Origin of the sequence: Halobacillus hunanensis (assembly GCF_900166655.1) — a bacterium.
GTDB lineage: Bacteria > Bacillota > Bacilli > Bacillales > Halobacillaceae > Halobacillus_A > Halobacillus_A hunanensis.
In genome coordinates, this window is the sequence record NZ_FVZB01000007.1 from 57,672 (window position 1) to 115,342 (window position 57,671).

At 38.7% G+C, this 57,671-nt stretch carries 61 protein-coding genes and 2 pseudogenes (1 of these 63 only partly in view); 48 read left to right on the plus strand and 15 right to left on the minus strand.

Annotated elements, in window-relative coordinates:
- On the minus strand, positions 1-465 hold the 5' portion of the coding sequence (locus B5354_RS12815) for a TetR/AcrR family transcriptional regulator (RefSeq protein WP_079529214.1). 135 nt of this gene lie to the left of the window's left edge; 465 of the gene's 600 nt are visible here — the first part of the coding sequence; the start codon lies at positions 463-465; its stop codon lies beyond the left edge, outside the window.
- A 166-nt stretch (positions 466-631) separates the two neighbouring features.
- Here B5354_RS12815 and B5354_RS12820 point away from each other — a divergent pair, with 166 nt between their 5' ends.
- The 3 genes from B5354_RS12820 (at position 632) to B5354_RS12830 (ending at position 4,350) form a co-directional block, all read left to right on the plus strand.
- Positions 632-2,194: a GNAT family N-acetyltransferase gene (locus B5354_RS12820; protein ID WP_079529215.1), complete on the plus strand. Its 1,563-nt coding sequence runs from the start codon at positions 632-634 to the stop codon at positions 2,192-2,194.
- A gap of 100 nt (positions 2,195-2,294) precedes the next feature.
- Complete coding sequence (locus tag B5354_RS12825; RefSeq protein ID WP_176142489.1) at positions 2,295-3,722, plus strand: GAF domain-containing sensor histidine kinase; 1,428 nt, start codon at positions 2,295-2,297, stop codon at positions 3,720-3,722.
- Positions 3,715-4,350 (plus strand): response regulator transcription factor, encoded by a 636-nt coding sequence (locus B5354_RS12830; protein ID WP_079529217.1) that lies wholly within the window; start codon positions 3,715-3,717, stop codon positions 4,348-4,350. Before B5354_RS12825 ends, B5354_RS12830 begins: the two co-directional genes overlap by 8 nt.
- A gap of 60 nt (positions 4,351-4,410) precedes the next feature.
- On the opposite strand, the gene B5354_RS12835 is transcribed toward B5354_RS12830, so the two are convergent.
- On the minus strand, positions 4,411-4,644 hold the full coding sequence (locus B5354_RS12835) for a YhdB family protein (RefSeq protein ID WP_079529218.1): 234 nt from the start codon (positions 4,642-4,644) through the stop codon (positions 4,411-4,413).
- 61 nt (positions 4,645-4,705) lie between these two features.
- Here B5354_RS12835 and B5354_RS20515 point away from each other — a divergent pair, with 61 nt between their 5' ends.
- From B5354_RS20515 to B5354_RS12860, 6 genes are all read left to right on the plus strand, one after another.
- Positions 4,706-4,852: a hypothetical protein gene (locus tag B5354_RS20515; protein ID WP_176142490.1), complete on the plus strand. Its 147-nt coding sequence runs from the start codon at positions 4,706-4,708 to the stop codon at positions 4,850-4,852.
- The gene (locus B5354_RS12840; protein WP_079529219.1) at positions 4,824-5,291 is read left to right on the plus strand and encodes a hypothetical protein; all 468 of its coding nucleotides are present in this window, start codon (positions 4,824-4,826) and stop codon (positions 5,289-5,291) included. The genes B5354_RS20515 and B5354_RS12840 overlap by 29 nt, the downstream gene beginning before the upstream one ends.
- Before the next feature lie 202 nt (positions 5,292-5,493).
- Positions 5,494-6,093 (plus strand): YhcN/YlaJ family sporulation lipoprotein, encoded by a 600-nt coding sequence (locus B5354_RS12845; protein ID WP_079529220.1) that lies wholly within the window; start codon positions 5,494-5,496, stop codon positions 6,091-6,093.
- 174 nt (positions 6,094-6,267) lie between these two features.
- Positions 6,268-7,689, plus strand: a complete 1,422-nt coding sequence (locus B5354_RS12850) for a SpoVR family protein (protein ID WP_079529221.1) — start codon at positions 6,268-6,270, stop codon at positions 7,687-7,689.
- A 187-nt stretch (positions 7,690-7,876) separates the two neighbouring features.
- Positions 7,877-8,767 (plus strand): D-amino-acid transaminase, encoded by an 891-nt coding sequence (gene dat, locus B5354_RS12855; protein ID WP_079529222.1) that lies wholly within the window; start codon positions 7,877-7,879, stop codon positions 8,765-8,767.
- A gap of 32 nt (positions 8,768-8,799) precedes the next feature.
- Positions 8,800-9,237: a hypothetical protein gene (locus B5354_RS12860; RefSeq protein ID WP_079529223.1), complete on the plus strand. Its 438-nt coding sequence runs from the start codon at positions 8,800-8,802 to the stop codon at positions 9,235-9,237.
- A gap of 159 nt (positions 9,238-9,396) precedes the next feature.
- On the opposite strand, the gene B5354_RS12865 is transcribed toward B5354_RS12860, so the two are convergent.
- Positions 9,397-10,035: a YczE/YyaS/YitT family protein gene (locus B5354_RS12865; RefSeq protein ID WP_079529224.1), complete on the minus strand. Its 639-nt coding sequence runs from the start codon at positions 10,033-10,035 to the stop codon at positions 9,397-9,399.
- A 132-nt stretch (positions 10,036-10,167) separates the two neighbouring features.
- Between B5354_RS12865 and B5354_RS12870 the strand changes: the two genes are divergently transcribed.
- On the plus strand, positions 10,168-10,935 hold the full coding sequence (locus tag B5354_RS12870; RefSeq protein WP_079529225.1) for a (S)-benzoin forming benzil reductase: 768 nt from the start codon (positions 10,168-10,170) through the stop codon (positions 10,933-10,935).
- A 100-nt stretch (positions 10,936-11,035) separates the two neighbouring features.
- Positions 11,036-12,028, plus strand: coding sequence for an aldo/keto reductase (locus B5354_RS12875; RefSeq protein WP_079529226.1), 993 nt, complete (start codon positions 11,036-11,038; stop codon positions 12,026-12,028).
- Between the two features lie 143 nt (positions 12,029-12,171).
- Here the strand turns inward: B5354_RS12875 and B5354_RS12880 are convergent, their stop codons facing one another.
- Positions 12,172-13,137 (minus strand): S66 family peptidase, encoded by a 966-nt coding sequence (locus B5354_RS12880; protein ID WP_079529227.1) that lies wholly within the window; start codon positions 13,135-13,137, stop codon positions 12,172-12,174.
- A gap of 159 nt (positions 13,138-13,296) precedes the next feature.
- On the opposite strand from B5354_RS12880, the gene B5354_RS12885 reads away from it, so the two are divergent.
- Entirely contained in the window at positions 13,297-13,887 is a 591-nt protein-coding gene (locus tag B5354_RS12885; RefSeq protein ID WP_079529228.1) for a GNAT family N-acetyltransferase, read from the plus strand.
- Positions 13,877-14,215, plus strand: coding sequence for an ASCH domain-containing protein (locus B5354_RS12890; protein ID WP_079529229.1), 339 nt, complete (start codon positions 13,877-13,879; stop codon positions 14,213-14,215). Before B5354_RS12885 ends, B5354_RS12890 begins: the two co-directional genes overlap by 11 nt.
- A gap of 57 nt (positions 14,216-14,272) precedes the next feature.
- Here B5354_RS12890 and sinI read toward each other — a convergent pair whose 3' ends face one another.
- Positions 14,273-14,437, minus strand: a complete 165-nt coding sequence (gene sinI / locus B5354_RS20285) for a DNA-binding anti-repressor SinI (RefSeq protein ID WP_139377136.1) — start codon at positions 14,435-14,437, stop codon at positions 14,273-14,275.
- 24 nt (positions 14,438-14,461) lie between these two features.
- A complete protein-coding gene (locus B5354_RS12895) occupies positions 14,462-15,028 on the minus strand; it encodes a TetR/AcrR family transcriptional regulator (protein ID WP_245804786.1) in 567 nt (188 codons plus the stop codon).
- 582 nt (positions 15,029-15,610) lie between these two features.
- Here B5354_RS12895 and B5354_RS12900 point away from each other — a divergent pair.
- From B5354_RS12900 to B5354_RS12915, 4 genes are all read left to right on the plus strand, one after another.
- Entirely contained in the window at positions 15,611-16,276 is a 666-nt protein-coding gene (locus tag B5354_RS12900; RefSeq protein ID WP_079529231.1) for a reverse transcriptase-like protein, read from the plus strand.
- Between the two features lie 43 nt (positions 16,277-16,319).
- Positions 16,320-16,904: a histidine phosphatase family protein gene (locus B5354_RS12905; protein WP_079529232.1), complete on the plus strand. Its 585-nt coding sequence runs from the start codon at positions 16,320-16,322 to the stop codon at positions 16,902-16,904.
- A 36-nt stretch (positions 16,905-16,940) separates the two neighbouring features.
- The gene (locus B5354_RS12910) at positions 16,941-17,537 is read left to right on the plus strand and encodes a YdbC family protein (protein WP_079529233.1); all 597 of its coding nucleotides are present in this window, start codon (positions 16,941-16,943) and stop codon (positions 17,535-17,537) included.
- A gap of 541 nt (positions 17,538-18,078) precedes the next feature.
- Complete coding sequence (locus B5354_RS12915; RefSeq protein WP_079529234.1) at positions 18,079-18,510, plus strand: hypothetical protein; 432 nt, start codon at positions 18,079-18,081, stop codon at positions 18,508-18,510.
- Between the two features lie 54 nt (positions 18,511-18,564).
- On the opposite strand, the gene B5354_RS12920 is transcribed toward B5354_RS12915, so the two are convergent.
- From B5354_RS12920 to B5354_RS12935, 4 genes are all read right to left on the minus strand, one after another.
- Positions 18,565-19,701: a DUF2515 domain-containing protein gene (locus B5354_RS12920; protein ID WP_245804787.1), complete on the minus strand. Its 1,137-nt coding sequence runs from the start codon at positions 19,699-19,701 to the stop codon at positions 18,565-18,567.
- 133 nt (positions 19,702-19,834) lie between these two features.
- The gene (locus B5354_RS12925; RefSeq protein ID WP_079529235.1) at positions 19,835-20,329 is read right to left on the minus strand and encodes a L,D-transpeptidase family protein; all 495 of its coding nucleotides are present in this window, start codon (positions 20,327-20,329) and stop codon (positions 19,835-19,837) included.
- Between the two features lie 117 nt (positions 20,330-20,446).
- Positions 20,447-21,430 (minus strand): GMP reductase, encoded by a 984-nt coding sequence (gene guaC / locus B5354_RS12930; RefSeq protein WP_079529236.1) that lies wholly within the window; start codon positions 21,428-21,430, stop codon positions 20,447-20,449.
- A gap of 190 nt (positions 21,431-21,620) precedes the next feature.
- A complete protein-coding gene (locus B5354_RS12935; RefSeq protein ID WP_079529237.1) occupies positions 21,621-22,424 on the minus strand; it encodes a helix-turn-helix domain-containing protein in 804 nt (267 codons plus the stop codon).
- Between the two features lie 758 nt (positions 22,425-23,182).
- Between B5354_RS12935 and B5354_RS12940 the strand changes: the two genes are divergently transcribed.
- The 10 genes and pseudogenes from B5354_RS12940 to B5354_RS12980 form a co-directional block, all read left to right on the plus strand.
- Complete coding sequence (locus B5354_RS12940) at positions 23,183-23,797, plus strand: DUF1062 domain-containing protein (RefSeq protein ID WP_079529238.1); 615 nt, start codon at positions 23,183-23,185, stop codon at positions 23,795-23,797.
- Between the two features lie 189 nt (positions 23,798-23,986).
- Positions 23,987-24,481, plus strand: coding sequence for a DinB family protein (locus B5354_RS12945; RefSeq protein ID WP_079529239.1), 495 nt, complete (start codon positions 23,987-23,989; stop codon positions 24,479-24,481).
- A gap of 440 nt (positions 24,482-24,921) precedes the next feature.
- Complete coding sequence (locus tag B5354_RS12950; RefSeq protein ID WP_079529240.1) at positions 24,922-25,116, plus strand: DUF6366 family protein; 195 nt, start codon at positions 24,922-24,924, stop codon at positions 25,114-25,116.
- Positions 25,117-25,271: 155 nt separating this feature from the next.
- Positions 25,272-25,496 (plus strand): hypothetical protein, encoded by a 225-nt coding sequence (locus tag B5354_RS12955; protein WP_079529241.1) that lies wholly within the window; start codon positions 25,272-25,274, stop codon positions 25,494-25,496.
- A 228-nt stretch (positions 25,497-25,724) separates the two neighbouring features.
- Positions 25,725-26,033, plus strand: coding sequence for a hypothetical protein (locus B5354_RS12960; RefSeq protein WP_245804788.1), 309 nt, complete (start codon positions 25,725-25,727; stop codon positions 26,031-26,033).
- Positions 26,034-26,215: 182 nt separating this feature from the next.
- A complete protein-coding gene (locus B5354_RS20915; protein WP_281252742.1) occupies positions 26,216-26,347 on the plus strand; it encodes a hypothetical protein in 132 nt (43 codons plus the stop codon).
- Positions 26,348-26,480: 133 nt separating this feature from the next.
- Positions 26,481-26,930, plus strand: coding sequence for a DinB family protein (locus B5354_RS12965; protein WP_079529243.1), 450 nt, complete (start codon positions 26,481-26,483; stop codon positions 26,928-26,930).
- Between the two features lie 119 nt (positions 26,931-27,049).
- Positions 27,050-27,577 (plus strand): hypothetical protein, encoded by a 528-nt coding sequence (locus B5354_RS12970; RefSeq protein ID WP_079529244.1) that lies wholly within the window; start codon positions 27,050-27,052, stop codon positions 27,575-27,577.
- 19 nt (positions 27,578-27,596) lie between these two features.
- A complete protein-coding gene (locus B5354_RS12975; RefSeq protein WP_079529245.1) occupies positions 27,597-27,935 on the plus strand; it encodes a hypothetical protein in 339 nt (112 codons plus the stop codon).
- 784 nt (positions 27,936-28,719) lie between these two features.
- Positions 28,720-29,265 (plus strand): annotated as a pseudogene (locus B5354_RS12980) (reverse transcriptase domain-containing protein); the annotation flags it as partial.
- A 281-nt stretch (positions 29,266-29,546) separates the two neighbouring features.
- On the opposite strand, the gene B5354_RS20290 reads toward B5354_RS12980, so the two are convergent.
- Entirely contained in the window at positions 29,547-29,990 is a 444-nt protein-coding gene (locus tag B5354_RS20290; protein WP_139377137.1) for a hypothetical protein, read from the minus strand.
- Positions 29,991-30,212: 222 nt separating this feature from the next.
- Between B5354_RS20290 and B5354_RS12985 the strand changes: the two genes are divergently transcribed.
- The 6 genes from B5354_RS12985 (at position 30,213) to B5354_RS13010 (ending at position 38,244) form a co-directional block, all read left to right on the plus strand.
- A complete protein-coding gene (locus tag B5354_RS12985; protein ID WP_079529247.1) occupies positions 30,213-30,725 on the plus strand; it encodes a hypothetical protein in 513 nt (170 codons plus the stop codon).
- A 156-nt stretch (positions 30,726-30,881) separates the two neighbouring features.
- Positions 30,882-32,168, plus strand: coding sequence for an IS110 family RNA-guided transposase (locus B5354_RS12990; protein WP_079527766.1), 1,287 nt, complete (start codon positions 30,882-30,884; stop codon positions 32,166-32,168).
- 408 nt (positions 32,169-32,576) lie between these two features.
- Positions 32,577-33,386 carry a LolA family protein gene (locus tag B5354_RS12995; protein ID WP_079529248.1) on the plus strand — a complete coding sequence of 270 codons (810 nt, stop codon included), beginning with the start codon at positions 32,577-32,579 and terminating at the stop codon, positions 33,384-33,386.
- A 433-nt stretch (positions 33,387-33,819) separates the two neighbouring features.
- Entirely contained in the window at positions 33,820-34,674 is an 855-nt protein-coding gene (locus B5354_RS13000; protein WP_079529249.1) for a tyrosine-type recombinase/integrase, read from the plus strand.
- Between the two features lie 14 nt (positions 34,675-34,688).
- A complete protein-coding gene (locus B5354_RS13005; RefSeq protein ID WP_079529250.1) occupies positions 34,689-37,640 on the plus strand; it encodes a Tn3 family transposase in 2,952 nt (983 codons plus the stop codon).
- Between the two features lie 202 nt (positions 37,641-37,842).
- The gene (locus B5354_RS13010; RefSeq protein ID WP_079529251.1) at positions 37,843-38,244 is read left to right on the plus strand and encodes a hypothetical protein; all 402 of its coding nucleotides are present in this window, start codon (positions 37,843-37,845) and stop codon (positions 38,242-38,244) included.
- A 201-nt stretch (positions 38,245-38,445) separates the two neighbouring features.
- Here B5354_RS13010 and B5354_RS13015 read toward each other — a convergent pair whose 3' ends face one another.
- The gene (locus B5354_RS13015; protein WP_079529252.1) at positions 38,446-38,667 is read right to left on the minus strand and encodes a hypothetical protein; all 222 of its coding nucleotides are present in this window, start codon (positions 38,665-38,667) and stop codon (positions 38,446-38,448) included.
- Positions 38,668-39,144: 477 nt separating this feature from the next.
- On the opposite strand from B5354_RS13015, the pseudogene B5354_RS13020 reads away from it, so the two are divergent.
- From B5354_RS13020 to B5354_RS13100, 15 genes and pseudogenes are all read left to right on the plus strand, one after another.
- Positions 39,145-39,438 (plus strand): annotated as a pseudogene (locus tag B5354_RS13020) (RNA-dependent RNA polymerase family protein); the annotation flags it as partial.
- 548 nt (positions 39,439-39,986) lie between these two features.
- Positions 39,987-41,231 (plus strand): group II intron reverse transcriptase/maturase, encoded by a 1,245-nt coding sequence (gene ltrA, locus B5354_RS13025; protein ID WP_079529254.1) that lies wholly within the window; start codon positions 39,987-39,989, stop codon positions 41,229-41,231.
- 157 nt (positions 41,232-41,388) lie between these two features.
- Entirely contained in the window at positions 41,389-42,285 is an 897-nt protein-coding gene (locus B5354_RS13030) for a group II intron reverse transcriptase (protein WP_245804789.1), read from the plus strand.
- Between the two features lie 712 nt (positions 42,286-42,997).
- Positions 42,998-44,428 (plus strand): MFS transporter, encoded by a 1,431-nt coding sequence (locus B5354_RS13040; protein WP_079529257.1) that lies wholly within the window; start codon positions 42,998-43,000, stop codon positions 44,426-44,428.
- Positions 44,425-45,042 (plus strand): TetR/AcrR family transcriptional regulator, encoded by a 618-nt coding sequence (locus B5354_RS13045; protein WP_079529258.1) that lies wholly within the window; start codon positions 44,425-44,427, stop codon positions 45,040-45,042. Before B5354_RS13040 ends, B5354_RS13045 begins: the two co-directional genes overlap by 4 nt.
- Positions 45,043-45,252: 210 nt before the next feature.
- Entirely contained in the window at positions 45,253-45,621 is a 369-nt protein-coding gene (locus B5354_RS13050) for a hypothetical protein (RefSeq protein ID WP_079529259.1), read from the plus strand.
- A gap of 98 nt (positions 45,622-45,719) precedes the next feature.
- A complete protein-coding gene (locus B5354_RS13055) occupies positions 45,720-46,301 on the plus strand; it encodes a hypothetical protein (RefSeq protein WP_079529260.1) in 582 nt (193 codons plus the stop codon).
- A 254-nt stretch (positions 46,302-46,555) separates the two neighbouring features.
- A complete protein-coding gene (locus tag B5354_RS13060; protein WP_245804790.1) occupies positions 46,556-47,206 on the plus strand; it encodes a TetR/AcrR family transcriptional regulator in 651 nt (216 codons plus the stop codon).
- A 150-nt stretch (positions 47,207-47,356) separates the two neighbouring features.
- Positions 47,357-48,238, plus strand: coding sequence for an ABC transporter ATP-binding protein (locus B5354_RS13065; RefSeq protein ID WP_079529261.1), 882 nt, complete (start codon positions 47,357-47,359; stop codon positions 48,236-48,238).
- A 25-nt stretch (positions 48,239-48,263) separates the two neighbouring features.
- A complete protein-coding gene (locus B5354_RS13070; RefSeq protein ID WP_079529262.1) occupies positions 48,264-49,877 on the plus strand; it encodes an ABC transporter permease in 1,614 nt (537 codons plus the stop codon).
- Positions 49,878-51,129: 1,252 nt separating this feature from the next.
- Complete coding sequence (locus tag B5354_RS13085) at positions 51,130-51,408, plus strand: hypothetical protein (protein WP_079529265.1); 279 nt, start codon at positions 51,130-51,132, stop codon at positions 51,406-51,408.
- A gap of 351 nt (positions 51,409-51,759) precedes the next feature.
- Complete coding sequence (locus tag B5354_RS13090) at positions 51,760-52,602, plus strand: nucleotidyltransferase family protein (RefSeq protein ID WP_079529266.1); 843 nt, start codon at positions 51,760-51,762, stop codon at positions 52,600-52,602.
- Positions 52,603-52,795: 193 nt separating this feature from the next.
- Entirely contained in the window at positions 52,796-53,350 is a 555-nt protein-coding gene (locus tag B5354_RS13095; RefSeq protein WP_079529267.1) for a helix-turn-helix domain-containing protein, read from the plus strand.
- A 46-nt stretch (positions 53,351-53,396) separates the two neighbouring features.
- A complete protein-coding gene (locus B5354_RS20920) occupies positions 53,397-53,525 on the plus strand; it encodes a hypothetical protein (RefSeq protein ID WP_281252743.1) in 129 nt (42 codons plus the stop codon).
- Positions 53,526-53,795: 270 nt separating this feature from the next.
- Positions 53,796-54,749: a calcium/sodium antiporter gene (locus B5354_RS13100; RefSeq protein ID WP_079529268.1), complete on the plus strand. Its 954-nt coding sequence runs from the start codon at positions 53,796-53,798 to the stop codon at positions 54,747-54,749.
- Positions 54,750-54,864: 115 nt separating this feature from the next.
- Here the strand turns inward: B5354_RS13100 and B5354_RS13105 are convergent, their stop codons facing one another.
- From B5354_RS13105 to B5354_RS13115, 3 genes are read right to left on the minus strand one after another with little or no spacing between them, the layout of a single operon-like run.
- On the minus strand, positions 54,865-55,530 hold the full coding sequence (locus B5354_RS13105) for a P-II family nitrogen regulator (protein WP_139377138.1): 666 nt from the start codon (positions 55,528-55,530) through the stop codon (positions 54,865-54,867).
- Entirely contained in the window at positions 55,520-57,019 is a 1,500-nt protein-coding gene (locus B5354_RS13110; protein WP_079529269.1) for a DUF1538 domain-containing protein, read from the minus strand. The genes B5354_RS13105 and B5354_RS13110 overlap by 11 nt, the downstream gene beginning before the upstream one ends.
- A gap of 52 nt (positions 57,020-57,071) precedes the next feature.
- On the minus strand, positions 57,072-57,635 hold the full coding sequence (locus B5354_RS13115) for a tyrosine-type recombinase/integrase (protein WP_079529270.1): 564 nt from the start codon (positions 57,633-57,635) through the stop codon (positions 57,072-57,074).
- Positions 57,636-57,671: the final 36 nt, after the last annotated feature.

The following is a 57,671-nucleotide window of genomic DNA, read 5'->3' on the forward strand; positions in this document are numbered from 1 at the left end:
AATCGATTGATAGGAAAGCTCATCAGAAATGTATCCTTCCGCCTTTCCTTGTTCAATCAGTTCGATGAAAAGCGGGATCGATTCTTCGTTCGTAAAAGAACTGATAAACGCCTTAATTTCAGGATGCTCTGACATGATCGACTGGATAAAGTCAGCGTCCAGGTGAAAAAAACTTTCTTTCTCACTGAGGACCATGCGATCAAGTTTTCCTTTGAAATTAAGATCAGGGCTGTGGAGAATGGCACGGGAAGTTTCCAGTAGATCATAAGCGAATGATTTAATGGTTTCCAGCAGGAGCTGATCTTTCCCGCCAAAGTAATTATAAATGGTCACTTGGGAAACGTCGGCTGCTTTTGCAATTTGCTGGATGCTGACTTTCTGCACGCCATCCTTTGAAAAAAGTTCAAACGAGGCTGCAATAATATTATTTTTCTTCCGTTCTTTTCGTTTTTCAAACCCGTTCATAGGCTTCACCTCACTTTTACTATACAATCAGTTATGAACTTAATCAAAATATTCATTTCATATTCAATATAGATAAAGAGGAAAGAGAACTAGACAGTTTAGTCGATTATTCAGTACGATAGAAGTGTTTCGCTTTGTAAGACTTTTCATAGAAAGGAACGAACTTATGTCTAAACTTGATTTATCACAATTTGAGAAAAAAATGATAGTACGTAATATGCAAGAAAATGATATAGAGCAGATTTTTGCGTTGCAGGAGTTGTGTTTTCCGAATATGGATCCATGGAAGAGGGCTCATCTTGAAAGTCATCTCAGGCATTTCCCTGAAGGACAGTTTGTCGTCGAATATGATGGCGAAATTATCGGAAGCTGTTCAAGTCTAATTGTTAATTTTGACGAGTACGATGATAAACATACATGGGATGATATTACGGATGAAGGGTATATCACAAACCATGACCCGGATGGGTACAACCTGTACGGTATTGAAGTGATGGTGCATCCGGAATTTCGCCGGATGAAGATTGGCCGGAGGTTGTACGAAGCGCGGAAAGAATTGGCGCGTGAAATGAATTTAAAAAGTATCATCATCGGGGGCCGTATTCCGAACTATCATAAATATGAGCAGGAGATGTCACCAAGAGAATATGTCGAAGAGGTGCGTAATCAAAATATTTATGATCCTGTCTTAACGTTTCAAATAATTAACGGGTTCACAGTGATGCGTATCAACCCAAACTACTTGCCGGATGATAAGGCTTCATCAAAATACGCCACATTAATGGAGTGGAATAATATTGATTATCGTGCGCGGACGAAACGTCATTTTAAGACGAGCCACCCTGTCCGTATTATGGTGATTCAATACATGATGAAAAATATCGATTCTTTCGAAGAGTTCAGCCGACAGTGTGAGTATTATGTCGATGTTGCAGCGGATTATGGCTCAGACTTTGCTGTGTTTCCGGAAATTTTCACGACGCAGTTAATGTCTTTTCTCGAGGAAAAGGTGCCATCCCAGGCGGTAAGAAGATTATCTGACTTTACGGAGGACTATATTCGAATGTTCGAGCACCTGGCAGTGAAGTACAATGTGAATATTATCGGTGGATCGCATTTCGTTGAAGAAGATGAGCAGATTTATAACATCTCTTATTTATTCAGACGTGATGGTACGATCGAAAAGCAGTACAAAATTCACGTCACACCGAATGAGCGCACGTGGTGGGGGATCCAGCCTGGAGATGCGGTGAAAGTGTTTGATACCGATTGTGGAAAAATTGCCATCCAAATTTGTTATGACATTCAATTTCCTGAACTGGCCCGCTATGCAGTGGACCAGGGAGCCAATATTATTTTTGTTCCGTTCTGTACAGATGACCGCCAAGGTTACTTGCGCGTCCGCTATTGTGCTCAGGCTCGTGCGGTTGAAAATCAGGTATATACGGTCATTGCCGGAACGGTTGGCAACATGACGCAAGTTGAAAATATGGATATCCAATATGCTCAGTCCGGGGTTTTTACACCATCCGATTTTGAATTTGCACGTGATGGTGTGGTTGGAGAGTGTAACCCTAATGTGGAGACTGTTGTGGTCGGTGATGTCGACTTGGAAGTTTTGCGAAGACAGAGAAAGTCAGGTACGGTAAGACAGCTTCGCGATCGCCGTCGTGATTTATTTGAGTTGAATTATCATATTGATACAGAAGTTAAGCCGGATCGGACATAAGATCAGCAGTTAAAAGGCGGACCAGCTCATGGTTCGTCTTTTTTACGTCGTGTTATAATCATTTTAATGAATTTTCTACATATAAGAAAAGGTGATGTTTATGCATGATCCTTCATCTCAATTGAAAACATTAAAAAATATTGCTGAGTTGTTGAATGAGTCTACAAATAAACAGGTTCTCGGTAATGTGTTGAGAAAGTTCATTTCCATGACTGATTTTGAAACGGGATGGATTTTTCTTGAAAATAAAGCGGGAGTGCAGCTTGTGGCGGATGATGGGCTTCCTCCTGCGTTAGCCCGTAATCAGAAGCAGCGTATGTGCGGGGAGGACTGTCATTGTGTATCGCGATTTAAAAATGGCCGGCTGACAAAGGCCACAAGTATTATTGCCTGTAAGCGGATTGAACAGGCATTGGAAGAAGGAATCGAGGGGACGGATGGCATTACACATCATGCAACGGTGCCCTTGCAAACACCGGAGAGAGCGTTTGGCTTATTCAACGTCGCGATGAGACATAAGACAAGTTATTCGGAAGATCTGCAGTTGTTAGAGGCGGTTGCGCTGCAGATTGGTACAGCGCTTGAACGAATCGAGCGGTTTGAAGCGGAGGAAGAATGGAGCACGCTGCTCATGAAATCTCATCAGTTGACGAAAAGCATTCAAGAGGCGGACACGTTACATAGTTTACGAACGACTGTTGAACATGGTTTGCAAGAATTATACCCAGGAGGTTCGATTCAATGGTCCAGCGGAGAAGCAGACGAAGCGGCTGATTCGTTCGGTAGCATAAGCCCGCAGTTGATCGACATGGAAGGGCGGTCTTTTTCCAAAGCAGAAACAGAGATTTTTGAGCTGGTAAAGGAATATAGCAGGGTAGCAGAACGAAAGCTGTTGCTTAGTGAAAAGGAAAAAGCGATGGCTAGAAGAGAGGAAAGGTCGCGGTTTGCCCAGGATTTACATGATTCCGTCAATCAATTACTTTTCTCAATCGTGTTAACTTCAAAGGCCGTGAGCCGTTCAGCTATCTCGGTTCCAACTTTAAAAGAGCAAGTGGATTACATCCATGATATTTCATCACAGGCGTTGAAGGAAATGCGCGCACTCGTTACTGAGGAAAAAGGCGGTCGATTTAAGAAAGGTGTCTTAGCTGAATTGCGGTCATACGCAAGTACGATTGGGCTTCGGTGTACCGTTGATTCAGCGGGTACGACCTCCATACCCTATGCTGTAGAAGAGAGCTTGTTCAGAATTGGGCAAGAGTCGTTGCATAATGTCTGGAAGCATGCAGCAATCGACGTTGTTGCTGTAACGTTACAAAAGCTTCCCCATCAAGTGGTGCTTGAGATCCGTGATGAGGGCACAGGTTTTACGAATGTAGATTGTTATGATCACTCCTTTGGCTTATCGGGGATGCGGGAGAGAGCATCGCATCATCGGGGCAAGGTTACGGTCACGAGTCAGCCTGAAGGAGGAACCACGGTTCGAGTGAAGATACCTGTAGAAGGGGGAGAAGTTAAAGATGATTAAAATTGTGATTGCGGATGACCATCAGGTCGTGCGAAAAGGACTGGTGTTCTTTTTTCAAACACAGGAAGATATTGAAGTTGTTTATGAGGCGGCAAATGGTCTAGAAGTTATTCAATATTTGGAAGGTCATCCGGCTGATGTCGTACTAATGGATATTCAAATGCCGACGATGGATGGCATTGAGGCAACGAAGCAGCTTCGCGAACAGTTTCCGGATATAAAAATAGTCATGCTGACAAGTTTTTCCGATTACGATACCGTCATTCCGGCGATTCAGGCTGGTGCTAATGGTTATCAAATGAAGGATATTGACCCAGACCAATTAGCTGATGTGATCAGGCGTGTTTATAAAGGTGAGACAATGATTGATGCTAAAGCAGCTACTCAGTTGATGACACACGTGACAGGCTCCCCTCAACAGGAAGAGGAGAAACGAATTCACGAGCTCACACGACGTGAGAAAGATGTACTGAAGGAGATTATGAAAGGGCGCAGCAATAAAGAAATTGCCAACCATTTGTTTATTACTGAAAAAACGGTGAAAACGCACTTATCGAATATTTTCTCAAAATTAGAAGTCCACGACCGAACCCAAGCCGCCCTGTTCGGAGTAAAATATATGAAATAACAGCTGACAATAAACACCACCTCAGGTCATCCAGAAAATGGATGACCTGAGGTGGTTATTTTATACATATTGGGCTGGTTGTGTCGTAGCTTGGGCGTGGTCGATATAGTGTAACAGGCTTTCATGGCTTTCGAGCAGGGTGGTTTCATGTCCTGGGTAGTGAAAAGCATGGAGAAATGCTTCTATTTTCTTAGAAAGAAAATGGTCACGGGTTCTTACCATGAGTATAAGCAATTCATCCCACTCTCCCCAGATCATGTAATGCAATGCTTTGTCATAATCTTGATAATACATAATTTTTCACTTCATCCTTCCTTAGAAAGGATTGTTTTTATTGTCTCCATGAAGGGTAAGAATGAATCAGAAAGTTCTTCACAGAAATGGAAAATTCGACACTATTCATTTTTTTGAAAAGGATTGGTATGATGGTATGGAAATGATTTACTTGGTAAGGATGGAAGGAGAAATCAGTCATGGAAGAACGATATTGGCTATGGATTAACCTTGGAGGAGTAAGCGCATTTGGATTGTTTATTTTGATCAGTCTATGTACAGCTATAAACGGACCTGCCGAGGGTGCCCTTGTTATGATCAGTGAGATCATCGCTTTACTTAGTTTTATTTTTGCTGGAGTGACGTTGTATTACATAAAAGATCGGCAGCGCTGGTTTGCAATTTCAGTACTTTCGTTTATCGGTGTCTGGATCGCATTTGGAATTGGATACGAAGTTGGGGTAAATCAAGGCACGAATCATGGCTGGATCTGGTTTTATTTATATTATGTTGTATTTATTGCCAGCTTGGTCTTGCTGCGCTATAGTTACGCTAAAATAAAAGGATTGTTTAAATTAGCTCCGGTATTTTTTATATTTTTTAATGCAATGCTGACTTTATACATGGTAACCATTCACATCTGGTTCATGCTTCCAACTAGTGATTGATCATAGCAGTCCTTTCCGGAAAGAAAGGGCTGTTTTTTTATGGAAATAAAAATGCTTAATCGGGGTAAGATCGTAAGAAGTTAGACACTTTACCAAACCTTTCGAGCTGCTTGAAGAACTGTGCAATTTCCTCCATGTAATTTTAGTATATAAGTTTCTTCAAAACACATACTACAAGTAAGCTTGGAAGGAGGAATACACCATGAAAATAAAAGCAGTTGCGCTTGGTCTACTCGTTGCTTCTTCTCTTGTTGCTTGTCAAGCTGATGAAGAACCAGGTAACGGCAACAACAATGAAGGTGCTCAAAACACGAGTTTTGAACGTATGGCTGACGATATGAATGACCAAGGAAATAATAACAATGCAAACCGCGACGATAACCGTATGGGAGATAACAACGATGACAACCATATGGGAACTAGCAATGACAATAAGAATGGTGCTGACCAGCATGAGTATGATGTAGCGGAGAAAGCTGCGCAAAACATCGAAGCTAACGTGAAGGGCATTAACGAAGCATATGTGTTAACGACAAACGATAATGCCTACGTGGCAGCGGTTCTGGGTAACCAGAATGGTGAAGCGAAAACAGAAGTTAGTGATAAGGTTGAGCAGCAAATCACAAAAATTGTTAAGGATGCAGATCAGGATATTAACAACGTGTATATTTCCACAAATCCGGACTTTGTTGACTTAACAAATAACTACGTGGATGACGTAGGAAATGGTGAACCAATTCAAGGTTTCTTCCGTGAATTTGGCCGCATGACGGACCGTCTGTTTCCAGATGCTCAGTCATAATATAAACGGGATTCTCAGCCGAGAGAATCCCGTTTTTTTATGGAAAAAATAGTGATAGTCAAACATTTCCTCCTTCATAATTAAGCATTCCCTTCTAATAAAGACAGTTACATTTCATGTTCCTGGCTGTTCTTTCATATAGTAATGTAGGCAAAGCTTAAGGAGGGGGCATTTTTGAAACAAGAAGAACATCTTAATCTGGAAAAAGCGATACGAGAAATTACAGAAATTGCTGAAGGATTCGGACTCGATTTCTACCCGATGCATTACGAGGTATGTCCAGATGACATTATTTATACATTTGGTGCTTATGGGATGCCGACTCGGTTTTCGCACTGGAGTTTCGGAAAACAGTATTACAAAATGAAGCTGCAATATGATCTCGGTCTAAGTAAAATATACGAGCTTGTCATTAATTCTAATCCGTGTTACGCGTTTTTATTAAATTCAAATAGTCTGATTCAAAATAAACTGATTGTAGCGCACGTGTTAGCTCACTGTGACTTTTTCAAAAATAATGCGCGCTTTCAAAATACGAAGCGGGATATGGTGGAAAGTATGTCAGCTACAGCTGAGCGAATTACGGCGTATGAAAAATTATATGGAAAGGAAGAGGTGGAAGAATTCCTCGATGCTGTGCTCGCTATTCAAGAGCATATTGACCCCTCACTCGTAAGACCGAAGCTGTCATGGAGTGTTACAGAGGAGGTAGAAGAAGAGGAATTAAAGGAGCCTAAGAAACCGAGAACCCCCTACGATGATTTATGGAAAATTGGTGAATCACCAGATCAAAAGCCTGCTTTTAAAAAGCGTAAAAAATTCCCGCCACAGCCTGAGAAAGACTTGCTCTTATTTATCGAAGAATTTAGTCGGGAACTGGATGATTGGCAGCGTGATATCTTAACGATGATGAGGGAAGAAATGCTTTATTTCTGGCCGCAGCTTGAAACGAAGATTATGAATGAGGGTTGGGCGTCGTATTGGCATGCGAGGATCCTAAGAGAGCTGAATTTAACGAGTGATGAGGTTATTGACTTTGCGAATTTGAACGCGAGTGTCGTCCAGCCGTCTAAAACTCAGTTGAACCCTTACTACTTGGGACTGAAGATTTTTGAAGACATTGAAGAACGCTATAATAACCCGACTGATGAGATGAAGAAACATGGGATTGAGGAAGGTTCAGGGCGAGAGAAAATATTTGAAGTTCGGGAAATTGAATCTGATCAGAGCTTTATTCGTAATTATTTAACAAAGGATTTAGTCAAACAGGAAGATATGTATTTATTTCAAAAGCAAGGGCAGAAATATAAAATCACTGATAAAGATCATGAGTCAGTAAGAGATCAGTTAATTACGATGCGTGTCAATGGAGGCTTCCCTTATCTTACAGTTCAAAATGGCGACTACATGAAAAATGGAGAACTGTATTTGAAGCACCACTTTGAAGAGGTTGAGCTGGATATATCGTATTTAGAAAAAACGCTTCCTTATATTTATCAATTATGGGGGAGACCTGTTCATATGGAAACCGTCATTGAAGACCGCAACGTAGCCTTTAGTTACAGCGGCAAAAAGATCCAGAAAAAATACTTGTAAACACTGATTTCCAATAAAACCCACCTCAGGTCATCCAGTTTCTGGATGACCTGAGGTGGGTTTTATTGGAATATTGTATGGGTATATTGTAGGGTATTGGTGAGATTTTTGATTTAGTTCCTATACGTTATGATTTTTTGGTAAACTAGTCGTTAAACAAGAAGTGAAACTTTAGGAGGTTAAAGTGATGAGTGTATACGATTATGTGCTGACCGAGTCCGATTTTGTTCATAAAGATGATTTACAGTACCCTTTTGAAGAAAGAGGTCTTCAATTTGGGGATGGAATATATGAAGTCATTCGTGTTTATAATGGAAATTATTATTTAATTGATGAACATGTGGATCGGCTGTACCGTTCGGCTGAAGCTGTCAAATTAAAGATGCCATTTGAAAAAGAGGAGATGTATCAACAGCTGGATGCACTGCTGCAAAAGAATCAAATTCAAAATGACGCTAAAGTGTATATGCAAATCACTCGTGGCTCGGCGCCGAGAGACCATGTCTTCCCTCTTAACGTCAAGTCTAATTTGTATGCTTACGTTCAGGATCTGTCCAGAAAAATGGATTTCATGGCAGAAGGGGTATCCGCTATTACGACACCGGATATTCGCTGGGATTGGTGTTACATCAAAAGTCTGAATTTACTTCCAAACGTAATAGCAAAGCAGGAAGCGAGTGAACAAGGCTGCTTTGAAGCGATTCTTCATAAAGATGGGGAAGTGACAGAATGCAGTTCCTCGAATGTGTATCTAGTTCGTGATGGCAAAGTTTTCACATATCCTGCTAAAGAAAATATTCTCCACGGTTGTGTCCGCACACGTATCAAACAGTTTTGCGAAGATGAAAGCATTCCATTTGTGGAAGAATCGTTCCGAGTGGAGGATATCCAATATGCCGATGAGTTGTTTTTAACGAGCAGTACGGCTGAGGTGATGCCTATTGTTCAAGTGGATGGGAATGCTGTAAAAGATGGCAAGATTGGAGCTATCACAAGAAAGCTGCAGCAGAAGTACGAACAGGATGCAGCCATTAAAGAATCTCAATCCATGTTTACGCATGTAAAAGCCAGTAAATAAGCAAACATTCCTGTAGTAATGGAGGTTATTTTTTGAAAAAAATCAACTTAGAAATGAGTCAAGATCAATACGAAAAACTGGTAGAGACGGTGTTTCTCGGGACATGGATGGTCAATTCAACCCAACTTGAATTGGATGAGTCATTCGAAGACGTCCGCAACCTGGTTCTTTCTAAATATAATGAGGCTGGACTTGAAGGTAAAATAACGTATCAGGAACCGTTCGATGTCCATGATCTGGCAGTAGAATATGAAAATGAGCTGCTTGATAACTACGTGGAAGAATATGACGAATTCAGCTTTTGGGATAAATTGGTCGAAAAATTAGCTGAGAAAGAGTTAATTAAAGAATTTGGCCCGCTTCCTGACTCGTTAACGGAAAAAATGATAGCCAAAAGCGTCCAATACGAAGAAAAAATAGGCAAAGAGCTGGAGGAGCGAGGTCTTACAAACCTTAATCTGAACGCATAAAAAGAAGCGTGAACCCATCGCACAGGTTCACGCTTTTTTTTGACCCACACGACGTGGGGGAGTTCGGTGTTGGCACAGGACGTGCCGGTTTTAACCGAACTTCCTTGATTGCCGAACTTAGTCGAACTTCCTCTGTTCCCGGTCTTAATTCAAAACAGTCTATCGAGGCGTTTGCGCTTTGGCCCGCTTAGGCTGACTCCAAAGATTGGCTATCGGCCGAGCACCTTGATAAGCCGCCTGGATAAAGGGACCTAATAGTAAAGCAACGATCAAAGTACCGATGCCTACGGGCGCACCCAGCAAAAATCCAATCAAAGCCATTCCCGATTCCGTGAAGATTCGAACAGAACTTTTGGATTGCTTCGTTTTCTCATTCATAATCATCATAAAATGGTCTAGCGGTATACGCGGGAAGGGAGTTCGTAAATAAATCGCAATTCCAACGGCTGTTGCGATCAATCCCAGGGTAAATATGCCCCACTGTGTCCACCAAACTTCAAAGGAAGCGTGGTCAAGTGTTCCATAAAGAAAAATATCAAGTGTTCGTCCACGTAATATAATGGGGAGCAATGACTCAAATTGAGGCCGCTTCCGTTCAATCCAGGCATTCACGAGAAGCAGAATGACAAATGCAATAATCATTACGCTGCCTACAGTTATCGGTGCGTGTCTCGATATTCCAACAGCCACACTATCTCCAGGACCTACACCTAAACCTGATTTAATGATCAGCGCGAGCCCTAGACTTGAAATAACCAGCCCCGCAACGTATATAATAAATAAATAAAAGTATTTCATCGTTGCCACCTTCAGTCTACACTGTACTTTTTTAATCATATACGTTGATTTCCCCAATGTAAACCATTCATGTTTTTGAACGGAGATAGAAGGGAAATTTAAGAGCAGATAAATGTTAAGGAGGACGACTACATGCAATATGCAATTGTTACAGGAGATTCGAGAGGACTTGGCGAGGCGATTGCCCAACAGTTTTTGGAAAAATCGATTCGCGTTATTGGGGTGTCCAGACATGCTAATAAGAGGCTTCGCCAATTAGCTGAACGGTTGGAGGTGGACTATACACATGTGCCTTGTGATTTTAGTGACCAGGATGAACTCGGGAGAGGGATCAAAGAAGTGATGAGGCACGCTGCAAAAGGGGATGCCCACTTCATTTACCTTGTTAATAATGCTGGAGTCATTGAGCCGATTGAAACGGTGGGAAATTTTCATGTGAAAGATGTGAACCGGCACTTGATGGTTAACGTCACAGCACCTATTATGTTCACCAATTCCTTATTGAAAGAAGCCAATGAGCACGAAATAAATACGTCGATTATAAATATCACTTCAGGAGCGGCGGAAAGATCGGTCCACGGCTGGAGTGTCTACAGCAGTTCCAAAGCAGCCATCAACCGCTTTACCGAAACCACGGCCTTAGAGCAGGAAATGGCCGGACATTCACACAAAGTGTTTGCCTATAGCCCTGGTGTGATTGATACAGATATGCAGAAGGAAATCCGCTCTTCCAAGGAATCGGCATTTGCGGATCTTGATAAGTTTAAGTCCTTGAAAGAGGAAGACAAACTGAATTCTCCTAAAACAGTGGCAGCGGTTTTAATGGATTTGCTAAATGATTATGCATCTATTGAGAGTGGAAAAGTGTACAAGCTATATGACCTGATTAACAAATCATAACGTGAGCTGTGCTCAGGTATAAATCTGTTTCGCTCAGCAAAAACAGCGGTAATGTTAACATCAAGTAGATGGAAAACCATTTTGAGGAGAGGCGATCGCTATGAACAATTTGCACAATGCACTAAAAGAAAAAGTCGGTTTCGGTACAGCACCCTTAGGAAATATGTTTCGCGAGGTTTCAGAGGAAGAAGCTCAAGAAACAATCAAAACTGCTTGGGATCAAGGCATTCGTTATTTTGATACAGCCCCTTTGTATGGTGCTGGCTTATCAGAATTGCGATTAGGTAAAGCTTTATCCAACTATAATCGAGATGACTATGTGGTAAGCACAAAAGTGGGACGCGTCATTTCAGATGAAATGGAAGAAAAAGAAGGACTGTTCGAAGACGCACGTAAAAACAAAGTGATTACTGACTATACCGAAGATGCAACGCTCCGCTCGATTGAGCAAAGTTTAGAGCGGCTTAAAACCGATCACTTGGATGTGGTTTATGTTCATGATATTTCGCCTGATTTTCACGGTGATGAATGGATTTCGAAGTTTGATGAGGCCAGAAAAGGAGCATTTCGCGTGCTAACGCGGCTTCGTGAAGAAGGGGTTATTAATTCCTGGGGCATCGGGGTGAATACGACAGAACCGATCGAACTTGCGTTGGAGTTAGAAGATGCAAACCCTGACCTATGCTTGCAGGCTACTCAATACACACTTCTCAACCATGATCGCGCTTTACAGCGATTAATGCCAACTGCACAAGAAAAAGGTGTGGGCATTGTAGTCGGCAGTCCGTACAATTCAGGCGTCTTACTTGGAGGTTCTCATTACAACTATGAAAAAGCACCATCCGAAATTATGACAAAAGTAGAGCAATTAAATGGGATCGCCAAGAACCACAAGGTTAGCTTAAAGGCTGCTGCCCTTCAATTTTCAACAGCACATCCCGCGGTTGCAGCCGTTATTCCAGGTTCCACTCGTCCAGATCGAATTAAGGAAGACCTGGCGTCTATGAAAACAGAGATCCCAGCTTCCTTTTGGCAGGAACTCGTAGAAAGAGAATTTATCTCACCGAAAGCTCCGCTGCCAAATAAGAAGTGAGTTATGGATACAATCGTTTAATAGCTGAACGATAACCCGAATAAAGGAACCTTATAATAGAGTGCCCTTATTCGGGTTTTTGTGTTTAAAGCATTTCAGACGGAAGAGACTCCTATAGCTTGCATGAATTTGCTTTTAATTAATTAGTGATGCGTGATAGTTATCGCCACTTGGTCAGATCGGGCTTCGAGCGAAACTTCGCCACCGATTGGAAAAGTGAATTGCGGTGTCGTATGCCCAAAGCTGGCTTCGGCCACAACAGGTATGTGCAAAAGCTCAGGCTTGGAGCTAATGATCTTTCTTAAGTCCGACATACTTATATTTGAACCCTTTTGAAAACGTCCAATTACGAGGCCGCGAACTTGATTGAAATCTGGCTGATGGATTAATGATTGCAGATCACGATCAAAAGTAGGAACATTCGTCAGAAAATCATCTTCCAGGAATAATACTTTTCCTTCCAGGGAAGGCATGTATTCCGTACCCTGCAACAGATTTAATGTACATAAATTTCCGCCCATGCTAACCCCCTCAGCCCGTCCTTCATGGATGACAGCATATCCCTCATGGAGGTGAAAGCAGCGGTTCTCCTGATCCATGAACCATTTGTCATCACTCCAGTGATTTGCAGGAGAAATGTCTACAGGGTCTGAGTTTAAAAACATTTTCTTGAAATATTCCTCGGTGTACTCTATCCCTTTTTCCATTCCAAACGTTGAAAAATGTGGGCCGGAATAAGTAACTAAGCCCGACTTTCTGTAAATGGCGTTGGCAAGCGCTGTAATGTCTGAAAAACCACACAATATCTTAGGGTTTTCGGAAATGAGGTTATAATCTAAGTATTGCAGCAGCTGGTTACTGTTATAGCCGCCAATCGTTGTTAAGATGGCTTTTACTTCCTGGTCTCTAAAGGCCTCGTGGATGTCAGATACGCGTTGTTCAATAGTGGGATTCTCATTATAGGCATGCTGGCTGAAGGAAATGGTAAGTCCCATTTGCTTAAAGCGCTGAATGGCAAGATCGCGCTGGTCGTCCGCAATCATAGCCATACTTTCTGCCGGAGAAATAATACGGATCTCGTCACCCTCTGTAAGTTTTGGCGGGATCATCTTTCATCACTCGCTTTCAGTAATTATTGGAAAATTAATACTATACGTTTAGATACTATCATCATATAATAAGTCTAACTTGTTTAGAAGGGGCTATTTACTTTATAGCAATGAGGTACAGATAATGTTAATTACACGGGGAGTAGGGGGAGGATTTTTATGTTTTCTTTGCAAATAAAGGAAGATCTATCACTTAAATTACTTGAAAAAGGAGATACAAAAGAATTATTTTCTCTGGTGGAAGAATCAAGAGATTACTTGAGAGAGTGGCTGCCATGGGTCGATGACATGAATCGTGAAAAGGATTATGAGCCCGTTATTGAACTGTGGATGAAACAATTTGCTTCTCAGGAGGGACTTCAGGCAGGGATAATTTACAAAGGAAAATTAGCAGGAGTTGCTGGCTTCAACAGCATTGATTGGGCAAACAGGATAGCGACTATCGGGTACTGGTTATCGGAAAAATATCAGGGCTTTGGAATCGTAACAGCCGTTGTGCAGACATTAATAAACTGTGCCTTTGCAGAGTATAGTCTCAATCGTGTGGAAATAGAGTGTGGGGTTGAAAATAAAAAAAGTCGCGCTATTCCTGAGAGAATTGGTTTAAGGCAAGAAGGTGTTAAAAGGGAAGGCGAATATTTGTATGATCATTTTCATGATTTAGTTTTGTACAGTGTTCTTGCCAAGGAATGGAAGGTAGAAACTTTGAGAAAAGGAAAGACTATAAAAGGAGATAAAAATGATACATAGAATGGGATTATTTAGTGAATATTTAAATCTGATAAAAGAAGGTACGAAAAAAGTTGAGGTACGGTTATTTGATGAAAAAAGAAGAAAAATTAATACGGGAGATATTATTGAGTTCATAAAAGTACCCGAGCAAAATGAATCTATAAAAGTCAAAGTAGTAGAACTAAAGAAGTATGAAACATTTAAACAGATGTATGAAGACATCCCCTTTAAGGATTTTGGAAATGAAGGGTGGAGTCTTGAAAGTATGGTAAGTGGCACATATGAAATCTACACAAGGGAGCAGGAAAGGCAATGGGGAGCGCTAGCAATAAGAATCGAACATTAAGAAAATTGAGGAAACCCAAGATCAAAACTTCCAATCGGGCTTCCCGACACGAACCAATCAACTTAACTCGTTGATTGGTTTTTCAGGCTTCTTTCCCTTTTTATGAGAAGTGATAAAATACTCGACTTCTTTCTTCGAAAAACCAAGTGCCTTGGCTATCTTCAACAACTGTACCCACTCGTGATCGAGCTGCCCCGACCGTTCTTTTTTCAAAGATTCCATTTGTTCACATATCCCCTAGATTCCTTATTTTGTTTCCCTTGGCACCATTCCATATAGGAAAAAGTCAACGATCTCCTTGGCTAAACCTACAGCTGTCGCTTCATTGGAAAAAAGTTTCGTAATGGTAAGGCGCTCAATCGCACCTACTAACACCTGGGCAACTAACTCCATGTTCAGTTGACCGGAAAAATAGTTGTTTTGTTGCTCGAAAATCAAATTTTCGCGGATCTGATCCACCATTGATTGCTTGATGTTTGTGGCTTCTTCTGATTCGTAGAAACCGATTTTCGTCAAATGTGGGTGATCTGCGAAAAATTGAAGAATGGCAGATAGACTCTTGGTGATTCGTTCTGGAAGGGAATCCGTATTCAGTTCTGGTTCTAACCGACTGTCTACGGTGAGTTGCTCCAATTTTTCCTGAAAAGATTGGACTAACTCACTATAAATATGCTCTTTGCTTGTAAAATATAAGTAAAAAGTGGGCTGCGTAAAACCAGCTCGTTTTACGATGGTACTGATTGTGGCTTTAAAATACCCCTTCTCAGCGAATTCTTCTGCCGCAATCGATAACAAGCATTCTTTACTTTCCATACCGATTGATCCCTTTTTTCTCCCTCGCGCTCCCATGATGCATGCTCCATTCAATAATATTCGAACAATTCTGTTATATTACTTAGTAGTATTATAATGATTACTTGTGAAAAAATCAACTATTTTTTGGAAATTTAGAACTATGACTTCATCTGTTTTTAATCACGGTCACACATACTGAATTTAGCACCTACTTTCTTCTTGACATGTTCCATTCACTTGCATAACTATGAAAACACTGCCCAGCCTGTCGGAAGGTCAATCACTTTCGAGGATTTATGACATGGATCCTTATGCCAGCTTCAGCTTTTCTTTCCGGAGTTTTAGCTGAATATATAGGGACATCCTCGACGATATTTATAGGCGGTATTACATCAATGGCTGCTTCATTGATTTATTTACATCCCTCGTTAGGAAAGGACTGTTCGTGATCTATTTGTGTTCCATTAACTCCAAAACCCTTTAAACTCGTCTTTAATCTCCCTGCGTCTCATGAAATAAAAAGGTGATAGAATGGGCACAATGGTCTTAGTTAAAGAAGGCCGATGAGCGAAAACTGATACTATGTAAGGAGGTCCATTAATGAAAGTAAGAATTGAATTCACCTATAAAACACCAAAAGGAACCAACGCCACATTCAGCTCCGAGGAAATGAATGCTGGTAAAGCGATATTACTTACTGAAGATCTGGAACGTACGGAGCGCGGCAAAAACTTAACCTTTATTGACAGCATGGAAAACTCATGGACTTTAAAAGAGTTGAAAGAATTTATGAAGGAAATCGAGACAGAACCACACAATATTACAGTTTATTTTGACGGGGGCTTTGATCTTGAGACAAGAAAGTCGGGCTTAGGCTGTGCGATTTATTATGAGCAGAATGGAAAATCACTTCGGCTGCGAAGAAATGCATTAGTGCAGGAGCTTAACACAAACAATGAAGCGGAATACGCCGCCCTCCATCTTGGATTGCGGGAATTAGAACACATGCAAGTCCATGATCTTCCTGTTAGATTAGTTGGGGATTCTCAAGTAGTCATCAATCAGTTAAATGGGGAGTGGCCGTGTTTGGAAGAAGAATTGTCCAAATGGGCGGATCGAATTGAAGCGAAACTAAGTCAATTACGGATTCAACCAGAATATGAATTGGTTTCCAGAAAGAAAAACCGGGAAGCGGATCGATTAGCCACACAGGCATTAAAGGAAATTGAAATAACGAGTACAATTGAGACCGCATCCGATATGTAATAGTGGAGTAAAGGATCTTATTATAGCTAATGGGGAGCTTGAGATGGAAATTTCATTAGTAAGACATGGTAAATCTAAGCATATAGAGAACACACGAATAACCTGCCTGGAATATAAGCACTGGATTGAAAAATATGATGATAGCGGGGTGGCGGAAGAAGAGATTTATCCCGCCCATACCATTGAAAAAGTGAAAGAAGCGAATATCGTGGTGACGAGCCACCTTATCAGGTCAGTCGAATCTGCTAAGCTATTACATTCTGCCAGTAATGTTATTTCGGATTCTATATACACAGAAATCGCATTGCCAACTATTTCCGCAAAATTACCAGGTGTAAAACTCACTCCTGCAATCTGGACGGTGATCACAAGGTGTTTGTGGTTTGCTGGATACTCTAAACAGTGTGAGTCACTACGCGAAGTTAAGGTGAGGGCTGAAGAGGCAGCTTATCATTTAATCAGGTTTGCACATGAACACCATACTGTTGTTTTAGTGGGACACGGCTTTTTCAACCTATTTATTGGAAAGGAATTACGAAGAAGGGGATGGAATAGTTATACAAAACAATCTACTACACACTGGAATTGTACGCCATTCTTTTTAAGCGACAAGAAAGATGGACAATAGTCTGCTCATGAGTACAAATTTTTTAAGGGGGACGCCATGATCATCAAGTGGATAGTTTGTAAGGTACCGGAAAATAAAAGGGAAGAATTTTCATATGCACAAACACAATGGAAATCGCTTCGTAATATAGAGGGGTTTCTAGGGCAGATAGGTGGATGGGATTCGCAAATGTCATCCAAAGCTGGGATTCTATCATTTTGGAAGGAATTCCAATCTTACCGGGCTTTTATGGAGAATGAGCATGATAAGATCTTCAAAAGGAATCAGCAAGCTAATACATATAGTAACATTTCAGTAGAGATCTACTCAGAAACAGTGGCTTTATCTGGCGTTGACATTATAGATTCTTTAACCCTTGCAACCTTTGTAAGGGTGGCATCATTTACGGCTCCTGTAACCATGCCTAATCATCTTGAAGCAATACAAAAAAATTTAGAAGAGGGGCCTATATATCAGGACGTGTTAGCGAACGTTTTCAGTAAAGATAGGGAAAAGAATTGCCTTTTGGCTTCCTTAGGGAGAGGTAAGGAATCCCTTAAGAAATGGGAGGATTCACCATCAAATAGCAGCAAAGAATCCGTTGATATCCAAGAAACCTTACTACAATTAGAAAAGAATTGGTTGATTATTTAGCTGAAATCGAGGTGTTTGTTGATTACTCTGATTATTGGTACAATTTAACTAACGATAGTTCACTTCATTGTGCGTCCAGACGGGAGTGATGAATATTCACTTAGTGATCGCGTTATTAGGAATCATTTCTTCTGCTATGTTTCTATATTATTGGGGAAAATCGGGTTATGATTATGAGGGAAAGAAGGAAGAAAATGATTAGTCTCCCGTACTTAGCCGCTTTGAGGTCAAAGATATGTTCTTCAAAATCTCAATGAATCGAGGTGTAAAAATGGGGTTGGCTCTAGGTATTTTCATTACCTTTGTCCTTATTGGGATCATCCGTGTTTTACTTGGGATCCCATCTGCACGTAGTCAATCAAAATCATATCACGATCGTGACTATTCTTAGGTTTTCTAGTACAATGGCGTCTTATCCATCAACCATTAGTTTGCGCAATACCTTCTCTTCCCAACTTAACCCCTTTTGGCTCGTCATTTATGAAGCAAGGACAGCATATGCGTATAGAAAGGTCAGGTGAAAAATTGAGGAGGGGGCTAGATGGAAGGCGTTATTTACGTTTTTATCGTTTTCCTGCTTATTTCATTGTTGAGTGATAAGTATGTGAATGGATGGTTAAAGCTAACCCTCTTTGTGTACTATGGTGTGATCATTTTTTACTTCTCCAGAGGGTATAGCAAGATTATGAGCAATCGAGTTGAGTATGCTTCAAATAATGAGTATGACTTTAGGGATAAAGCGGATGTAAAGGCCTTGTTCTCCTTTTGGGAAAAACGATCGGATTTCGTTGATGGGTTTCTCGCGTTTTATTTTCTTCCGCTGCTAGCCTTTCTGGTGTATTCATACTATAAACGTATTACTCATAGCAAAACTGGCAAACACACGTTTTTGACATACTTCAGTATGATTCCAGTTACCGTGGTTTATCTTTTGCTGCTTTTATTTTTTGCAATGCTAGGTTATCATCCATAATACTCCGAGAAGGAAGTTAGTTAATCGGGGATTGTGCCCCTTCTGAGTGGAAATTTAGTTTCTCTTATGAAAAAGTGCTTTAGTCGAAGCGGCACTTTCCAGCTCCTCAATGGCCTTGCAGTAGGTCTTCTGAATATCTCCTTTCAATACCTTTACAGGTTTTTTTACAAAATGAAGCATTTTCTTATTAATAAACCAGTCCCCAGGGATGACCGCTTCCTGGTCGAAATCCTTCCACACGCTGGTTAGCTGAGGGCTGTAGATCTTAGGCGATATCGGCTTTAGCGAACATGGATTACTTGTTAACTCGTGCTTCTCGTCAGGTGCTGTTTCTTTTATATGATGAAACAGATGCGGCCAAAAGTCATGGCGTGATCCCGTATGCGGATTTGCTTCTGCCCAGTCGATCGTATGCTTCAGACGGCTTGGTACCGAGAATAATAATGGATATAACCCTTTGCCGAGATTAATGCGTTCCTTGACGGATGAGAAATGATGCACGGCACCTCCGGCTAACACGGTACTCTTTTGAATGGAGGGTGTGTAAGGGAATAAAATATGGTTGAATTCGAAGACATCTTGCAGCTTAAAAAGGATCGAATCCAGCACGGTTTCTCGATACTGTTTATGTTGGACGACGCGTTCCTCAATGTATTGCTGTTCATTAATAATCAACGCAACAGTCAGCACTTCTTTCGAAGACTCTTTCCAGAATTGAGTCCAAAAAGGTTCCATGAACGTTGATATTTCCATGAAAGACAGCAGATGAAAGAGAGGTGAACCGCGTTTTTTGCTTTCTTCATACAGCAGTAACTGCGGGTAAGCATCTTGAAAAATCAGCCAGTTGCCACGTTCCAGGAAGGAAAAAAAGTCAGTTTGTTCTTTTCTGGATAGCAGAAAGGGTAAATATTCACCTTTGAGATCTGTCATATTCCAGCCCGCATTGCGTGAAACTAGATGAGCTAATAATGCCCAATGGATTTCGGGATGTTTTTGATAAAAATCGAAGTAGGCTTGAGTTCGGGTAACATTATTTCGGTTATGTTCACGAGTTGTGAAGCGAATCGTTTGGATCATATCTTCTTCTTCATTTGTGAGCTCATAGTGTTTAATCGATTTAGACTTTTTAATGATTTTTTTCAATTGCTTCGTTACTTTCTTTCTCTGTTTCTGTGTCTGTGTCCATTTCAAGATGATCTTTTCCTTTCTCTCAACAGTGATTTATGCATTTATCTGATGTAGCTTATGGAAAATAATTGTAATGTTAGTATTCACGTCTCTATTTTCGCTTATACAGGCAATGGAACAGGAACACGTTCTTAGGTTATGGATGAATGAAAACAGGAGTACCGATCGGGATAATACTGGCCAGTTCCTCCACATCTCGATTGTACATACGGATACAGCCGAGGGATACAGCTTCGCCAATTGAGCTTGGATCATTGGTTCCGTGAATGCCGTAATGCTGTTTGGATAAACTCATCCACATAGTTCCGAACGGCCCGCCTGGATTGGGAGCTTTGTTAATAATAATGTAATGGCCAGTGGGAGTCCCATGTAACATTCTTCCCACTGCTATGGGATACTGTTTTTGCAGCACTCCATTTCTGAATAACTTAAGCTGACGATTCGTTAGCGAAACGTCAATTTGATAAGGAATCGTTTCAATTGGTGGAAATCCTGGTATTACGATGGATTGCCCAGGATAAATGAGGTTAGGGTTAATGGAAGGATTGACATTTATAATCATCGCGAGCGGTGTCCGGTAATCTCTTGATATCTGTGTAAGTGTTTCACCTGGTTTAATCGTGTGAATCACTAGTATCACCTCCATAGAATGTACAGATAATGTAGATTATGAGAAGTGTTACAAGAGAGTGATTTTCACCAAAGGTATTAAAAAAGGGCGTCTGTAAAAAGATCGCCCCTTTGTTGACTAATAAACTTTGTCTCCATTGAAAATGGAGTTCTTCACAACAACATAATCAACATTTCGAATGGCCTCAAGTTTGCTTCCTCCAGCATACGAAATAGCCGACTGAAGATCCTGTTCCATTTCTACCAGTGTATCTTTTAAGGAACCTTTGTGCTCTACATACATTTTCTTACCTTCAACATTCTTCTTTTCACCTTTTTGATATTCAGAGGCAGAGCCGAAATATTCTTTGTACAGCTTGCCGTCCTTTTCAATGGTTTCACCTGGAGATTCTTCGTGGCCCGCAAACAAGGAACCGATCATGACCATGGAAGCGCCAAACCGAATTGATTTCGCAACATCTCCATGTGTACGAATGCCGCCATCCGCAATAATTGGTTTGCTGGCCGCTTTTGCACACCAGCGTAACGCCGCTAACTGCCAGCCGCCTGTTCCGAATCCGGTTTTAATTTTCGTTATACATACTTTTCCTGGTCCGATACCGACCTTCGTTGCATCTGCCCCCGCATGTTCTAATTCTCTTACTGCTTCTGGGGTCCCGACATTGCCGGCAATCACAAAGGATTGAGGGAGTTTTGCCTTAATATATTGAATCATCTTAATTACGGCATTGGAATGACCGTGCGCAATATCAATCGTAATAAACTCAGGAGCGATGTGTTCAGCTGCCAGCTGTTGAATAAATTCATATTCTTCATCTTTGACCCCGACACTAATTGAAGCGATTAAGTCTCGTGATTGCATATCTTTAATAAAAGCAAGACGCTTCTCTGGTTCAAAACGGTGCATTACATAGAAGTAACCGCCTTCCGCTAAAGACAGAGCCACTTCCTCATCGATAATGGTCTGCATATTGGCAGGCACGACAGGCAGTTTAAATGTATATTCGCCAAAGCTTACGGTTGAGTCACATTCAGATCGACTATTTACCACACATTTTGCAGGAATTAATTGGATATCTTCGTAATCAAACACGTTTTCCATCATTCACACCCCTAAAACCGAATGTTTTATTATATGTTTTGAAAATCGTTCGTACATAAGTTAATTTACACGATACAAGTCAAAATGTCAAAGCTATAGTACAGCTAGAGTAGTTTTTTATAAAGAACTGGGTGTTAAGCCGTGGTTGTTTACAACAAGAATCTTAACAGGTAAAACTGTAACACTAAGCCTAGGATTCATTATCCAGCCAATTATAATAAAGATTTGATGAATCGGCCATGACTTCTTTTCTTACAATTTGGATAAAAGCTTCCTTGAGACTACCGTAAAAATAGCCGAGGAACGATTTCTTAATCGTACCTTGGCGCTGTGCGAAAACTGCCCGCTTAAATGTACGGTTGATCTGTTCGATGTACCATTCAAGAGGCTGCGTAAGGTTTACTTTTTGATAGGCGCGTTGAACACTTTTCCAGGCTGATAAAATATCATGAGGAGTTAAAAATGGACGAGAAACGTTTAGAAAGGATTCAGGTATGTAAGAGGGGAGATAGTCCGCATCGATGACTGGCGGGTGCTGGATCTTCTCTTGTATGTTATCTGTTTCTGCAGGTTGTGTTTCATGGAGTGTTTGTTCGGTTGGAGCTGTTTCGGGGGCACTGTCTAGTGAGGAAGGAGCCACAGGTTTCTTCTTTGGCAAACGTTCGCTTCCTTCTGCCTGCAACACGAGAATATTAACGCCACGCTTTCCGTTTGGCCTTAGAGTGGGGACTCGCTTGAGCAGACCTTTCTTTTCTAAACAATTAATCGCTCGTATAACTGTGCTGCGGCTTTTATTCGTTTTATCCTGAATGGTTTCCACTTTTGCAAAGGAAACCCCGGTATACTTAACCGAATGTCGCCATATATATTTTAAAACAGTAAGTGTTCCTTCTGATAACGCTTGTTTGTGATGATACAAGAAGGCCCGTACACGGAGGTCAAGTTCTTTTTTACTGGGGAAAGATTGAAGGTTGCGGATTTCTGCTAGATTCATTTCTGGAATTCCTCATTTCGACTGTTCTTATATCTATAATCGAAACAGGTGTAGTAGTAGGTGTCGCTATCGGTTCATTTTTTTAAAAATTTATTGGGCAATCGTTGTCTGTATTTATTTCAAATCTTTTTATCATCATTGTTTACTCTATGTTTCCGACCATGGTTTTGCCTTGTAAAGCCTTATATAGCAGTGCTTTTTCACTGATCGATACCGTGTCACCTGGGGTGTCTAATCGGGTGTCAAAGCGTAGAAAATGATGAGTGAAGAACAGGTAGACATGGAGTTATTACATCTTCGAAAAATGCTTGATAGTCTGCTGGGATTTTTTTGTTGATTGACAATATAGTGTTCGGCAATACGACGGACCATTTTGTTGAAGATTAAAATATGAATTTTAGTGAAGAGGAGTATCTTTGGTTATAAATATCGACTTGGAAATCCACAGTAAGTTTTGGTGATATTGAAATGAAGCTTAATAATGGTATACTCATAATATAGGAGAAATACGAAAGGTGGAACTGATTTGCCAACATACTTGTAATGGTTCAGCAGCTAAATAGTACATTTCTTTTTTTGAACATGATGTTCAATGACGGGAGAAGTGTGCCTATTTTTAACCATTACAGGAAACGCAGGATAATCAGTTGTTTTACTTCCAGCGGGATACCTGTAAGGTATTCCGCTTTTTTAATGGGAAATATTTTTCATTCAACCGTTTTTTTGCGTTCCTATGAATAAATAGGAGGAACTGGTGTATGAGTTTTAATAATTTATTCACTTATGAAATCATTGCTCAGGAAACACCTTATATAAAACGAAATTGTAGTAAATGTAAAACGAACACAGAATTTTATTGTAGTGAGAAATTCAGGGTAAATGCAAATCAGAAAATAGTTGATATTTGGCTTATTTATAACTGTACACATTGTGAGGGAACTTGGAATTACCCTATCTTTTCGAGAGTACATGTTAATAAAATTGACTCTATGCTAATTCAAAAGTTTACGAATAATGATAAAGAGACAATCTGGTACTATGCTTTTCAAATCAATAAATTAAGAAAACTATGTCATGATGTGAATACGGATATACGATACGAGGTAAGAAGAGAAAAGCTCGATTCACTATCTAACGAGTTGACTATAAAACTTTGCTATAAATATGATTTTGGTCTTAGAATAGATAAACTAATAGCAGAAATTTTTGGCATTTCAAGGTCAAAAGTAAATAAAATGTCTCAGAACGGATTTTTTTTACTGAACCCAAACATTAATTTGAAGAGCAAAGTTATTGATAACCTGCAAATTACTGTCAGAGGTGATTGGTACAAAGCTGATGCTTTGACAAAATTTTACGATTATAAAACTTAATCCACAATCGGGCCCTATCTGGAGTAAGAATCGGCGTCCTATCTTTCCGAAATCGCCATGATTGTGGAGTAAGGAAGGTAATTAGCTGGTTCATCTTGAAAGTGTAAGTTATACCAGAACAATACGCCGTAAATGAATTTTGACCAAAGGGATGATCTATAAAAGGGATTAAATGGGAGGGAAAAGAAAATGGATGTAAAGACACTTTTGTTACAACAATGGGCAAGCTGCCTAGATGAACAAGACTGGTTTCCACCACTTGAAAAAGCGCTAGAGGATATCACTTTTGAACAGGCAATTTGGAAACCAGCTGATAGAACAATGAATTCCATTTGGGAATTAGTTTGTCATTTACTTTTCTATGAAAAGAGATATCTGATGCGATTTCTTGGTGAAACAGCGAATGAACCCCAGGCAGAAGTTAATGAAGATACATTTCGATTACCAACTGAGACGTTAGAAGATTGGAAGAAAACAAAACAAGAATGCTTTTATGTTCATCGTGAACTTGGAAAAATACTAGCAGAATCAGAACATGAAGATTTGTATAGACAGGTCCCAGGAGAAGATAATTCGTTAGTGCTTGAACTGAAGAGTTTAGCATTGCACAACGCATATCATATTGGGCAAATTGTATCCCTGAGTAAAATGCAAGGAGCTTGGGCTGGGAAACGCAGCTTTTAAAAAGCTTCATTAGTTTTACAGCTAATCAATTGTAAGGGCGCGCTAATCAAATAGTGCGTCCTTATGATACGGACAGACCAGATAATTGAATTAGAAAAGACATCTTTTTAAAGAAAGACGTTTGATCACGTCATGAATTTTGTTATACATATCGAACATGATGGCATATTATTCAATGTTGTTGATTGTGAACATGGAAGAAGAAAATCATGGGAGAATACTGTGCGGATTGCGATGCTTCTCATAAGAAGCCTATCAGAAACAAATACAGGGAGAAACAACAAAGAATTTTGTATCAAAAAGCGAATCATTTGACGTAAATATTAAACAAACAAGCGCGATTGTCCAAGAGTGGCAGTCGCTTTTTGTGCTAATGCAGCAGGATTATTAAAGGATATCAATAAAATAAATTTCAAAATTTGAAGTTGGGGTGTTTTTTATTGAGTAAAGATAAGGAAAATCCTGAAGAAAGAAGAGAAAGATTGAGACAAGAAGAAATAAAGAGAAACCCTGGAGGGGGTATTTATGGTGGAGGACTTCCTGATTTAGTTGGGAGTTTGGGTTGGAAAGGTACTGGAATACTTATTCTTTTAATAATAGTAGGTTTTATAATTTATTCCGTCTTCTTCAATTAAAGAGCCATTATCTGGAAGACTTGAATTCGAGATATTTGATACACTTTTAAGAGTTTTTCACCTGTTCAATCCCAATTATGGTAAGAAAATTTTTTGTGCTTGAAACTATGTTGGATCCCAACCGTAAATATAGATAAGGGGAAGGATGGGAAGCTATGAAGAAATATTTCATTTTTATAGGGAGTTTCATTTTACTTTACTTAGTTTATCAAATGGCATCAGGTTTAATTTTGACTATGAATTATACTCCAGACATTTCTTTTTTAGGAGGTTCTTTTCCTCAAGAAGTGAGTTTTGGGCGAAGAAGCTTTCATTTGTTGGTCATAATATTGATCGCTAGCCTTGCCTATTTCTTTTCCCAAAAAACACAAAATAATTAGATCTTCTTAAAGAATAGGGGCGCAAAAGTTGAATAAAGGGCTGCCTAAATACAGTCCGTTTTATTTTTTCATACGGCTATCGAGTAGGATAGTTAAAGGAGAATAATGTATTTTAAGGGGGAGATTACAGTTAAGCGTTTTTTATACTATTTCGCTTGGACAATTATAATTGGTCTTATAATCTACTGGGGAATGAAGTATCAATCTCGGCTAGAAGAAGTAGCAAAAATGGAGTTCGAATTATTTCCTGTTATAATGTTTGCTGCCATATTCCCTATTGTGATTGGACTGTTCTTACGATTGCCTAAATTGATAATTGAAATTAAAGAGAACAAGCAATGGACTTTTGACTGGGTTAGGTTCATAGCAATTGCATTACCATCTCTCTACATAATAACAATGTCAATTTTGCCATACTCACCTTTGGGTCAAGGCTCCATCTCTATACCAGAGATAATTCTAATTGGAAGTCCGACAGTTACAACAATAGCCGGGATAGTTTTTGGTTACGTCTTATTAGACAGTTTTAAAAAATAGTCTTCAACTAACGGCTGCGTTAGCATAATAACTAAAGGTTATTTTTTGAAGTTCTTTTAAACTTATCGATCTTCCGTAAACGGGGCGCAATTTCGGAGTAAATATATATTATACCCTTTCTAACTAACGGGGGAGTAGAGTTTAATTTAGTGTATTTTTTGTTTCAGGGCAGGTGATTTGTAATGATTTGGTTTTTGGCTTTGTGCGGATTTTCCGCAGCGTTAGGGGCATTTATTGAATGTGAAAAAGTAAATAAAGAGAACAAAAACTTGAGAGCAAGAATTCAAAAATTAGAAAAAGAAGTATATAAATAATTTCACTAGCAGAGTGCTTGAGTAAGATTGTTTTGGAGATATCTCGACTTTGAGTCTTCCGTATAAGGGGCGCAAGAATTTAATAGCGATGGGATGTTTCAGTAGTTTTACATATAGAAGAGGTGACTAAGCCATGAACCATTTAACCAAAGGATTATACGGAGAAAATGCTCACGTAAACACATTGACAATTTTTGATGGATTAGGCACTGAACAAGCAGGTGAGGTGGTTCTTAGCCAGCATTCAATATGGCAAATTCTAAATCATATGATCTACTGGCAAGAATATATTTTACGTCTTTTGAGGGGAGAAAAGACAGTACCGCCGAAACATGCTTCAGAGACATGGCCTACAGAGGTAAAACCACTTACCAAAAGGGATTGGAAATTGGCCGTAAACAGATATACAAATGGTTTAAATGAAGCTGTACAATTAGCAGAAAACGAGCATGGTGTTTCAAATGGTCAAGTGAGACATCTTCTTTCTTTAATTTCTCATAACAGTTATCATTCCGGACAAGTTGTGTTCATCAGACGTAATTTGAATCAGTGGCCCCCTCCTACGGGTGGAGATACGTGGTAGCCAATATTTATACTACCGATACTACGCACGGGCGCTATTGTTACAGTAGCACTCCTGTCTGAATCGGGACATTGTACAAAGTATGGTTTAAAAAAAATCTAACTTAAGAAGGTGTTAGGATGAGTAACCTTCATGAAAGATTGGAAAGAAGCATTGAAATTCTTAAAATGAAGAAACAAGAAATTCGTGATGCAAAAATGGCCCATAACCGAGATACTGTTTGGAGCGACACGGAAAGATACAAACTAAATATGGAGATGTTGACTTGGATTGTAAACACGGATACCTTGTTTTTAAAAACTTCAAGACAGTACAGCCGGGATAAACAACAAGCTCAAAATTCAGATGGTAATCCAGAAAACAGAGAACAAGAAATTTTACTGGGCTTGTACCATGCGTTCAACTGCTTTAAACACAATGCAAGAATACTTAGCATGGAAACAATAAACACAGACGAAACCATTAAATTTGGAGATACAGAGTACCCTATCGCCAACAACGAATGGTTATCAGACCCAATTGGTAAAAAAAGAAACACATACAAATTCTATAAAACAAACCTAAAAGGGAAAAACGTAGAGCTAATTTTTAATGGGGCTGTATGTTACCTGGTTAGCTATTATAATAAGATCAGGAGTACTGAATAAGTGCAAGGGGGACTGCTTAATGCCGAAAAGCAAGATATTCTTCATTATTGTAACTTTAGCTATTACTTTGATGGGTTGTTCCCAGGAAGGAACTTTTATTCAAGGGGACATAACAGATATTAATAAAGAAAGTGGAGATATGGAAATCGATATCGTTTCATGGACAACAATTAGCGATACAGGATCCTCTACAGGGTCACATCAATTTGAAAAAAAGCCAAAATCACAAACTATACGAGTTTCCAATCCGGAAAAATATCATGAAGGGCAAAAAGTACAAGTAAAAGTCATAAAAAATTATGATGAAGATGAGTGGGATATAGATAGATTAAAATTTGATGTAAAACAGTTAAATTAGAGTATTAACCTATTGGCTGCGTTAGTTGAAAATCTTAAATATATCTTGAAATCAAGTATTCTGTTATCGGGCGCGCGCGACAAGTTCTGTTATAAGCGCATTTCAGCGTGAAAATACAGGAATTTTAAGCATTTAGAAATTCAACTTTACAACGGAGGATGGGAATGACGGAACCATGTTTCCTGAAACCATCCCGTCAATACTCCTGCATGCGTTATGACTGACAGGTTATAGGGTATGAAGCACAGGTAGATTCGGCAGAACGAAGGCTGAAGCCATTCAATAAGAAAAGGTATGCCAACGGATATGCCGCGCGGCTGAAAAACTAGATATGGTGAGAATCGTTCTTTGAGATAGGAACTGACAAACTTCCGAATGTAAGGGTCTAAAGATTCGAACATAAGGAAACTTATGTCCCATCTCACGATGGGGTGAGTGGTGTGGAGTAAAACTGCGCCCTCTGAAATACGCTATACCGAACCATGGCGGTATCCAGCTCACAGGCTTACAGGAAGCACCTATGTTTAGTATGAAAAGCTACGTTGTAAGGTACTTGGAAAGCAAGGGACGTTGAAACAAGGGCTGTCACCCGAAACGGTTGCTATAAAGTTTATGCTGAAAAGCATTTGTCCTTGTGAGGGTAGGGGAATGACTGATGAATCTCCTGTAATGGGAGTGGAAGAACAGCCCCAAGTCTAATGAATGAAACAATTATTTTCCTAACGTGAATGGCACCGATCGGGTAGGAACGTGGGAACATCATTCCGTAAGGAGGGGTGCCACAGTGCCAACGCTGCGAAACTGGGATTATTATCGCATGACGGAGACGTTTACAGACCTACATGAAAAAGCGAGTCAAGGATACAAGTTTTCTCATCTTTATGACGCGATCATTTCGAGAGAAAACATCCTGCTCGCTTTTCGCATGATTAAAACCAACAAAGGGTCCAAAACGCCAGGTACCGATGGAAAAACCATCGATGACATGAAAGAGCTATCGGAAAACGATCTCGTAAACGAACTAAGAACCAAACTAAGAAACTACCACCCGAAGAAAGTTCGAAGAGAATGGATTGAAAAAGAGAACGGTAAATGGAGACCTCTTGGGATTCCATGTATTTTAGATAGAATCATCCAACAGAGCTTCAAACAAGTACTCGAACCAATTGTTGAATCTCAATTCTTCAAACATAGCTACGGGTTCAGACCTCTTCGGTCTGCCCACCATGCTATGGCAAGGATACAATATTTAATTAACCAAGCGCAATTTCATTTTGTCGTCGATGTAGATATTAAAAGTTTCTTTGATAATGTGAATCACTCATTACTAAATGGGGTACCGCCAGCAAAACGCGGAAAACGTACGCTAAGCAAAATTCGACATAAAAAAAGCCGACTTCCCGTACGTTTAGGAAAGTCGGCTTTTTTCATTTCATATTTAAAGAATGTAGCATCATTAATATTCAGCAAGGTCACATAAGAGTAATTTTTGGGAAGCAGCTTTTAACTCCGATTCCCAAATTTACGCAAATTCGCCGATTTAATGTTCATATCTAACCATTTCCTCTGTCAATAATTTTATCGATAGAGTGATAGGGTAAGATCCTTAGTTTAGTTTCGTAAAGATGGCGAGGTCCTTGCAGGGTTACGTGGTAACTTTTTTATAAAAGTAAATAATAATGCAGAGAAAAGATATAAAAACATTGGATATTGAACAGAAAGCATTGAAGAAGCTTTTACTGAAATAACTCCATCTACAGGGATACTCATTAAAAAGGCCATATAAAGAAAGATTGGATTCTTTAATATTGTTCCTAATATCCCAATACATGCAGGTATAAATAAAAGTATTGTTACATTAATTCTTTCAATGAAAAAGTAAAGTGTTCTAATTTGTGAGGATATTAGATCTTTACTACTTGGAGTTATTTCTATAGGTCCTCCTGTTACAATTAAATGTTTTGTCCAACAAATGTAAATCCCTATTACAGAACCTATAAACCCTAATAAATAAGCGAGCACTCGTAAGTATCCCGACAATTTATTATTTTCCAAAATAATCACCTCAGTATATTCAAATTTTCATCCTTTGATTTGATGTATATGCACAAATAATCAATTAAATCAATTGAATTATTGTAAAGAAAATAGAAGGATCTGAAGGATCAAAACCCACCTTTCGACAAATTAATTGTAAATTTTTTGAAGGTATTTGACAGAATGACCTTGAATAATTGGTAGAGTAGAAAAAAAGTAGTATTATAGGAGGTTATTTTTATGAGATTATTGTTTGTCTTTGTTCCCTTTCTTTGTTTACTTTCCCTAGCTTTACCCTTTCAAGAAGTAAGTGCTGCTTGTTCAAATGTAATCGATGATGATTCGGGGAACGGCCACCAGTCTGGTTGGTATGAGGGTGGTGGGCACGTTCCGTCATATGGTGATGATTATCATATATCAGGGGATGATTACTATGTGTATGATTCACGATTTTACTGGAGCACTCTAACATCTTGTTCAGATGGATCAGGATGGTGGGGAGTTGATGTGTATTTGAATAATTACGACTTTACTAATACAGAAGCAAAATATTATAAAGGTGGATCGGCTATGAATGCTATAGATCAATATAACGCCTTAGGGGGATGGAATAGAATTGAAACTGTTTGGATAAATAAGGATCAGTACTATCAATTCTCCGTTTCCTCAGCTGGAGATATGATATATTCGGGCGGACAAGCCTATTACCCTGCTAGTAGAACAGGAGCAGATGCTCTAAGATTAGTTGACTAAATACATCCAATCTTAATTATTTTAAGGAGCATTCCTGTAAGGAAGAAATTTGAGGGGAAACCGAGGTAGGATCCAGATGCATAAAAAAAGTCCCCTTGGTACGATAGAGAGTGTCATGCATGACCTCGAATTAAGTACCAAAAGGAGACTTCTATTATGGATTTTACACAAAATGAGCGCCTTGCGCAAATCAATGAACAGACGTTAATTATCGGTGTCGATGTGGCTAAGCATAAACATGTTGCCCGTGCAATTGATGATCGAGGTAGAGACTTATCCAAACGACTCATCTTTTCCAATTCGATGCAAGGATTCAGTGATTTACTGGAGTGGACGGCAGGTTTAGCTGCAGAAAACGGACGACCTAAACTTCTGATAGGAATGGAACCTACAGGTCATTATTGGCTTAACTTAGCCTACTACTTAAAAACTAAGGGTGAAAAGCCTGTGGTTGTTAATCCGATGAAGGTGAAGCGCTCCAAGGAGCTTGATGATGATTCCCCCACCAAGAATGATACAAAGGATGCGAAAGTCATCGCTCAGGTAGTGCGTAATGGTCGGTATCACGAACCAATTTTACCGGAGGATGTGTACGCCGAGTTACGGGAAGGAATCAAACTTTATGACATGATCCAAGAGGATCTCTCTTCGATCAAAGCTCAGATGCATAATACGCTGGATCGATATTTTCCGGAATTCTTGACGGTATTTAAGGATTGGACCGGGAAGGCTGCGTTACATTTCTTGGAAAATGGCTATCTTCCTGAGGATATTGATCAAAAAACGGAAGAAGAGCTTCTTAGGGAAGTCAAGAAATCGGCTAAACGAGCGATTGGATTAAAACGTATGCGTCAGCTAAAGCAAGCTGCTTCAGTCAGTGTAGGTTTGACTGTGGGATTACGTATGGCCCGTCAAGAGTTTCGTTTTCTCGTCGATCAATTTCGAGCGTTACAAGAACGCCTCGAAGCTCTTGAAACTCAACTTGAAGACCTAGTTCTTCACGTGCCTGGATCCGATCGTATGATCGCGATGAAAGGCATTGGTACCATGACAGTAGCTGGTTTCTTCGCTGAAGTTGGTGATCTATCTAACTACAGAGATCCACGCCAAATTATTAAATTAGCGGGACTCAATTTGAAAATGAATCAATCCGGTCTGTTTAAAGGGAAAACCACCATCACGAAACGGGGACGTAGAAGGTTACGGTCCATTTTGTATCAAGTCGCTCGATCGTTGTCTTTTCATAACGAAGGATTCAAAACCTTACATGCGTATTATAAGAATCGCGCAAAGAACCCACTGACAGGAAAACAGTCGTTTATTGCCCTAAGTCGCAAGCTCATCAAGATATTCTTTGTGATTGGAACACGGAAGTGTTCGTTTAGTGAAAAACGTATGGTTCGAGATATTCCTCAGTTACCAAATGTGCAGGAAGTCGCTTAAGTCGAAAGAACTTTGATTTTTGTCTTTTTCTTATTGATTTCACAATTGAAGCACGGAGAAGCCGGTCGTTATTTTCACCATAAGGGCTTAGACCCACTTGAGGAGCATTTCCGGCATCCACACATGGTCAGGTCGAACGAAGGAATTTGCGCGCGATGACGCCGAGAGAAATGGGAGGGTCCACCACCATGTCTAACGTGGAGATCCAGAGGTGCGATTATAAACAGAAACCCATTACCTGGAAAATAACCATCCCAGTCTATTCAACCGCAATCCTCAGTACCAAATTTAATAAAAATTGGGCAAACTTGGCACATAACTTGGCTATAGCTTCAATTGATGATTAAGAAAGTGGAAGGAAAACAGAGTAATTCTAAGAAAACTTTAATTTATAGAGGGAGAGAGAAAATGAAGCATATATTAAAATTATTAGCATTGACCTTTGTTACACTATTAGTTATAGGATTTAGTCTTGCAGATAACTCATCTGCAGATGGTAATCTGGAAGAAAAGAAAGATATTCACTACAAAATGCTTAATACAGTTGATTACTTCGAAAGTGTTAAAGGAAATTTTGATTATAAAAATAGTATATTAGATGTAGATGTAAATATTGATTACAAGGTTAAAACTGGTAATAGTAATAGCAAACCATCCTCAAAAGTTGTTATACAAAATAAAGAGATATCAACTGAACATATTTACGATGGAGAGGATATAATTGAAAAAAACCTTAAAAAAGAAACTTATAAAAAAGCAGATATGGCTAAGAGAAAAGTGAAAATAAAAGATAAAAATAAAGTTATTGAAGCAAGGTATCAAAGAAAGGATAATGGGGAAAAAGTTTATATCTATAGGCCTGATACTATCATGGCAGGTATGGCAAGTATGTCTATTTTTCCTCAAGAAATAGCTTTAGGATTTTTAGAAGACTATGATAATTGGTCTATTGCCTCTGAAACCCAAATGAACGGTCATAATGCAGTTGTAATTGAAGGAAGTTTTAATGACTATTATCAACAGAAACATAGAGCTATTACCTTTGAGTTATTTGTCGATAAAGATACAGGCGTTATTCTTCAATTGAATGAGTATGATAAACAAGGAAAAGTCGTGACCTCCTTAGAGACCAAATCTATCAAATTTAACACAGAAATTAAGGGTAGCAATTTTTCTACCAAGGTACCAAAAGGTTTCGAAAAAGTGAAATCAAAGTGACCTGTTGAAATTTTGAAAAGCCTAATTTCTCGCTTTATGCTGAGAAATTAGGCTTTTATTTTTTGGGACTTGACAAACTGGATGCAGATTTGACAAGTATCCCGATTCCTCTTTCCCCATAGAGTCGTGCGAAAAGGATTAATCAGGGACAGTTTGTTCTCGTGTCAACCATAACCTTCCCTCTGTAGAAAAAATATAGGTATTACAGCAATAAGGGGTACCACCACCAAACAAGAATTTTGTACGCTAATTATAAAAAGTCCCTAATTTAAAGACTTTACAGTACGTTAATTTCTTTTAGCTTTAATGCAACATAATATCATTTGTGTTGCATTAGCAGTTTACAAACCTTATAATAAACCTAGTTATGCAACACAATTTATATCAAAACACTAGAATTTTAACGCAACACAATTTATGGAGGGTTATACATATGGATTTGCTTAACGATTTCACTTCTTATCTCCATCAACAAACAAAAAGTGAAATCACCGTCAAAGGGTATAAACAAGATATGAAGCAATACTTCCAGTGGTTTCACAATTCGTATGGTAAAGAATGTCCAGCCTTGTACCGTGAAAATGTATTGGAATACATTAGCTTTTTAAAAAATGTCAAAATGCAAAATGCAAAAACGATTAATCGTAAGATTAGTAGTCTCTCTAAATTCAACGCTTTTTTGATTGAAACAAATAAACAAGATGAATTTGTCGTAGACAAATCGGACATGTTAAAAGTTCAAACTTCTTACGCATCACCTACGAAGGTGACAGAAACAGAAGTAAAACAGTTTCTACAAAATGTATTGGAAAGTAGTAACAAGCGAAATTATGCTATAGTCGTCCTTATTGCTTACACTGGTCTCCGTATTTCAGAGGCCCTTGCTGTTAAATTAGATGATTTTAATTTACAAACTGGTGAATGTATTATCCGAAATGGAAAAGGAGAGAAGCAAAGGATCGTGCTTTTTAATAGTAAGGTTATTCTATCTCTAAGAGAATACTTAAAAGTAAGAGATAAATATACAAATTCGGAGCATTCGCCTTATCTCTTCCTCAGCAAAAAACGGGTCCGGCTAGATCGAACAGTCGTGAACCGCATATTTAAGAATTTTAGTGATTCGGTAACACCTCATCAATTACGCCATTTCTTTTGTTCAAATGGGATTGAAAAAGGTCTTAGTATTCATGAGGTGGCCAACCAAGCCGGGCATTCAAATGTTCATACGACACTCTTATATACCAATCCAGATCAAGCGAAATTAAAAAGTAAAATGGAATTATTATAGGAAGGTGAAAATGAATGAGAGGAAAAGAATTGCTTACTCCTGAACAACGAGAAGAATTCTTGCATCCGTCCAAGATTACAGAATGGGATCTGGCTACCTATTATACATTTTCTAACTATGATCTAGAGGTCATTAATCGTCATCGTAGGAAACACAATCGATTGGGCTTTGCTGTTCAATTATGTTTACTTCGTTATCCGGGATGGTCTTTATCAGACATAAAGGAAGTCTCCCCGTTAATTTTATCCTATATAGCGAAACAGCTAGATATTGATCCTGAATCATTCGCCTTATACGCTCAACGCGGACCTACAAGGCGTGAACACCTGGAAGAAATTAGACAGGAATATGGATACAAAAACTTTTCGCTTAGCGAATATCGTTATCTTTCACGTTACCTATTTCATCGGGCAATTGAAAATGGAAATAGTGTCCTGTTGATTAGGCAATCCATTGAGGAATTACGTAAAAGAAAAATCATTTTACCTGGTATGACGACCATAGAGAGGGTTGTATGGGAGGCGCGTAATCGAGCAGAACAATGGATCTTTAATTCAATTAATGATGGACTATCACCGAAACAAGAACAACAGTTGGATTCTCTTCTAGAGCCCACTATGGATAACGGAAAAACGCCACTAGCTTGGTTGAAAGAATATCCTGGTACATCCTCACCGGACACATTTTTAAAAGTCATTGAACGATTAGAATATATTCGAAAGCTTGATTTAAAGGTCAATACCCATGACATTCCTCCCAACCGTTTTCGCCAATTATCCCGGTTAGGTGCCAGGTATGAACCTTATGCTTTCAGACGGTTCCTATCTAACAAAAGATACAGTGTTCTAGTTACTTATATACTGGACTTAAGTCAAGATCTCATTGATCAAGCCATTGATATACATGATAAACAAATTGTATCTCTTCAAAATAAAGGTCGAAAAGCACAAGAAGAAATTCAGAAACAAAATGGGAAAACTGTGAATGAGAAGTTAATACACTTTACCAATCTAGGTACAGCTTTAATAAAAGCGAAAAATGAAAATCTTGATCCTTTTGAAACGATTGAATCTATCATGTCATGGGAAAAAGTGATCCAATCAGTTGAGGAAGCTAAAGAACTTTCACGTCCACCGAATTATGATTACCTAGATTTGTTAGAACAAAGGTTTTTTTATCTGCGAAAATATACACCGACGCTACTTAAATCCATTGAGTTTCGTTCAACTACTGCTGCGAAACCAATAATAAAAGCCCTTGACACCATAAACGACATGAATGAAACAGGAAAACGGAAAATACCGGAAGGGTCACCAGTCGATTTTGTTCCAAAACGTTGGGAAAAGCACGTCTATGATGAGGATGGTGCTATTAACCGCCATTATTATGAAATGGCTGCATTAACGGAATTAAAGAACCATATCCGTTCCGGTGATATTTCAGTGGTTGGCAGCAGGCAACACAAGGATATTGAAGATTATTTTGTGACAAAACAAGAATGGCATACCGATTGCACCAAAGGAATTAAACTGGCTGTACCTATCTCTGCTGGTAACTATTTAACTGAAAGAGAAACTTCATTGAACCAACGTCTCGAATGGTTGTCCAAAAACAACAAAGAATTGGATGGGATTAATCTAGATAAAGGAAGACTACATATAAAACGGTTGGAAAAGGATGTCCCAGAAGAGGCGAGAGAATTTAGCTTATCCCTTTATGCTATGCTCCCTCGGATTAAACTCCCTGATCTACTCATGGAAGTAAGCAATTGGACAAATTTTGATGAGCAATTCATTCATGCTTCAACAGGACGAATACCAGACAAAGAGGAGAAGAGAATTTTATTAGCTACCATAATGGCTATGGGAACGAACATCGGCTTAACTAAAATGGCAGAATCAACCCCGGATATTTCTTATCGACAAATGGCCAACACTTCTCAATGGAGGATGTATGAGGATGCGATGAATCGTGCTCAAGCACAGTTAGTTAATTTCCATCACAAACGAGCGCTCTCTTCTTACTGGGGAACTGGAACGACATCATCTTCCGATGGTATGCGTGTACAAGTAGGTGTTTCATCTTTACATGCTGAAGCTAATCCTCATTATGGTACAGGGAAAGGCGCAACCATTTATCGCTTTACAAGTGACCAATTTTCTACCTTTTATAATAAAGTGATTAATACCAACGCCCGAGACGCAGTACATGTCATAGATGGATTACTTCATCATGAATCTGATTTAAACATTGAAGAGCATTATACGGATACAGCTGGCTATACGGATCAAATTTTCGGATTAACCCATTTGTTGGGTTTTCGTTTTGCCCCAAGGCTACGTGATATATCTGATTCAAAACTTTTCTCTATGAACCCACCTAGCGATTTCCCTAAGCTTCAAACCCTTATAAGAGGTAAAGTTGATCGAAAAGTTATTCATGATAATTATGATGATGTATTACGTCTAGCTCATTCTATTCAAACTGGAAAAGTATCTGGTGCCCTTATTATGGGGAAATTGGGATCTTACGCCCGACAAAATAAAGTTGCCAAGGCATTACGTGAAATGGGTAGAATAGAAAAAACCATTTTCTTGATGGATTATATTGCAGATGCTTCTATGCGACGGAGGATCCAAAAGGGGCTTAATAAAGGAGAAGCTATGAATGCATTGGCACGTGCCATTTTCTTTGGAAAACATGGTGAGTTGAGGGAAAAGGCTCTTCAAGATCAGCTCCAACGTGCCAGCGCACTGAACATCATTATAAATGCTATTTGTGTATGGAATACTGTTTATTTGGAGAAAGCTGTTACAGTTTTAAGACAGAAGGGGGAAATGAAAGAGGAGCTTTTGAATCATATTTCACCATTAGGGTGGGAGCATATCAATTTTCTTGGAGAATATCGTTTTGAATCTAAAAACAGCACCACCGTCGAATTGCTGCATCCTTTAAATATGAAGTGAAAATAGCCAAATTTTCTTAACGGGGTCCCTCCAACATTTTAAATTCGATATCTACGCTATTCCAGCCCTCTTTTTGTAAATAAATAGCTTAGCGTGAGTAATGTGACAAAAAGTTGTAAAATGATGGAATGACTTTTTGAATTCTTATCTATATAATGGGACATAATATGTAACAACTACCCTAAGAAAGTGAGGAAATTAAATGAAAAAAATTATTGTTGGAATTTTGGCGATAAGTTCATCGTTCTTAATCATGTTCACCTTTACTACAGGCGCCGGGTTAAATAAAAAAGTAAGTGCACAAAACAATAATGGGTTTGTCGAGTCTGATATAGAATATAACAAAGATATACAAGATGAAGTTTTGCAAGAAGTGGGATATAAATTATATAAAGAAGGTTACTCATTTGGGATGGAATATGAGATTTCACCCAATAAAAAAGTTGAAATAGAAATAAATTCGGTAGATAAAGAAGCTACTGAAAAAATAAAGAATCAGATGAAACAAATAGCCATGGAGGTTATAAAGGACACTAAGTATGAACCTGAATTATTTAAAATTAACGTAACAGACAATAGTAATGCGGAAAGATCAGGAAAATAAGTCTCGTAAAAAGATCGCCCTAATCAACTGAACAGATTAAGGCGATCTTTAAATATATATGCTCATTTTATTACATCGAGAAATAAACTGCGTCGTTATCTGTGCATGGATGATACTGAAAAGTATAAGCTCGATAATATCCATCACTACCAAGGTCAAATCCTTTATAAACAACCCCACTACTAGGCATATAAAAATACTCTACATGAATTGTACCTCCATCATATGTTTCCCTATTGCAAGTTGAATTTCATTACCAGGGGTACCTTCTATTCTTAAAATTACTTCTCCATTTGCAGTATTTTGAGAATAAAGGCTTATATCTAGATTTCTACACGCTGCAGCTTCAGCTTCGCTTGTAGGAGAAAATAGAGAAAATACGACACTTAAAAGCAGTGCAACAACTAAATAAAACTTTTTCATAACATACCCTCCATTTAGTATTTTGATAGATGTCTTTGTACAAAATACCTCCTATTCCATTTATTTGATGTTAATTATTACTTCGACATAATTTTGTAATATTCCTGCAAATTATTTGAAATGACAAGTAGAGGACATTATCGGGGAAGACAATTCAGTTATTGCCATGTGGGCATATATAAGGTACATTTGAATAATATAAAAAGAGGAAAATAGGACTGTCGAAATATAGAACGCTTTTCATCATTCCCTATGTGGTCGCATCAGACATTCTGATAACTACGTAAATACATAGAAAATTTTAAAAGACCGGAATTCGTTAGCGTACAGAATTCCGGTCTTTTTTATGTGAAAACTGTCTTAGCGTGAGTATTACGTTAAAATGTTGGTACTACCCCCCTTAACGTAAGGGAAGCCGGACTTTTTTGTGTCGAGTTTTGCTTAGCGTACGTTTTCCGCGTTTTGCTGGCGGTACCCCTAAATAAACAGCTTTGGAATATGGGCATTCGAGACCGAAAGGTTCTCGCTTGTATAGCTAAAATGATCAAGTCTGAAATCGATGGAGAAGGAGTGCCTGTGAAAGGATCACCACAAGGTGGTATTCTATCCCCTTTACTCTCCAATGTCGTTCTAAATGACTTAGATCAATGGGTTGCAGGACAATGGGAGTTCTTTCCTCTCACAAAAACCTACAGTTCAGATGATGCTAAAAGGCGAGCTAGAAAACAAACAAACTTGAAGCAAGGATACTTGATTAGGTACGCCGATGATTGTGTGCTACGAAAGCAACCAAGTTGTGCGTAAGCGCACCAAAGGGAGCTATGCTGCACTTAAGATGAGAGTAGGCCTCTCGCAATCGCTATACAGGTAGAGATTGCAAACCACCTTAAGGTGCTATAGTCAAAAGCTATGGTATTGAGCGTTAAGGAAAAGGCAGGACTAGATTTTGTCAGGTACATATTAAGGAGACGAAAACCATTGAACTGCTGAGGAAGTATCGAAAGCGTAGGAATGTCATCAAAACTGAGGGGGAGTCGTTAACTCAGGATAAGTTCGGAGGAAACCTGTTTACTGTCCGTTCGGTGACCGGTATAAAGGCAGCGTGAACTTAATATAGGCTTGAGTGCGGAACGTAGGAACCTACGACATGGATGCTAAGGAAGAAGTTCAAGTGGAAATCCCACAAGAATTAGAGTACCAATGCCATGTATAGGGGCGGAATAACCCGTAGTAACTGTGAAATCTCCTAACGGAGACGGAGTGAAGGGGTTATGTTATTCAGTTTTATGAACAAGTCAACCATCAAATGGGAGGAACTTATGATTAAAACAAAGCCATATGCAATACCTAAAGAATTATTATATGAAGCTTACCTAAAAGTGAAAGTAAACAAGGGGTCAGCAGGAATTGATGAACAATCAATCGAAAATTTCGAAGCGAACCTCAAAGATAACTTGTATAAAATTTGGAATCGAATGTCATCTGGAAGCTATTTCCCTCCAGCAGTTAAGGCCGTGGAAATACCGAAGAAAGCCGGAGGTACTAGAATGTTAGGGATTCCAACGGTTGCGGATAGAATTGCCCAAATGACAGTGAAATTATTTTTCGAACCTTCGGTCGAACCATTCTTTCACGACGATTCTTATGGATACAGACCTAACAAAAGTGCTATCCAAGCAATAGAAACCACACGAAAACGGTGCTGGAAGTACAATTGGGTACTTGAATTCGATATTAAAGGATTATTTGACAACATTGATCATGATTTATTGATGAAAGCAGTAGAAAAGCATACACAAACCGACTGGATAAAGTTATATATCAAGAGATGGTTGAAAGCACCTTTTCAAACGAAGGAAGGAATAAGAGAACGTACATCAGGGACACCGCAAGGTGGAGTAATTAGCCCAGTATTAGCGAATTTATTTCTTCACTACACGTTTGATAAATGGATGGCTATTCAGCACTCAAAGAATCCGTTTGTTAGATATGCAGATGACGCAGTCATCCACTGTAGGACAGAAAAAGAGGCAAAAGAAATGCTAGAATGTCTCGATAAGAGAATGAGGGAATGCAAGCTTGAATTACATCCAGACAAAACGAAAGTTGTATATTGTAAGGATGCGGATAGAAAAGAAGAGCATGAAAACATCTCATTCGATTTTCTAGGCTACACATTTAGACCTAGGCTGTCAAAGAACAGGTGGGGGCAACATTTTGTGAATTTCACACCTGCGATTAGTAATAAATCGAAGAAGTCAATTCGTCAAAAAGTGAGGGATTGGAAACTGCAATTGAAAGCAGAAAAGGATCTCACAGACCTCTCAAATATGTTTAATCCTGTAATTCAAGGTTGGGTCAATTACTATGGTAAGTTCTACAAATCCGAAATGTATAATGCTTTAAGGCATGTAAATAAAGCCTTAATTATGTGGGCTAGGAGAAAATATAAAAAGTTAGCAAAACATAAGAAAAGGGCAGAACATTTTATGGGTAGAATTGCGAAACAAAACCCCAGGCTTTTTAAACACTGGGAATTAGGTATTAAGCCTACGGCTGAATAATGGGAGCCGGATGAGCCGAGAGGTTCACGTCCGGTTCTGAGAGGGGCTACTGGGGAGGTTCCAGTGGTCTACTTCCCTTAAAATTCTATGCCGAGATGGAAAGACAGCTCAACGGTGGTACCATGCGGTACGTCTTTACCTCAAAGAGCGTTTAAAGTTGGACATCTCTCCAGAGAAATCTCAAATTGTAAACTTGAGAAAACGAGAATCAGAGTTCTTAGGTTTCACCATTCGTGCGAATAAAAAGGGGAAGAAACGAGTGGCCCATACAGGGGTCATTTCCTCAAAAAGAAGGAAAATCAAACAGGAAGCTAAGAAGCTCATTCGAAGAATAAAAGCTTCCCCTTCTGCTGGAAATATTCAACGTTATAATAGTTTCGTTTTGGGTATTCATCATTACTTCAAGCGAGCGACTCATGTAAGCCTTGCGTTCTCACGTCTTGCTTTCGATCTTAAACCATTTCTAGTGAACCGTCTTCGACCGGTTGGAAAACTAGAACATCCTTTTCAGCCACCACCTTTTTATAAGAAGAACTTTAGCTTAGGAACGAAGACTATCAACATTAGAGGGATGTACCTTTTTCCTATTGGTAATGTTAAAACATTCCATACGATGAACTTCAGTCCAAAGCTTTCGCTTTACACAAAGAAAGGTAGAGAACAAATTTATAAAAAGTTACGACCGGATATACAACAAGAAGTCGGTTATTTAATGAAAGCTTCTCTACAGAATCGGAGTATAGAATATCTTGATAATCGAATAAGTCGGTACAGTATGAAGATGGGCAAATGTGAAATTACAGGCGAGTACTTACATGCTTCAGATGTTCATTGTCATCATTACGTACCCAAGAGTCTTGGAGGGACGGATAAGTTTCAAAATCTCCGCATTCTCCATAAAGATGTTCACCGGCTCATTCACATTAGAGATATCGAGCGAATCAAAGTTTATCTTGAAAAGATTCCACAAAACCAACGAATTTTAGATAAAATTAACCAATACCGTAAGGTATGTGGGATGGAAGGGATCGAGCGATCCAGTCTCGAAGAGTAACAAGGAACTTATAATTTAATACATATCATTAGATGGAACGCCGAATGCTGGGAAACTAGCACGTTCGGTGCGGAGCAGGGGAAAAGCCGGAGATAACTTCAAACGCTTACCTATTGCTAACGATTGTGTAACAAACTACGCCAAAGACCAAAACGCATAAAGATCAATCGGAAAGCAGGTCTACGCCTGCTTTTTATTATGGTTATTTTTCCTTTTGCACTCCGAATCGTAAAACAGCCCAAATCTTCTAACCTTCCAGCAGGTAGGACACCCGAACCTTTTTTTTGCTTGCCCTAATAAAAGACCAAAACTAACAGCAAATAGTATGATAAAGGTTTGTAATTTGTCTAATGTTCCCATCAATAAGTCTCTCTTTCTTTTAAAAAGGTGGCTGTGAATGATTACTTTCCCACATAACAACTATAATACAATGCATTAATTATTGCTTTTATTTCCATTAAGTAGTTCCTTAATCAGGCCTAATCAGAAACATGTATATATAACAAAAGTTTTATTTGAATGGGAACACAGTGAGGGGACCAACTCTAAAGAACAGAGTGGCTATTTTTATAATAGTACTTGATGGTTGGATATTGACAGATATTATTTATATATCTAATATGTGAATTGCATTCATTTATGAATGCAATTCACATATTTAAAGCCAAACATAGCAATTTACTTTAAGAAATAGTTAGAGAAGGGATCAATAATGAATAATGAAAAGCAACAAGGAACAGTACTTGAACCAAAACAACGGATAATGTTATTTGTTTTGACAATGAGTTCATTTGTTGTAGTTTTGGATTCTTCCTCAATGTTCATTCCACTGCCAACAATTATGAAGGACTTGGGCGGAAGTCTTGATCAGGCCACATGGGTGATTGCAGCCTTCACCTTATCTTTTGCTGTCTTCCTACACCCGAGTGCTGCAGTGGCTAATATCTATGGGAAGAGAAAACTTTTCCTGTCTGGAGTAATGGTTTTTACTATTTTTTCGATTGCGTGTGCTATTGCTCCATCTATGGAGTTTTTGATTGGTGCACGAATCGTATTGGGTATCGGGGCGGCCATGATAGAAGCAAGTGTCTTTGCTCTGATTAAAACAACATTTACAGGTGAAAAACAACAACTGGCTTTTAAAGTACAGGGTATTGCCTTTATTGCAGGGGCACTGTTGGGAACGCCGTTAAGTGGAGCAATAACAACATTTTTATCCTGGGAATATATCTTTTGGTTGAACGTTCTTATAGGTATTGTTGTTATTTTGGCAACCCCTTATGTCATTAGCAAGTCAAGTCCTGTTTATGATCAACAAATGCCAAATATGACTGGTTTGGTCTTTGGTGGTATTGGTTTGTTTTTACTGTTTTTCTCGATTATTGAGGGTGCACAGTTCGGATGGTTTTCACCGGTCATCCTGGCCTTTTTTGGAGTCTCTATTGCTCTATTATTCTTATTTGTAATTTCAGAATTGTGTGTACAGCATCCGTTGATTAACATGAGATTATTCCACAAATCATTCACTTTGGGTAACTTTTTGCGTTGGGCAAGTGAATTCGCAAGTATGGGCATTTATTTTGCTATTTCTGATTTTTTGCAGACACAGATTGGTTACTCAGCATTGATCTCTGGGTTGCTATTACTGACGGTTATTGTGGGTGGAATTGTGGTCTCGCCTGTTACTGAACTTCTTGCCAAACGTGTGGACGCTCGATGGTTAGTGACTCCAGGTTTCTTATTAGTGGCTATAGGTACATTTTGGCTTGCACATGTCTCTGCCGAAACGACATGGGTCTTTTTCCTTGCGCCGTTGGTGGTTGCTGGGGCCGGATTCGTCGCTCAGGAAGATTTGAGTGTCAACATACGAGACAAAAATGTTTCAACTAAAAAGTCCGATGCTGCTTGGCGGATTTCGTACACAATCTTTCTTCTTGGCATTGGATTGGGCGTATCTGTCGTTTCAGCTATCTGGCAAAGTCAGTTAATGGCTAATGTAAAAGAAGCAGAAGCGATTAATGGGGCACTTCTCAGTTGTGTTCTGGTGTCACTTTTGGGAGCTATCATTGGTTTGTTTGTAAGCGCAAATCGAAAAAGAGTGGCTTCGAATGAAGATATAACAGGAAAAGGGGGTTCAAAATGAGCAACCTTAGAGGACGAAAAAAAGAAAAAACGAGAGAAGCAATTTTAGTATCAGGCAAACGTTTATTTGTTTCTAAAGGATATGAAAAAACAACCATGAAGGACATCGCACATGACTGTGATATCGGTGTAGGCACCCTTTATAATTACTACGAATCGAAATCAAGATTGCTGCAGGAAATATTCCGTAATAATCTGCCTGATTTATCATCACAGGTTGCAAAGATTCAACAGGATGATTCTCTCAGCCTGCCAGAAAAAATACATGACATCATTTCTTTGTCTATGACAGTGTTTCATCAGTTCCCACGTTCATTTTATAGGGGTTTGTTTTCAGTTATGGCCAATGAAACTGAAAATTCTAAAGAAGTATCTGACAAAATGCTTGCTATTGATGAACAGTTCATGTTCTTAATGGCAAAAGTGCTAGAACGGGAAAAAGAAACGGGACATTTATCTGAATCCTATCCGGTCAATAGATCGGTTACTCTAATGTACAGTATCTTGGCAGCACAAATCATGGTATATCTACTGGATGATAGTGTATCAAAAGAGCAGGTCTTATCGGAGATTACAGATCAAATATATTTTTTGTTGGAGTTGCGGGGATCGTAAACAAGGATTTTTATAACCATCATCTGCAATACCAGCTAATATTAGAAAAGACTGTTCAGCAAACGGGCGCAATTCTGGAACAAAGGATTGCGCTTTTATTGATGTATCGGGCCAGATAATTGAATAATAATTTTAAGGAAAGAGGGATTCCTGATTTCCATTTTGTGTTAAAATGAAGGGACTTCATATTCTCATCAATCCAAAGGAGTGATGGTAATCACATTTTCACTAATATTTGGAGTAGTTGTAGGAACGATTATACTTATGACGTTTGTTATACCTGCATTTATGGCTGTTAAAAGGAATGAGAAGGGACCAGCACCTCGGAAAATTTCATACGGAGTTTTGGGGCTGTTGGTTATTAATTGGTTGCTTTTCCTAACTGGGTCTTACGCTTTACTACCTATGAACATAGCAGAGCGAATATTTACTCCTGTATGGTTGGTCTTATGTGTGGCGGGAGTATTTGTAGCTGCTTATGAATTTAAAAATAACAAAGGTTTTGCCATACCTGTTGCTGGTTTAACAACCATCAGTTTCTTATTTAGCATTCTTGCTAGCGGAATCTCTAAAATGTAAATTCCGTTACCGATCTTGCAGAAACAGTAAGGATTTTGTACAATCCTAATTCAATAGATGGGCGCACTAATTGAATAAGAGCAATGGGAGGGATTTTTGTGAATGAAAGCAATGTTTCTCGAATATTTAAAGCTTTTCTGCTCTCTGGAATATTTCTGTTGATTGTCGGCTGTTCTTCCTCGGATACCTCAAAAACTACACCTCAAGATGAAAACATTACCACCATAGAGACCGTTTTAGAACATCAATTTACGGGACCAGATCAAAAATTAATTGAACTATTGGATGATCCCAATAATCAAACAATCATTGGCAAAGAAGGAGATAATGGATCCTCGGAAACTAAACCAACTGAATTAGATTTATATTTGGAAGAAACTTATAAATCCTATTTTACTGAAGATATGTATGATAAATTTATTGGCAGCTATGCGTTAGGCTACCATACAGCCGCATACAATAACGGCTATCAATTAGAAGTGAAAAATATTGATATTAAACAAAATGATACAACTGAGAATGCTTACGATTTCACTGTGAATGTTCAATATCAAAAGGAAAATAGCCAGGAAATGACCTTCGAAGTAACTGGTAGAGCGCATATTTATGAAGAAGGAAAAATATCTAATATTGACTTTTCTGATGACGACGGCTTATTAGAAGCGTTAAAAACTAAATAGAAGTTCATCCTCTGATATAGGCATAATTCAAGAAACGGGGCGCGATTCTTTAATAAGGATCAGCGCTCATTTTTCATTTAAGGGCGATTTTGTTGAATAACACTACATGCTAATTCACAAGAAAAGAATCCATTTTGATTTCTATTTCCAAATGGACTCTTTATTATTGATCATAAAATATGGGATTGTGATTTTTTAAATCAAATTGACCACTTTGGTCATACGTGTTATATTCAAATGACCAAAGTGGTCAATTGATTTATGGTCGAAAGGAGGTAACCATCATAAACCCCATATTTAACAACCTGAAATCAGAAAAACAAGAGCTTATTATAAACGCCGCTATAAAAGAATTTGTAAAAAGAGGTTTTGAAAAAGCATCAACAAATGAAATTGTCAAAGAGGCAAGGATCTCTAAAGGTTCGTTATTTAATTATTTCCATAACAAGAAAGATCTTTATATATATTTAATCGAATACGGTGTTCAAGTTATCGAAAATCTTTATGAACAAATTGATTTGAATGAAACGGATTTATTTAAAAGAATCGAAAATATCGGATTACAGAAATTGCATATCCATAAAAAGTTTCCTCACGTTTTTGATTTCCTGGCAGCTGCCATCCAAGAGGAATCAGCTGAAGTAAAAGATATGATCAAGAAAAAAGTTGATCCCGTCTATGATCGAGGCACAGAACTAATATATAAGCATATCGATTTCTCCAAGTTTCGTGAAGGAATAGATATTGAAAAGGCGATTGAAATCCTGAATTGGACGATGTTCGGATTCGGTGAAAAAGGACTGCAGCAAATAAACACCTTTGAAGATATCCACGAATTTGGTGAGAAATATCTAGAGGAATGGAAAGGGTATACGGAATTACTGAAATACAGCTTTTACAAATAAAATGAAGTAAAGCATGTATAAGTTATCAACTTGAGAAAAAAGTGGAGATTGTTGTAGCTGTTTTTTAATTCATACTTTTCAACTTTTGTATGAGCTGAAAAGTATGTTGTAAAAAGGGTGTCAAAATCTTAATAAAGGAGTGTTTATTTTATGTCAGAAATTGTAAATATTCAAGGGCTGCAAAAATGTTTCGGTAAGTTTCGGGCATTAAGTGACGTTTCATTCACCGTAAATGCCGGAGAAGTTGTCGGATTTATAGGCCCAAATGGAGCTGGTAAATCCACAACCATCCGTATTTTGCTGGGAATTATTAACCGAGAATCTGGTAATGCGGAGATATTTGGCAAGGATGTTTGGAAAGATAGCCTTGAAATTCACAAACGCATCTCTTATGTCCCAGGAGATGTCACACTGTGGGGGAACCTCACAGGCGGTGAAATTATTGATTTATTCCTTAAATTGCATGGTGGGGGAGATAAGCAAAAACGTGACGCTTTAATTAAACGCTTTGAGTTGGACCCAAAGAAAAAAGCCAAAGGATATTCAAAAGGAAATCGGCAAAAGGTTGGTTTGATTGCAGCTCTATCTGTTGATTCGGATTTATACATTTTTGATGAACCAACTTCTGGTCTCGACCCTTTGATGGAGGCGATTTTCCAGGAAGAAGTTGAAAAAATCAAAAAGTCCGGCAAATCCATTCTGTTGTCCTCTCATATCTTGAGTGAAGTAGAACGCTTAGCGGACAAAGTTGTCATCATTCGTCAAGGTGAGATTGTGGAATCCGGCAGCCTAAATGAATTACGCCATTTGACTCGTTCTGCCATAACCATAGCAACAGAACGTGATGTGGCTGAAATGGCCAATTTAAATGGAGTTTTTGATTTCAAACAAAAAGATAATTTAGCGACATTCTCTGCGGATAATAAACACCTTGATGATATTTTAATGCAAGCAAGCAAATTAGGGGTCAAGAAATTTGAATCTGTGCCGCCGACTCTTGAAGATTTGTTCATGCGTCATTACGAAGGATAACAGTCTGAAAGGAGGGTGAAATACGATGAAAGAAAAATTTGCCCGTTGGGATACACTGTTTCTGCTATATCTTAAGCGCGATTGGAAAAAAATAACTATATGGATTTTAGGAATTGGCTTGTTTTCAGCTGCTTATGTCCCAGCTTTTGAAGAAATAGCAAAAGGCAAGGGTTTGCTTGGAATGTACGAAACATTGCAAAATCCTGCAATGATAGCGATGGTAGGACCTACACCGGTTGAAACAGCAAGAGATTATACTTTAGGAGCTATGTACGCGCATGAAATGCTGTTATTCTGCGGAGTAGTTGCAATGGTCATCACTGTTCTACACGTTATAAGCCATACACGTAAAGAAGAAGATCTTGGTCTGACTGAACTAGTGCGTTCATTTCAAATTGGTCGTCAAGCCAACTCTCTTGCTGCAATGATGGAAACTGTTTTCATTAACGTTTTATTAGCACTTTTTATTGGTGGAGTAATGATGAGCTTTGGCGCTGATTCGATTTCAGTTGAAGGTTCCTTCTTATTCGGAGCTTCAATCGGTATGGCGGGTATTATTGGTGCCGTGATTGCTCTGGTTATGGCACAAGTTATGCCTGTTTCATCGGCTGCAACAGGTTCAACACTTGGAATCATAGGACTTCTTTATATCATTCGTGCGGGGACAGATGTCTCCAACGTTAACCTGTCCATGATTAATCCTTTGGGGTGGACATATTTAACTTATCCCTTCACAGAAAATAACTGGACCTTACTGATTTTTGCATTTATTTTCAGTTTAATCATGGTAGTCATTGCTTTTGCCCTTGAAGGCTCGCGCGATATGGGAGCTGGATATCTTCCTGAAAGAGAGGGCCGGGGAAATGCAAAGAAATCGTTACTGTCTGTCCGCGGACTATTTATCAAAATTAACAAAGGTGTCATGATTGGCTGGTCGATTGCCTTTGTCCTTATGGGGGCAGCCTATGGTTCAATTTATGGAGACATGCAAACCTTCCTTGAAAGTAACGAAGTAATGAAACAAATGTTCAGTAGTTCAGGCGTTTCCATTGAAGAATCATTCACAAGCACGATAATGATGGTCATGCTTGGTTTGGTATCGATATTGCCAATTGCAATTGTGAACAAACTATTCGCACAAGAAAACCGGTCCCTTTTAAGTCAAATTTATGCTACAAAAGTGACCCGCATCCAACTTTTTTGGACCAGTATTGGATTAGCGATTTTTGCAAGTTTAGTAGGAATTTTATTAGCCGCGGGAAGTCTTGGTGGTACAGCTATCTCAGCCATGGGGGATAGCTCAACGATGGATACACTAGATTTTCTTGCTGCTGGCTACAACTTCTTACCATCCGTATTATTCTTTACTGGTCTAGCGGCCTTAGCACTCGGCTGGGCACCGAAACTAGGAAAAGTGGTTTATGTTTACCTTGGCTACTCCTTTGTAATCAATTACTTTGGCGGTATCTTGGAGTTACCAGAATGGTTTTCCAAAACAGCCATTCAAAGCTGGATTCCACGAATGCCAATGGAGAATTTTGATGCTCTAATTTTCATTACAATAACTGTGATTAGCATCGCTTTGATGGTAATAGGTTACCTTGGTTATAGTAGACGGGATATGATTGAAGGTGCCTAATATTTGCTAAGGAATTTGTGAAATTAGTTAAAGACTTTATGCTAAGTCTTGTAAAGTATCGAGCACAATCTGTGATAAGAATTGTGCTCACTTTTCATTTTAGAGCCAGATAATGGAGTAACTTCTTGTGACAAATATGAAAATCTGAAATAATCGTTATTAAATTAACGGGCTGGTGAGGATACCTACAACAAAATTATTGAAAATACAAAGCAAGTATCTGTAGACACGGGTGATGATGAGAAAGTTGTGGAATTAATTAAAATGCTTGCAATGGATCAATAGCAAACGGACGCGTTCATCGAGTAATAATACCATTTTTTTGGAATGAATGATTGTGTGAATGACAGAAATTTGAAACAATCATTATGTTGATCGTAAATTTGAGGTAATTGTAAAGGGAGTTTTTATGGTAAATATGAAAAAACAAGAAAAATCCTATTTTTTATAGGGATATAGTTTGTTTGCATTCGGTTTTGCGTTTAACCAGACGTTAAAGATAATAGATTCTGCGAAACCTTACGCTTCATATTCCGTCCCTTTAATTATAGTCGGATTATCTTTATTAACATTAGCAATGGTTATCGTTTTATCGAATGTTGCAGAGGCGATATTTATTATCGCTAGATATGTAGGAGACGTAACACCTTTTATTGTTTATGTTCTGGTAGGCATTGTATTCTTATTAGGAGTAACCTTGATATTTGTTGATAAACAAAAGTAACCTTTAGTCGTTAGGGGCGTGATTAGAGTCTACAATACTCTATCTACTAAACCAGATGCTGCTATACCAGGGCTATTCAATGGAAATGGTGTTTAACTAATGAAGGCATAAAATGAAGAAATATACTTGGTTAAGCTATTGGTCCTTAGTATTGAGCTTAATATCAACATTTGTATTCTTAGGAATAATGGCCGCTTTATTATCGATGGGTTTTATTACAAGTACTGTGATTATACTCTCGTTACTGATTTTCTCTTTCATTTTTGGTTTTATGGCTCTGTCCAGAAAGACAGAAAAAATGCAATCGCATTTATCACAATACTAATTTCAATTGGTAATGGTTCGGTTTTCGCATTTGCCTCAATGATGTCGCAAATGTCACCTAACTAGTGGTCGGGGAATAAACCTATTTAGGGAGAATCTTTTAACTTGAAATCTAGTCTTCTGTTAAAAGGATGCAATTCTGAAGCAGGTATATAAAAGAATTGTTTCCAATGTTCTTATTTTATCCATTGAGAGGTGAACGAAGTGCTGCTATTTCTTGCTGCATTTGTATTGTTAGTTGGAAGTTGGTTTTGGTTTGGGTACAATACCAAAAATGGAACATCAAATGTCTTGCTGGTGGTTGTAATGATTTGTTCTCCCTTTCTTCTCTTTATAGGAGGGATTTCATACGCGGCAAACATACACAATCAAGGGGCTGCGTTTGCGGCTGCTGGTTTAGGTTATTTGTTACTATTTAATAGCTTTATATTGATAATAGTAATTGCTATCCTTACCATAAAAAACAAACGAAAAAGTTCTTAATTATCGTTTGTCTATTTACAAAGTAAATGGGGCGCTTATATGGAATAAGGATCACAGGAGAGAACTGGGATGCGCAGGATTTGGATATCCATGTAACTGGTGATGAAAGAGGATGGAAAGCACCTGCGGAAAAGGCTATTTCTGAGTAGGATCGTATTGTGGGGATTAGGAAGTCCCTTGAAAATCGTTTAGTAGATTTACATGAACATCAATTTTTTTAATGGGGATTGTCAGTCGAGTTTGGCATCACTGATACTTTACTGTCTTTTGGTTGATAGAGGATTTAAAAATACATAAAAAGGCCATTTTGTTGAATAAATACAATCTGAAAAGAAATGGGGACATTTAAGTATGACTGAAATTAAAGAAATAGGATCTTTATGTTCTGTAGACGACAAAGGCTATATACTAAACCAGTCTGATCCCGGAAAAATCAATAATAAATTTCGAGAAGTAATCCGACTAATCAATGAAAGCTGTCTTTCCGTTCTACCAAAGGACATTCACAGTATTTATATAAGAGGATCTGTGCCAAGAGGGCTGGACATTGAAGGTGTATCAGATGTTGACGTAATAGTAGTAACCTATTCTAATCCTCAAGATATTGACCTTGATTGGGTGGAGGAGACGGGACAATTCATCGATCAAAAATTCCATTTTATAAACGGTGTAGAATTAGGATTCTGCCCTTTAAGTGAGGTTGAGGAATCAAAATATTGCTCCATGATTCCATTTATTCTAAAAACCTATGGTATTTGTGTGTATGGTGAGAACCTAATAAGTAAGCTCCCTGATTATAAACCAGACAGATCCTTGGCGAATGAACACCTCATTCATTTAACATCTCTTATTGATAAAGCCAAGCATGATTTAACGGGAAATGACGACACTGAGGACATTAAGGATTGCTGTTCATGGATCATGAGAATTATTGTGAGGGCTGGTCTTGCGCTTGTCATTGTTCAAGAACAGTCGTACACAAGGGATTTATTCCCAGCCTATAAACTATTTTCGAAGCATTATCCTGAAAAAGAGCAAGAGATGAGAAAGTCGCTTTGGTACGCAATCAACCCCTTATCAAGTTCAGAAGAAATATTAAAATTCTTGAATCACTTTGGAAGTTGGATGAAGGAAGAAGCAGAGAATTGGCTTAAAGTTTATAACCCAAAAAAAGAAATGCATCTACCGCTTTGATAATGTACTCACTGTTTATCTAAAGGTCGCGATTATCTAACATTAGATAATCGCTTTTTTTACTTCAAATTTGGCATGGGCAGTGAGTATTTACATCTTTTATGAGGACTTACTGTTCAATATACTGTATTTTTATTTTGTATATTGAATATAAGTGTGCTACAATCGTTGACAAATTTTAAGGAGAATCCACATGGAAAATATACAAGTAACAATAGCGAAAAATCTTTATACCATACGAAAACAAAGAAATTTGACATTGGATCGCTTATCAGAATTAACAGGAGTTAGTAAGGCGATGTTAGCCCAAATTGAAAAAGGGAAAAGTAATCCTACGGTTACGACACTTTGGAAAATCGCTAATGGCCTTCAAGTTTCATTTTCAACATTTATGAAAGAGAAAGCACCTGTCATCAAAAAGGTGAACATTAGTAATATGGATCCTCTGATAGACGATGAAGGCAAGTACAGGGTTTTTCCCTTATTTCCATACCATCAAGAGAAAAAATTCGAAATTTACGTGGTGGAATTACAGCCAGGCTGCTCTTATGATGGTCGCTCTCACTTAGGGGAAGAATTTATCATCATGAAAGAAGGAGAAGTAAAGGTAAATGTTCAGGGAGAGGTTCAACAGCTAAGATCAGGGGATGGACTTCAATTTTTAGGTGAATCGGTACATGGTTATCAAAATGATTCGGATGATCTGGCAAGCTTTTTTATGCTTGTATATTATCCAGACCCTGAATAACTCTATTTATTTTGTTCGGACTTAACTTTAATTGGAGGTTGATTAGATGAATGTCCTTATTGTTTATGCCCATCCAGAACCTTTACTTCAAGGTTTGGAGAATCTGCCTTTTATTCCTTATCACCCCAATTCACATTTCAATGAGGATCATCGATTAAAAGAAGAGTATAAGTGAGTTGATGTGAAGCTCCGAAATAGGTGTTCATTCTGTTTATTTTATCTTGACATCAAGTTTTCCGCATAAGGGCAACTCTTCTGGAATAAGGATCAGGGCCTGTACCAAACATAAGATCAATATAATGGAAAGGAATAGGATTTAATTTGGATTTTTCGGGAACCCACCAAGACTTTATTATAGTCCAATCGAAAAAATTTCTTCCGTTACAGAAATTAAGGTGTGAGTAGTGGCAGTAAGAAAATACTATTTGAAGAAGGAGCACAGATGATGGCTTATGTTTTATTAATTGTTGGATTTGCATTATTGATTAAAGGGGCAGATCTTTTTGTTGACGGGTCTTCCAATATTGCAAGACTTCTCCGGGTTCCGCCCATTCTGATCGGGTTAACGATTGTGGCATTTGGAACAAGTTCGCCTGAGGCAACAGTGAGTATTATTGCAGCATTGGAAGGAAGTGCAGATGTCTCACTGGGTAACGTGATTGGAAGCAATATCTTTAACATTACACTCGTTGTAGGGGCGGCTGCTTTTTTATTTCCTTTGAAAGTCGAAAATGAAACCATCAAAAAGGAAATCCCATTTACATTACTTGCAAGTGCTGCTTTGCTCATTCTTATGAGTGATGTTGCGTTGCAGGGCCTTGACAGCAATATGCTTACACGTAGTGAAGGGTTCATCTTTTTATTGTTCTTATCCATTTTTATGTACTATGTTATTGAGATTGGCCTAAAAAGCCGGAGGGATACAGGGAATGAATCAGTCCCTGAAGACATTACCTGGGGTAAAAATATATTAATTAGCATTTTAGGTCTGGCGGCAATTATATTTGGGGGAAATCTGGTAGTAAATAATGGTACAGAAATTGCTTATTCCCTTGGTATGAGTGAAACATTGGTAGGGCTAACGATTATTGCGGTAGGGACATCACTTCCTGAACTGGTGACATCTATTTCTGCAGCGCTGAAAAAAGAAAGCGAAATCGCGCTGGGGAACATTGTGGGGAGTAACATTTTCAATATTTTATTTGTACTTGGTGCATCTGCAGCCATTTCACCATTAGCAGTGAATGATAAAGTGTTTATTGATGTGATTCTTATGATTGTACTGACCGTTTTATTATTGATTTTCTCAAGGACCAGTTTCAAGATTGGAAAGAGAGAAGGCTTGTTGCTTGTTGTCGCATACATTATTTATCTGGTTTATATTATATTACGGAATTAATCTAAGAAACCGGTTAGCAATTTATAGGCTGACCGGTTTTCTGCTGACGATTATTTATAATTGTTATTCGCCTGCTTGATAATTTTATTGAAAGAGTGGATCAACAGTAACTAAATCACTGATACAAACCATACGTATTATTGATATCCTGAATGAAAATAATTCCGTTACCCGGGTCATCTATTTTAAGCTTTTTTCTGATGGATGAAACAATCGCATCGGTCCTGTCCCGCTCGGAAAGAATCAGTACTACTTCCTTTTCAGGTTCAATTTCCATCGAAAAAACTTTGCTCGTTTCATGAATTCCAGATCCCCTGGCATTAATGATCGTGCCGCCTTTTGAACCGGCTTCGGTTGCTGCGTCGATTACCTCTTCTGCATTTCCTTTTTCGATAATTACCGTAATAGCGTGATACATTTTGTCTGCACCTCCACTTTCTTTCAGACGATCACTTTTAAAACTTCTTGCACCGAAAATTTGATTGATTGAGGTAGTAAAAGCTATGCCGTGGTTTGGCTTGTTGAACTTAAATTTCTCACTTAACTTTTCAAGCGCATGAATCGCAGTTGTTTCACTGGATCCCATTAAGATAATTTCTTTTTTTACACGGCTCAGTCCCAGCATGTCAAGGATGCGGCTTTTTACTGTACCTCTTCCAACAAGCACCGTCCCTCCTGAGACCCCGTACTTTTTAGCTGATTTCATAATCTTACTCCCAAGTCCGGTGTTAACGATAACGCAAACCAATTCAAGGTCCGTCGTTTCAGTTTTACTCGACACTTCGCTTCACTCCTCCTTTATCTTTTTTCGACTTTAGTTTAAATACAAGCCCTAGGACCTGCAAAGCAATTAGTGGTGTCATAGCTACAAGCGCAATCATACCAAATCCATCTACCAATACATCTGCACCAGCTGTAGCCTCGGCAGCTCCTTGTACAAACGCAAGAATAAATGTAGCGGTCATTGGACCTGAAGCAACTCCGCCTGAGTCAAAGGCAATTCCGACAAATAATTTTGGAGCAAAATAAGTTAGTGTAATCGCAATGATGTATCCTGGTAGCAGGTAATGCCATAGTTGAAGATCAGTAATCAGCACTCTCAGTATTGATAAAAGAACTGCCAATCCAACTCCAAGAGAAAGAGTACTCAAAACGACTGATCTTTTTACATAACCACTTGTCACATCTTCAATCTGACTCGTAAGGACATGTACGGCAGGTTCAGCTAAAATTGTAACAAAGCCTAAAAGAAGAGCTATGATAATGATATATGTTTTATTATCCAGGGAGGCTAGATTGTACCCAATGGCGCTTCCAACGTCCATGAACCCGGCGTTCACACCAACCAGGAACAAGACAAGCCCAATGAAGGTAAACAGCATTCCCATTAAAATTTTCCTTACTGCTTTCTTAGTCATTTTAAACGATTTCTTCTGAAATACAAGGAAAATTATTAAAATCGGTACCAGAGCTACAATTATTTCCAACGTTATAATCGGAAGTTCGTGTAAAAAAGGTCCAATGATGGAATTTGCATCATGACCAGCTGCATCTAGACTTCCGGTCATTTTATCAGTTTGCATAATGATATTCATGATCATAACGGCAATGATGGCCCCCGTTGAAGCTATGGCCACTAAGCCGAAACTGTCCTTTTCGGAAGCTTTACTGTCTTTTTTTAATGTGGAAATCCCTAAAGCTAGGGCAAGAACAAATGGTACGGTCAAAGCACCTGTGGTTGCACCTGATGCATCAAAAGATATGGCTAAAAACTCGGGGGACGTAAATATGGCAAGAACAAAAATGATCAGATACAAAATCGAGAGCAGTTTATAAAGGGGGAAGTTATAGACAGTTCGAACAAGTCCGGTAGCAATTAGTAAGCCGATTCCAATGGATACGACAATCACTAGGCTTGTTTTTGATATCAATCCTGAGGTAACCATTTCAACCTGTCCGGCTAAAATATGCAAATCTGGTTCGGCGATGGAGATGAAAAAGCCCAGCAATAAACCTGCAATCATAACGACCCAGATTTTATTTGACTTGGCAATAGATTTCCCGATTGCCTGGCCAATAGGAGTAATTCCAATATCTACGCCAAACAGGAAAATAGATAATCCAACAATAATTAAAATAGATCCGATAATAAATCGAATTATAAGTGAGGCGTCAAGTGGTATTAAGATAAAATTCAGGATTAAAACCATTGCAGTAATGGGGAGGACGGCAAACAATACTTCTTTTAACTTTGAAAGCAGTACATTCAATTGTTTTTCATTCCTTTCTTTTTGTAGTAAAACTCAAATCACAGTTCAGAGGTTATAGGTTGACATCCACTTTGACCACGTGATCATCGTTTTTATCGATACCGATGTAACGTAACGTTTCAGAAGAAGAATGGTGATTTAAAATCTTTGCGATAAATGAAACAGCAATTCCTTTGCGGTAGGCGTGATAACCGAATGTCTTGCGCAATGTATGGGTGCCGATCTTTCCGGTCAACCCAGCATCCTTCGCCGCTTGGTTAACGATACGGTAAGCCTGCTGACGCGTAATGGGGTTATTATTCTTTTTTGATTTAAAAAGGTAATCCTGCTGATCAAAATCAACTGTCGAAAGAAAAGCTTTTAATTCCCTTGCCACACTTCTGTTTAGATAGAAGGCATGTTCTTCGCCAGTACGGGGCTCGGTTAAATATAAAAATTTCCTGACTCCTGCACTGTCCCACACATCATTCACTTTTAAAGGGAGTAAGTCACTGACTCTTAACCCTGTATTAATTCCAAGTACAAAGAACAATAAGTCGCGTTGAGAGTGACGCTTTAGTATCTTTTTCATTGCCTTAATATCTTCAGTTTTGCGGATAGGATCGACAAATTCCATACGTTTTCCTCCATTAATAATGTTACTTAATTATAT

Excerpts from the sequence above, each read along its gene's own strand:
- B5354_RS12840 (WP_079529219.1), top strand. The coding sequence starts at position 4,824 with ATGGAAGAACGATATTGGCTATGGATTAACCTTGGAGGAGTAAGCGCA.
- guaC (WP_079529236.1), bottom strand. The coding sequence starts at position 21,430 with ATGGAAAACGTGTTTGATTACGAAGATATCCAATTAATTCCTGCAAAA.
- B5354_RS20915 (WP_281252742.1), top strand. The coding sequence starts at position 26,216 with ATGATTTGGTTTTTGGCTTTGTGCGGATTTTCCGCAGCGTTAGGGGCA.
- B5354_RS12890 (WP_079529229.1), top strand. The coding sequence starts at position 13,877 with ATGATACATAGAATGGGATTATTTAGTGAATATTTAAATCTGATAAAA.
- B5354_RS13065 (WP_079529261.1), top strand. The coding sequence starts at position 47,357 with ATGTCAGAAATTGTAAATATTCAAGGGCTGCAAAAATGTTTCGGTAAG.
- B5354_RS13095 (WP_079529267.1), top strand. The coding sequence starts at position 52,796 with ATGGAAAATATACAAGTAACAATAGCGAAAAATCTTTATACCATACGA.
- B5354_RS13100 (WP_079529268.1), top strand. The coding sequence starts at position 53,796 with ATGGCTTATGTTTTATTAATTGTTGGATTTGCATTATTGATTAAAGGG.
- B5354_RS12870 (WP_079529225.1), top strand. The coding sequence starts at position 10,168 with ATGCAATATGCAATTGTTACAGGAGATTCGAGAGGACTTGGCGAGGCG.
- ltrA (WP_079529254.1), top strand. The coding sequence starts at position 39,987 with ATGATTAAAACAAAGCCATATGCAATACCTAAAGAATTATTATATGAA.
- B5354_RS12835 (WP_079529218.1), bottom strand. The coding sequence starts at position 4,644 with ATGTATTATCAAGATTATGACAAAGCATTGCATTACATGATCTGGGGA.
- B5354_RS12880 (WP_079529227.1), bottom strand. The coding sequence starts at position 13,137 with ATGATCCCGCCAAAACTTACAGAGGGTGACGAGATCCGTATTATTTCT.
- B5354_RS13000 (WP_079529249.1), top strand. The coding sequence starts at position 33,820 with ATGGATTTGCTTAACGATTTCACTTCTTATCTCCATCAACAAACAAAA.
- B5354_RS12995 (WP_079529248.1), top strand. The coding sequence starts at position 32,577 with ATGAAGCATATATTAAAATTATTAGCATTGACCTTTGTTACACTATTA.
- B5354_RS13045 (WP_079529258.1), top strand. The coding sequence starts at position 44,425 with ATGAGCAACCTTAGAGGACGAAAAAAAGAAAAAACGAGAGAAGCAATT.
- B5354_RS12915 (WP_079529234.1), top strand. The coding sequence starts at position 18,079 with ATGGAAGGCGTTATTTACGTTTTTATCGTTTTCCTGCTTATTTCATTG.
- B5354_RS12830 (WP_079529217.1), top strand. The coding sequence starts at position 3,715 with ATGATTAAAATTGTGATTGCGGATGACCATCAGGTCGTGCGAAAAGGA.
- B5354_RS13040 (WP_079529257.1), top strand. The coding sequence starts at position 42,998 with ATGAATAATGAAAAGCAACAAGGAACAGTACTTGAACCAAAACAACGG.
- B5354_RS13015 (WP_079529252.1), bottom strand. The coding sequence starts at position 38,667 with ATGAAAAAGTTTTATTTAGTTGTTGCACTGCTTTTAAGTGTCGTATTT.
- B5354_RS12960 (WP_245804788.1), top strand. The coding sequence starts at position 25,725 with ATGGAGTTCGAATTATTTCCTGTTATAATGTTTGCTGCCATATTCCCT.
- dat (WP_079529222.1), top strand. The coding sequence starts at position 7,877 with ATGAGTGTATACGATTATGTGCTGACCGAGTCCGATTTTGTTCATAAA.
- B5354_RS13050 (WP_079529259.1), top strand. The coding sequence starts at position 45,253 with ATGGTAATCACATTTTCACTAATATTTGGAGTAGTTGTAGGAACGATT.
- B5354_RS12865 (WP_079529224.1), bottom strand. The coding sequence starts at position 10,035 with ATGAAATACTTTTATTTATTTATTATATACGTTGCGGGGCTGGTTATT.
- B5354_RS13070 (WP_079529262.1), top strand. The coding sequence starts at position 48,264 with ATGAAAGAAAAATTTGCCCGTTGGGATACACTGTTTCTGCTATATCTT.
- B5354_RS12905 (WP_079529232.1), top strand. The coding sequence starts at position 16,320 with ATGGAAATTTCATTAGTAAGACATGGTAAATCTAAGCATATAGAGAAC.
- B5354_RS13115 (WP_079529270.1), bottom strand. The coding sequence starts at position 57,635 with ATGGAATTTGTCGATCCTATCCGCAAAACTGAAGATATTAAGGCAATG.
- B5354_RS12955 (WP_079529241.1), top strand. The coding sequence starts at position 25,272 with ATGAAGAAATATTTCATTTTTATAGGGAGTTTCATTTTACTTTACTTA.
- B5354_RS13010 (WP_079529251.1), top strand. The coding sequence starts at position 37,843 with ATGAAAAAAATTATTGTTGGAATTTTGGCGATAAGTTCATCGTTCTTA.
- B5354_RS12975 (WP_079529245.1), top strand. The coding sequence starts at position 27,597 with ATGCCGAAAAGCAAGATATTCTTCATTATTGTAACTTTAGCTATTACT.
- B5354_RS12935 (WP_079529237.1), bottom strand. The coding sequence starts at position 22,424 with ATGAATCTAGCAGAAATCCGCAACCTTCAATCTTTCCCCAGTAAAAAA.
- B5354_RS12845 (WP_079529220.1), top strand. The coding sequence starts at position 5,494 with ATGAAAATAAAAGCAGTTGCGCTTGGTCTACTCGTTGCTTCTTCTCTT.
- B5354_RS12945 (WP_079529239.1), top strand. The coding sequence starts at position 23,987 with ATGGATGTAAAGACACTTTTGTTACAACAATGGGCAAGCTGCCTAGAT.
- B5354_RS20920 (WP_281252743.1), top strand. The coding sequence starts at position 53,397 with ATGAATGTCCTTATTGTTTATGCCCATCCAGAACCTTTACTTCAAGGT.
- B5354_RS12895 (WP_245804786.1), bottom strand. The coding sequence starts at position 15,028 with ATGGAAAGTAAAGAATGCTTGTTATCGATTGCGGCAGAAGAATTCGCT.
- B5354_RS12970 (WP_079529244.1), top strand. The coding sequence starts at position 27,050 with ATGAGTAACCTTCATGAAAGATTGGAAAGAAGCATTGAAATTCTTAAA.
- B5354_RS12910 (WP_079529233.1), top strand. The coding sequence starts at position 16,941 with ATGATCATCAAGTGGATAGTTTGTAAGGTACCGGAAAATAAAAGGGAA.
- B5354_RS12820 (WP_079529215.1), top strand. The coding sequence starts at position 632 with ATGTCTAAACTTGATTTATCACAATTTGAGAAAAAAATGATAGTACGT.
- B5354_RS12965 (WP_079529243.1), top strand. The coding sequence starts at position 26,481 with ATGAACCATTTAACCAAAGGATTATACGGAGAAAATGCTCACGTAAAC.
- B5354_RS12825 (WP_176142489.1), top strand. The coding sequence starts at position 2,295 with ATGCATGATCCTTCATCTCAATTGAAAACATTAAAAAATATTGCTGAG.
- B5354_RS12990 (WP_079527766.1), top strand. The coding sequence starts at position 30,882 with ATGGATTTTACACAAAATGAGCGCCTTGCGCAAATCAATGAACAGACG.
- B5354_RS12875 (WP_079529226.1), top strand. The coding sequence starts at position 11,036 with ATGAACAATTTGCACAATGCACTAAAAGAAAAAGTCGGTTTCGGTACA.
- B5354_RS12940 (WP_079529238.1), top strand. The coding sequence starts at position 23,183 with ATGAGTTTTAATAATTTATTCACTTATGAAATCATTGCTCAGGAAACA.
- B5354_RS13090 (WP_079529266.1), top strand. The coding sequence starts at position 51,760 with ATGACTGAAATTAAAGAAATAGGATCTTTATGTTCTGTAGACGACAAA.
- B5354_RS12885 (WP_079529228.1), top strand. The coding sequence starts at position 13,297 with ATGTTTTCTTTGCAAATAAAGGAAGATCTATCACTTAAATTACTTGAA.
- B5354_RS12985 (WP_079529247.1), top strand. The coding sequence starts at position 30,213 with ATGAGATTATTGTTTGTCTTTGTTCCCTTTCTTTGTTTACTTTCCCTA.
- B5354_RS20515 (WP_176142490.1), top strand. The coding sequence starts at position 4,706 with ATGAATCAGAAAGTTCTTCACAGAAATGGAAAATTCGACACTATTCAT.
- B5354_RS12900 (WP_079529231.1), top strand. The coding sequence starts at position 15,611 with ATGAAAGTAAGAATTGAATTCACCTATAAAACACCAAAAGGAACCAAC.
- sinI (WP_139377136.1), bottom strand. The coding sequence starts at position 14,437 with ATGGAATCTTTGAAAAAAGAACGGTCGGGGCAGCTCGATCACGAGTGG.
- B5354_RS13005 (WP_079529250.1), top strand. The coding sequence starts at position 34,689 with ATGAGAGGAAAAGAATTGCTTACTCCTGAACAACGAGAAGAATTCTTG.